44 protein-coding genes (1 of these 44 running past the window's edge) are annotated in these 57,671 nt (G+C 64.9%); 16 read left to right on the top strand and 28 right to left on the bottom strand.

The genetic code is table 11. The features are described from left to right. From AVJ23_RS20080 to AVJ23_RS20055, 6 genes are all read left to right on the top strand, one after another. Positions 1-2,551: the 3' portion of a GH12 family glycosyl hydrolase domain-containing protein gene (locus tag AVJ23_RS20080; RefSeq protein WP_058864020.1), read on the top strand. 1,421 nt of this gene lie to the left of the window's left edge; only the last 2,551 of its 3,972 coding nucleotides appear in the window; its start codon lies beyond the left edge, outside the window; it ends in the stop codon at positions 2,549-2,551. A gap of 196 nt (positions 2,552-2,747) precedes the next feature. After that, positions 2,748-3,914 (top strand): nucleotide sugar dehydrogenase, encoded by a 1,167-nt coding sequence (locus AVJ23_RS20075; RefSeq protein ID WP_058864019.1) that lies wholly within the window; start codon positions 2,748-2,750, stop codon positions 3,912-3,914. 40 nt (positions 3,915-3,954) lie between these two features. Then, the gene (locus AVJ23_RS20070; protein ID WP_058864018.1) at positions 3,955-6,642 is read left to right on the top strand and encodes a glycosyltransferase; all 2,688 of its coding nucleotides are present in this window, start codon (positions 3,955-3,957) and stop codon (positions 6,640-6,642) included. A gap of 11 nt (positions 6,643-6,653) precedes the next feature. Next, positions 6,654-7,514, top strand: a complete 861-nt coding sequence (locus tag AVJ23_RS20065) for a hypothetical protein (protein ID WP_058864017.1) — start codon at positions 6,654-6,656, stop codon at positions 7,512-7,514. A 2-nt stretch (positions 7,515-7,516) separates the two neighbouring features. After that, positions 7,517-8,251, top strand: coding sequence for a sulfotransferase family protein (locus AVJ23_RS20060; RefSeq protein ID WP_058864016.1), 735 nt, complete (start codon positions 7,517-7,519; stop codon positions 8,249-8,251). Then, entirely contained in the window at positions 8,248-9,321 is a 1,074-nt protein-coding gene (locus tag AVJ23_RS20055; protein ID WP_157772735.1) for an SGNH/GDSL hydrolase family protein, read from the top strand. The genes AVJ23_RS20060 and AVJ23_RS20055 overlap by 4 nt, the downstream gene beginning before the upstream one ends. A gap of 7 nt (positions 9,322-9,328) precedes the next feature. Here the strand turns inward: AVJ23_RS20055 and AVJ23_RS20050 are convergent, their stop codons facing one another. From AVJ23_RS20050 to AVJ23_RS19975, 16 genes are all read right to left on the bottom strand, one after another. Then, positions 9,329-10,606, bottom strand: coding sequence for an HlyD family type I secretion periplasmic adaptor subunit (locus AVJ23_RS20050; RefSeq protein ID WP_058864014.1), 1,278 nt, complete (start codon positions 10,604-10,606; stop codon positions 9,329-9,331). Positions 10,607-10,643: 37 nt separating this feature from the next. Beyond that, positions 10,644-12,479 carry an ATP-binding cassette domain-containing protein gene (locus tag AVJ23_RS20045; protein WP_084794805.1) on the bottom strand — a complete coding sequence of 612 codons (1,836 nt, stop codon included), beginning with the start codon at positions 12,477-12,479 and terminating at the stop codon, positions 10,644-10,646. A 55-nt stretch (positions 12,480-12,534) separates the two neighbouring features. After that, on the bottom strand, positions 12,535-13,179 hold the full coding sequence (locus AVJ23_RS20040) for a TIGR02466 family protein (RefSeq protein WP_058864012.1): 645 nt from the start codon (positions 13,177-13,179) through the stop codon (positions 12,535-12,537). A gap of 173 nt (positions 13,180-13,352) precedes the next feature. Continuing rightward, positions 13,353-16,550 (bottom strand): midas domain-containing protein, encoded by a 3,198-nt coding sequence (locus AVJ23_RS23395; RefSeq protein WP_058864011.1) that lies wholly within the window; start codon positions 16,548-16,550, stop codon positions 13,353-13,355. A gap of 259 nt (positions 16,551-16,809) precedes the next feature. Beyond that, positions 16,810-17,562: a hypothetical protein gene (locus AVJ23_RS20030; RefSeq protein WP_157772734.1), complete on the bottom strand. Its 753-nt coding sequence runs from the start codon at positions 17,560-17,562 to the stop codon at positions 16,810-16,812. Beyond that, positions 17,559-18,389 (bottom strand): hypothetical protein, encoded by an 831-nt coding sequence (locus AVJ23_RS20025; RefSeq protein WP_058864009.1) that lies wholly within the window; start codon positions 18,387-18,389, stop codon positions 17,559-17,561. The genes AVJ23_RS20030 and AVJ23_RS20025 overlap by 4 nt, the downstream gene beginning before the upstream one ends. 85 nt (positions 18,390-18,474) lie before the next feature. Further along, positions 18,475-20,208, bottom strand: coding sequence for a hypothetical protein (locus AVJ23_RS20020; RefSeq protein ID WP_058864008.1), 1,734 nt, complete (start codon positions 20,206-20,208; stop codon positions 18,475-18,477). Positions 20,209-20,281: 73 nt separating this feature from the next. After that, positions 20,282-21,025 (bottom strand): sulfotransferase family protein, encoded by a 744-nt coding sequence (locus tag AVJ23_RS20015; protein WP_157772733.1) that lies wholly within the window; start codon positions 21,023-21,025, stop codon positions 20,282-20,284. 21 nt (positions 21,026-21,046) lie between these two features. Next, entirely contained in the window at positions 21,047-22,522 is a 1,476-nt protein-coding gene (locus AVJ23_RS20010) for a coiled-coil domain-containing protein (protein ID WP_058864006.1), read from the bottom strand. Positions 22,523-22,638: 116 nt separating this feature from the next. Next, on the bottom strand, positions 22,639-23,859 hold the full coding sequence (locus AVJ23_RS20005; protein ID WP_058864005.1) for a glycosyltransferase family 2 protein: 1,221 nt from the start codon (positions 23,857-23,859) through the stop codon (positions 22,639-22,641). Further along, positions 23,859-24,896: a glycosyltransferase family 2 protein gene (locus AVJ23_RS20000; protein ID WP_058864004.1), complete on the bottom strand. Its 1,038-nt coding sequence runs from the start codon at positions 24,894-24,896 to the stop codon at positions 23,859-23,861. Before AVJ23_RS20000 ends, AVJ23_RS20005 begins: the two co-directional genes overlap by 1 nt. Beyond that, positions 24,893-25,420: a hypothetical protein gene (locus tag AVJ23_RS19995; protein WP_157772732.1), complete on the bottom strand. Its 528-nt coding sequence runs from the start codon at positions 25,418-25,420 to the stop codon at positions 24,893-24,895. The genes AVJ23_RS20000 and AVJ23_RS19995 overlap by 4 nt, the downstream gene beginning before the upstream one ends. A gap of 168 nt (positions 25,421-25,588) precedes the next feature. Beyond that, positions 25,589-26,515 (bottom strand): hypothetical protein, encoded by a 927-nt coding sequence (locus tag AVJ23_RS19990; RefSeq protein ID WP_058864002.1) that lies wholly within the window; start codon positions 26,513-26,515, stop codon positions 25,589-25,591. A 183-nt stretch (positions 26,516-26,698) separates the two neighbouring features. Next, entirely contained in the window at positions 26,699-28,522 is a 1,824-nt protein-coding gene (locus tag AVJ23_RS19985; protein ID WP_084794802.1) for a glycosyltransferase, read from the bottom strand. Further along, entirely contained in the window at positions 28,519-29,454 is a 936-nt protein-coding gene (locus AVJ23_RS19980) for a glycosyltransferase family 2 protein (protein WP_058864000.1), read from the bottom strand. Before AVJ23_RS19980 ends, AVJ23_RS19985 begins: the two co-directional genes overlap by 4 nt. 44 nt (positions 29,455-29,498) lie before the next feature. Next, positions 29,499-29,993, bottom strand: a complete 495-nt coding sequence (locus tag AVJ23_RS19975) for a hypothetical protein (protein ID WP_058863999.1) — start codon at positions 29,991-29,993, stop codon at positions 29,499-29,501. 477 nt (positions 29,994-30,470) lie between these two features. On the opposite strand from AVJ23_RS19975, the gene AVJ23_RS23195 reads away from it, so the two are divergent. Further along, positions 30,471-30,746, top strand: a complete 276-nt coding sequence (locus tag AVJ23_RS23195; protein ID WP_205626890.1) for a hypothetical protein — start codon at positions 30,471-30,473, stop codon at positions 30,744-30,746. A 383-nt stretch (positions 30,747-31,129) separates the two neighbouring features. On the opposite strand, the gene AVJ23_RS19965 is transcribed toward AVJ23_RS23195, so the two are convergent. Continuing rightward, positions 31,130-31,639 (bottom strand): LeuD/DmdB family oxidoreductase small subunit, encoded by a 510-nt coding sequence (locus tag AVJ23_RS19965; RefSeq protein ID WP_058863997.1) that lies wholly within the window; start codon positions 31,637-31,639, stop codon positions 31,130-31,132. Positions 31,640-31,641: 2 nt separating this feature from the next. Continuing rightward, positions 31,642-32,937, bottom strand: a complete 1,296-nt coding sequence (locus tag AVJ23_RS19960; protein ID WP_205626888.1) for a 3-isopropylmalate dehydratase large subunit — start codon at positions 32,935-32,937, stop codon at positions 31,642-31,644. Positions 32,938-33,060: 123 nt separating this feature from the next. Here AVJ23_RS19960 and AVJ23_RS19955 point away from each other — a divergent pair, with 123 nt between their 5' ends. Next, positions 33,061-33,762 (top strand): IclR family transcriptional regulator, encoded by a 702-nt coding sequence (locus AVJ23_RS19955; RefSeq protein ID WP_058863996.1) that lies wholly within the window; start codon positions 33,061-33,063, stop codon positions 33,760-33,762. Positions 33,763-33,791: 29 nt separating this feature from the next. Here the strand turns inward: AVJ23_RS19955 and AVJ23_RS19950 are convergent, their stop codons facing one another. The 6 genes from AVJ23_RS19950 to AVJ23_RS19925 are packed head-to-tail and all read right to left on the bottom strand — an operon-like array spanning position 33,792 to position 40,391. After that, entirely contained in the window at positions 33,792-35,441 is a 1,650-nt protein-coding gene (locus AVJ23_RS19950) for a thiamine pyrophosphate-binding protein (protein ID WP_058863995.1), read from the bottom strand. Then, complete coding sequence (locus tag AVJ23_RS19945) at positions 35,441-36,964, bottom strand: tripartite tricarboxylate transporter permease (RefSeq protein WP_058863994.1); 1,524 nt, start codon at positions 36,962-36,964, stop codon at positions 35,441-35,443. The genes AVJ23_RS19950 and AVJ23_RS19945 overlap by 1 nt, the downstream gene beginning before the upstream one ends. Beyond that, positions 36,961-37,407 (bottom strand): tripartite tricarboxylate transporter TctB family protein, encoded by a 447-nt coding sequence (locus tag AVJ23_RS19940; protein WP_058863993.1) that lies wholly within the window; start codon positions 37,405-37,407, stop codon positions 36,961-36,963. Before AVJ23_RS19940 ends, AVJ23_RS19945 begins: the two co-directional genes overlap by 4 nt. A gap of 57 nt (positions 37,408-37,464) precedes the next feature. Further along, the gene (locus AVJ23_RS19935) at positions 37,465-38,418 is read right to left on the bottom strand and encodes a tripartite tricarboxylate transporter substrate binding protein (RefSeq protein ID WP_058863992.1); all 954 of its coding nucleotides are present in this window, start codon (positions 38,416-38,418) and stop codon (positions 37,465-37,467) included. A 39-nt stretch (positions 38,419-38,457) separates the two neighbouring features. After that, entirely contained in the window at positions 38,458-39,135 is a 678-nt protein-coding gene (locus AVJ23_RS19930) for an RraA family protein (protein ID WP_058863991.1), read from the bottom strand. After that, positions 39,132-40,391 (bottom strand): pyridoxal phosphate-dependent aminotransferase, encoded by a 1,260-nt coding sequence (locus tag AVJ23_RS19925; RefSeq protein ID WP_058864026.1) that lies wholly within the window; start codon positions 40,389-40,391, stop codon positions 39,132-39,134. Before AVJ23_RS19925 ends, AVJ23_RS19930 begins: the two co-directional genes overlap by 4 nt. A gap of 590 nt (positions 40,392-40,981) precedes the next feature. On the opposite strand from AVJ23_RS19925, the gene AVJ23_RS19920 reads away from it, so the two are divergent. Further along, on the top strand, positions 40,982-42,406 hold the full coding sequence (locus tag AVJ23_RS19920; protein ID WP_058863990.1) for a mannose-1-phosphate guanylyltransferase/mannose-6-phosphate isomerase: 1,425 nt from the start codon (positions 40,982-40,984) through the stop codon (positions 42,404-42,406). 75 nt (positions 42,407-42,481) lie between these two features. Here the strand turns inward: AVJ23_RS19920 and AVJ23_RS19915 are convergent, their stop codons facing one another. Continuing rightward, complete coding sequence (locus AVJ23_RS19915; protein ID WP_058863989.1) at positions 42,482-43,849, bottom strand: DUF2793 domain-containing protein; 1,368 nt, start codon at positions 43,847-43,849, stop codon at positions 42,482-42,484. Between the two features lie 81 nt (positions 43,850-43,930). Next, positions 43,931-44,941: a replication initiator protein A gene (locus AVJ23_RS19910; RefSeq protein ID WP_058863988.1), complete on the bottom strand. Its 1,011-nt coding sequence runs from the start codon at positions 44,939-44,941 to the stop codon at positions 43,931-43,933. A 438-nt stretch (positions 44,942-45,379) separates the two neighbouring features. On the opposite strand from AVJ23_RS19910, the gene AVJ23_RS19905 reads away from it, so the two are divergent. The 3 genes from AVJ23_RS19905 to AVJ23_RS19895 all read left to right on the top strand — a co-directional run bounded on the left by AVJ23_RS19905 (position 45,380) and on the right by AVJ23_RS19895 (position 48,870). Further along, positions 45,380-46,774, top strand: a complete 1,395-nt coding sequence (locus AVJ23_RS19905) for an AAA family ATPase (RefSeq protein ID WP_058863987.1) — start codon at positions 45,380-45,382, stop codon at positions 46,772-46,774. Between the two features lie 13 nt (positions 46,775-46,787). Further along, positions 46,788-47,771, top strand: a complete 984-nt coding sequence (locus AVJ23_RS19900; RefSeq protein ID WP_058863986.1) for a ParB N-terminal domain-containing protein — start codon at positions 46,788-46,790, stop codon at positions 47,769-47,771. Between the two features lie 103 nt (positions 47,772-47,874). Further along, positions 47,875-48,870: a glycosyltransferase gene (locus AVJ23_RS19895; RefSeq protein WP_058863985.1), complete on the top strand. Its 996-nt coding sequence runs from the start codon at positions 47,875-47,877 to the stop codon at positions 48,868-48,870. Positions 48,871-48,898: 28 nt separating this feature from the next. Here the strand turns inward: AVJ23_RS19895 and AVJ23_RS19890 are convergent, their stop codons facing one another. After that, the gene (locus tag AVJ23_RS19890; RefSeq protein WP_240484737.1) at positions 48,899-49,618 is read right to left on the bottom strand and encodes an ABC transporter permease; all 720 of its coding nucleotides are present in this window, start codon (positions 49,616-49,618) and stop codon (positions 48,899-48,901) included. A gap of 394 nt (positions 49,619-50,012) precedes the next feature. Between AVJ23_RS19890 and AVJ23_RS19885 the strand changes: the two genes are divergently transcribed. The 3 genes from AVJ23_RS19885 (at position 50,013) to AVJ23_RS19875 (ending at position 54,475) form a co-directional block, all read left to right on the top strand. Continuing rightward, a complete protein-coding gene (locus AVJ23_RS19885; RefSeq protein WP_058864024.1) occupies positions 50,013-51,125 on the top strand; it encodes a KpsE/RkpR family capsule polysaccharide export protein in 1,113 nt (370 codons plus the stop codon). 13 nt (positions 51,126-51,138) lie between these two features. Continuing rightward, complete coding sequence (locus tag AVJ23_RS19880; RefSeq protein ID WP_058863984.1) at positions 51,139-51,795, top strand: ABC transporter ATP-binding protein; 657 nt, start codon at positions 51,139-51,141, stop codon at positions 51,793-51,795. Between the two features lie 121 nt (positions 51,796-51,916). Continuing rightward, the gene (locus AVJ23_RS19875) at positions 51,917-54,475 is read left to right on the top strand and encodes a calcium-binding protein (protein ID WP_058863983.1); all 2,559 of its coding nucleotides are present in this window, start codon (positions 51,917-51,919) and stop codon (positions 54,473-54,475) included. Positions 54,476-54,557: 82 nt separating this feature from the next. On the opposite strand, the gene glf is transcribed toward AVJ23_RS19875, so the two are convergent. After that, the gene (glf, locus tag AVJ23_RS19870) at positions 54,558-55,697 is read right to left on the bottom strand and encodes a UDP-galactopyranose mutase (protein WP_058863982.1); all 1,140 of its coding nucleotides are present in this window, start codon (positions 55,695-55,697) and stop codon (positions 54,558-54,560) included. A gap of 229 nt (positions 55,698-55,926) precedes the next feature. Here glf and AVJ23_RS19865 point away from each other — a divergent pair. Continuing rightward, the coding region (locus AVJ23_RS19865) for a M10 family metallopeptidase C-terminal domain-containing protein (RefSeq protein WP_058863981.1) at positions 55,927-57,671 on the top strand (1,745 nt) is incomplete at its 3' end.

Here is a 57,671-nt window from a genome sequence, read left to right as displayed (position 1 = left end):
CGGTACCGGGACGGACACGTTCGGCCACACCGACAGCTTCACCAATATCGAGGCGCTGCTGGGCTCGCGCTTCGCGGACTCCTTCACCGGTGACAGCTCCGACAACTACTTCGTCGGGCATGATGGCAACGACACGCTGCTCGGGGCTGGCGGGGCGGATTCCTTCCTGGGCGGCCGCGGCAGCGACAGCATCAACGGCGGCGCCGGTGTCGATACCGTCAACTACTCCTTCGAGGTCTCGGAACTGGGCGGCACGCAGGGGGTGAATGTCAACCTCGCCACCGGCGTCGTGAACGACACGTTCGGCCATACCGACAACGTGCAGAGCGTCGAGGATGTCGTCGGCACGGATTTCAACGACGTGCTGCAGGGCTCCGGCGCGATGGAGATGCTGTTCGGCCGGGAAGGCAACGACTTCATCCGGGGTGGTGGCGACCATGATATCGTCGTCGGCGACGAGGGGCGCGACACGGTCGAGGGCGGCGCCGGAGAAGACATTGTTGCCGGTGGCGACGACGATGACACCGTGCGCGGCAATGATGGCCGCGACAGTCTGAGCGGCAACCACGGCGCGGACCTTCTCTTGGGCGGCGACGGCGAGGACACCATGTCCGGCGACCGGGGAGATGACATCTTGTATGGCGGCAACGGCGATGACAGCGCCTTCGGCGGCCAGGGCGAGGATTTCTTGAACGGCGGTGCCGACAACGACACCCTGTTCGGTGGAACCCAGAACGACACGCTCATCGGGGCCGGCGGGGCGGACGTGCTGCAGGGCGAGGATGGCAATGACGAGGCCTGGGGCGGTGGCGGTGGTGACACGGTCTACGGCCACGAGGGCAACGACACGCTTGGCGGTGGCGACGGCCGGGACCTCGTGCTGGGCGGTACGGGCAACGACATCCTGTTCGACACGCCCGAAACCGGGCCCGGTGGCATGGACACCATGGCCGGCGAGGCCGGCAACGACCGCGTCATCGGGCGCGGTGGCGATGACGAGCTGTCCGGGGGCAGTGACCAGGACACGGTCTTCGGCGGCAACGGCAATGACAGCCTGATGGGCGGCACTGGCAACGACACGCTCTATGCCGGCAGCGGCAATGACCAGCTGAACGGCGACGACGGGAATGACGATCTCTATGGCGGTGGCGGCAATGACAGCGCCTATGGCGGCACGGGCGCGGACCGGGTGTTCGCGGGCGGTGGCAATGACAGCCTGTTCGGCGGCGCCGACAATGACATCCTGCGCGGCGAGGACGGCAACGACAACCTGCAGGGCGAGGGCGGCAACGACCAGGCCTATGGCGGGGCCGGCGACGACCAGCTGTTCGGTCATGACGGCAACGACACGTTGCAGGGCAATGCCGGACAGGATTCCGCCTATGGCGGGCTTGGCAACGATGTCATCTACGACACGCCCGAAACCGGGCCCGGTGGGGCGGACCTGCTGGTCGGCGACGACGGCAATGACAGCCTCTACGCTGTCGGCGGCAATGACGAGCTGTCGGGCGGCAACGGCCATGACCGCATGTTCGGCGGGGTCGGCGAGGACACGCTGTTCGGCAATTCCGGCAATGACCGCCTGGAAGGGCAGGGCGATGACGACACCCTGGCCGGCGGCACCGGCAATGACACGATGATCGGCGGCGGTGGCAACGACGTCTTCTGGGACGAGACGGTGGCCGCCGGTGCGGGAGATGACACGTTCCGCGGCGAGGCCGGCGAAGACACGATCTATGCCGGTTTCGGTGACGATTTCGCCGTCGGCGGGGCCGACAATGACAGCATGTTCGGCGGCGCTGGCAACGACACGCTGCTGGGCAATGACGGCAACGACACGCTTCAGGGCAACGAGGGGCGCGACACGATCTATGCCGGCAACGGCAATGACCGGATCTTCGACGTGGCCGAAACCGGGGTGTCTGGCGGCGATCTGCTCAGCGGCGGCAACGGCAATGACACGATCGTGGCCCAGGGCGGCAACGATACGATCTACGGGGACAGCGGGGCCGACGAGATGACCGGCGGTGAAGGCAACGACCGGATCTTCTCGGGATCGGGCGCGGACACCGCCTATGGCAATGCCGGCAACGACACGATCAACGGTGGCACCGGGGCGGACCGGATCTTCGGCGGCATCGGCGACGACGTGCTGAACGCGGGCGGCGATGACGACGAGATGCATGGCGAGGACGGCAATGACATCCTGAACGGTGGCAGCGGCGTGGACTCCCTCTTCGGCGGCGAAGGCGATGACACCTTCGATGGCGGTCAGGGCGACGATTTCATGCGGGGCGATGCCGGTCTCGACACCTTCATCTTCAACGATGACAGCGGTGATGACACGATCGGCGCGTTCGATCCCAATGGCGACCTGGTCGACCTGTCGGGCCATGCCGAGGTCGATGGCTACCAGCAGGGCTTCAGCCTGTTCCAGGTCGGCAACCATGTCGAGGTGCGGATCACCGGCGATGACGGGATCGTGGACCAGGTGCTGACGCTGAACTTCGTCTCGCGCGTCGACATCAGCGCCGACGACTTCGTCTTCTGAGCCGTGACCGTCCGGTCCTTCGGGGCCGGGCGGTGCCCGGTCCGGAGCCAGCGATGCGGCGAGTGCATCGTCATGAGCACAATGCTGCACGTGCGAAGGGCCGGAAACGTTTTCGGTTGAACCGATGACGGGACTCCCCTTAAACGTCGAGACGCCCGGAGCCGGGCTTCTAGAACGTTTTCAGGTGGAAAATTCAATGAAAATCGCTGTCGCCGGTTTGGGCTATGTCGGGCTGTCCATGGCCATTCTGCTGTCGCGCAAGAATACCGTGACTGCCGTGGATATCGTCGCCGAAAAGGTCGCCATGGTGTCCGAGGGCCGGTCCCCGATCATCGATCCCGAATGCGAGGAATACCTGGCCAAGGGGGGCCTGTCGCTCACCGCAACGACGGATCCCCGGACCGCCTACACTGATGCGGATTTCGTGGTGATCGCAACGCCCACGAATTACGATCCCGAGACCAACGGTTTCGACACGCGCAGCATCGAGGCAGTCGTGGCCCAGGTGCGCGAGATCAACCCCGACGCGGTGATGGTGATCAAGTCCACCATCCCGGTCGGCTACACGCGGAGCCTGATCGAGCAGACCGGCTGTGACAAGATCATGTTCTCGCCGGAATTCCTGCGCGAGGGCAAGGCGCTCTACGACAACCTGCACCCGAGCCGGATCGTGGTCGGCGAGCGTTCGGATCGCGCGCGGGTCTTTGCCGGGCTGCTGCAGGAGGCGGCTCTGGACAGCGATGTCCCCGTCCTTTTCACAGATGCCAACGAGGCCGAGGCGATCAAGCTGTTCGCCAATACCTACCTCGCGATGCGGGTGGCCTATTTCAACGAGCTAGACAGCTATGCGCTGAGCCACGGGATGGAGCCTCGCCAGATCATCGAGGGCGTCGGGCTCGACCCGCGGATCGGGACCCATTACAACAACCCCAGTTTCGGCTACGGCGGGTACTGCCTGCCCAAGGACAGCCGGCAGTTGCTGGCCAATTACCGTGACGTGCCGCAGAACCTGATCCGCGCCATCGTCGATGCGAACCAGACCCGCAAGGATTTCCTTGCCGACCAGATCATCGCGAAGAACCCCAAGGCCGTGGGGATCTACCGCCTGGTGATGAAGCAGGGATCGGACAATTTCCGCGACAGCTCGGTCCAGGGGATCATGAAGCGCATCAAGGCCAAGGGTATCCCGGTGATCGTCCATGAACCGGCCATGGAAGAGGAGGCTTTTTTCGGGTCTCCGAACCAGCGCGATCTCGCCGCCTTCAAGGAGTCCTGCGATATCATCGTGGCCAACCGGCTGACCGACGAGATCGAGGATATCGAGGATCGCGTCTTCACACGGGATCTCTTCCGGGAAAGCTGACAGCCCGGCACCCGGCCCTGTTTCTTGGATGGAGTTGAGAATGAAGCATTATTCCAATTTCGGAGACCTGAAGGACATCCTGAAGCTGCTCCGCAACTCGAAGCAGGTCCATTCCAACTGGTATCTCGAGCAATACCCGGATGTTGCCGAGCTGGGCATGCACCCGGCCGAACACTATCTGAAATTCGGCGCCGAGATGGGGCGGGATCCGGGCAAAGGCTTCAGCACGCGCTATTACCTTGAAAACTATCCCGAGGTGTCGGAGATGGGGATGAACCCGCTCCTGCACTACGTGCTTCATGGTCAGAAGAAAGGCTACAAGCGCCGCGACTGGGGCAGCAGCGATCCCAAGAAGGAAGCCAATCGCAAGATCGGCGGGCTGCGCTCGAAGCTGATGAGCCTGGGCTTCACCGCCCAGCCTCTGGCCGAGTTCGAAGAACTCATGGTCAACGGCCCGGACGATTACACGCGGACGCTGGCGGCCCGGGAACTGGCGCTGTGGAACATGCGCGAGCGGACCGAGGAAGGGTATCGCCGCGCGCTCGAGTTCATTGCCCGCGGGCGGAAGACGGCGACGCTGGAACAGCGCGCCCGCTTCGCCACGATCGAGCTGCTGTGCCATTATTTCCTGGGCGATCTAGAGACCGGGCGGGCCTTTTTCGAGAAGGCCTGCCTGAAGGGCGAATTCAACCCGCATCTCCTTCTGGCCTGGGTCAATTTCCACGACTCGCCCGAGGAACGCTGCCTGTGGATCAACCAGGCCCTGCGCTACTACAACATCTCCGAAATCGGGCTTCTGCCAGACACGTCAGTGACGCTCTATGACCGTCTCTGCCCCGCGCGGCCGGTCAAGAAGATACATGACGGGCCGAAAGTCTCGGTCCTGTTGGCGGCCTATTGCGCGGCAGAGATGATCCCCACCGCGCTGCGGTCCCTGCAGGAGCAGAGCTGGCAGAACATCGAGGTGCTGGTCCTCGACGATTGCAGCCCCGATGACGGCGCGATGGCCCGGGTGGTCGAACGTTACGCCGCCGAGGACCCCCGCATCCGGCTGATCAGAATGGAGCAGAACGGGGGGGCCTACGTGGCCCGCAACCGCGGCCTCGACGAGGCGACGGGCGAGCTGATCACCATTCATGACGCCGATGACTGGTCGCATCCGCTGAAGATCGAGACCCAGGTGCGCTACCTGATGGACAATCCCGAGGTGCTGGGATGCACCTCGCAGCAGGCGCGGGCGACCGAAAGCCTGAACTTCACCAAGTTCCCGCATAATTGCGACATCGTGCGGGTCAACGTGTCCTCCTTCATGTACCGGCGCCGGATCATGGATGAGCTGGGCTACTGGGCGACGACCCGGTTCGCGGCCGACAGCGAATTGATCTTCCGCATCCGGAAGGTGTTTGGCGAACACACGGTGCACAACATCCCCACCGGTCCGCTTTCCTTCCAGCGCGAGTCCGACAGCTCCATCGTGAAGAACGACATCTTCGGGATCGACGGGTTCTATTACGGCGTGCGACACGAGTTCTTCTCGGCCAGCAGCCAGTACATCCGGCTTGGCGGCGACGTGCGCTATCCGAAGGATGTCCGGAACCCGCCGTTCAAGTTTCCCAATCCGATGCGGCCCAACCGGAAATCGCCGAAAGAGGCGCTGCCCTATGACGTGATCATCGCCTCGGATTTCCGCATGCCCGGCGGCAGCGTGCTGTCGTGCCTGGAAGAGCTCAAGGCGATGAAACAGGCCGGCCTGCGCTGTGCGGTCTTCTGCATGTATCGCTACGACCTGAACTATACCGATATCCGTCGCATGACGCCCGAGGTGCGCCAGTTCATGCTGGATGAACAGATCGACGTGCTCAGCTACGGTGAAATCGCGGAATGCGACCTGCTGCTGCTGCGCTATCCGCCGATCCTGGAACATCCGCAGCGCTACATTCCCGAGATCCGCGCGAAGGCGGTCAAGGTCATCGTCAACCAGCCGCCGATGAGCGACTACACCGAAACGGGCGTGGTGCGCTACCGGCTGGAGAATTGCGCCCGCAATCTGCGCGAGCAATTCGGCCAGGATGCCATCTGGTACCCGATCGGGCCCCTGGTGCGTGATGCTCTGACCAGCCACCACGCCGGCGAGTTGCAGCATATCGAGCTTTCGCCCGAGAACTGGCATAACATCATCGACATCAAGGGATGGGATCGTGGCCCGGGCTGGCACGATCCGGGCCGGACGTTGCGCATCGGCCGGCATTCGCGGGACAACGCGGTCAAATGGCCCGCCACCCGCGAGGACATCCTGGCGGTCTACCCGGAACGTGACGATATCGAGGTCCACGTTCTGGGTGGGGCATCGGCGCCGGCCGGGCTGATCGGCCACCTGCCCGACAACTGGATCGTGCACGAGTTCGGCGCCCTGCACCCGCGGGATTTCCTGGCCGATCTCGACGTGTTCGTCTATTTCGCCCATCCCGATTGGGTCGAATCCTTCGGCCGCACGATCATCGAGGCGATGGCCGTGGGTCTGCCGGTGATCCTGCCCCATGTCTACGAACCGCTGTTCAAGGAGGCGGCGCTCTACGCGACGGTGGAAACGGCCGTGGACACTGCGCGCCGCTTGCATGCCGATCCGGAAGCTTACAGGATGCAGGTCGAGCGCGCGCGTCGGTATGCGGCGGAAAACTTCAGCTACGAGACCCACATCCGGCGTGTGAAGCAGGTCCAGGAACAATAAGAAAGCCCCGAATGTCTCTACCATCTCAAGCCGGCAAGGTCTCCCTGGAACGCTTGCAGGGCATCCCCAAAATCGAATGGGACGGACAGGCGACGCTGTCGCAGACCGAGAAGACGGTCCTCTCCTTCGACGACAGCGGTTTCCGCTTCGACTTCCTCTGGTCCCCGAAACCGGGGGCGAAACGGTTGTTCGTGCTGTTCTCGGGCGATGCGATCCGTGCCAAGAACGACCCACCGGTCTTCCAGCGATGGAGCTGGGCTGATTATTTTCCGGGACATTGTCTCTACATTTCGGATCCCGCCCTTTACATGGACAAGGAGCTCGGCTTGGCTTGGTATGCTGGTACCGAGGATTTCGACCCGATGCCGGTGGTCCGCGACAGGCTCAACACGATTCTGAACAATCTCGGCCTGCCCCAGTCCGCCATGGTATCCTATGGCTCCAGCGGGGGTGGGTTCGCCGCGCTCCGCTTGCTGCGCTTCATGCCAGACGTCACGGCCGTGTCCGTGAATCCTCAAGTCAGTATCACGGATTACGAGATGCGGAGGAAAGTGAACATTTTCCTGCGGATCTGTTTTGGCGGAAGAGCGCGAAAGGAAGCCCTTGCAGAGTTTCCGGAGCGTCTGAATCTTCTCTCGGACCCCGAACCACTTAAGAGTTGCAACATTATTCTGGTTCAGAACGTTCTGGATTCTCATCACTACGAGGACCATTACAAGCCGTTTTGTGCAGCCTTGGAGGTTGGAGACGACCATGCCCCAGATGACCCGGCTCTGCATCGCGTCCTTTTCGAGAATCCGGGCGGTCACACCAAGGCAGAGGACGCCGCTACGTTTGGGAAGATCATATCCATTATCGAGCGTGGGGCGTGAAGATGGCGTCGGAGAAAAGACCGATCGAACTGGCCGCGTCCGAGGAACTGGTCCGCAACGTGATCAACACCGTGCGGGCCCAGGAAGGGCTGGACACGAGCTATTACAAGGTGTTTGCCATCGGCTTCAATAAGACCGGCACCACCTCGCTCAGCACAGTCTTCCAGAAGCTGGGGTTCACGCCGATGGACGGGCCGCATTGGCGCAAGACCTCGGAATGGTGGATCCACTACCAGTTCCAGGCTTTCAGTGACGGTCCTCCCGAGGATTTCCGGCATCTCGATCGCAGCTTTCCGCGTTCGAAATTCATTCTCAACGTGCGCAATCTCGATGAATGGATCGACAGCCGGATCGAACACGTGCGGGTTCGCATGAAGGAGCCCAAGTACCGCGCCCAGATGTCGGGGGGCAAGTTGCCGGGGAGGAAATCCATTCGCAACTGGGTCAAGCGGAGGCAGGAACACCATGCTGACGTTCTGGACTATTTCGCGGAACGTCCTGACGATCTGTTGGTGCTGAACTACATTACCGAATCCAATGCGCCCGAGCGCGTGGCGCGGTTCCTGGGCAAGCCGACGGCCGGGCTGAGCAAGCCCTATGTCCGATCGACCGCGGTCACGCGCGAGCACAACACCCTCAAGAACGAGGCACTGATCCGTGAGACTCTGGAAGAGATCGGGATCCCGCGGGAGCATCACGGCGCGGATGTCCTGATCCCGGGCTGGAGCGCGGCGTGACCACTCCGGCACATGTCGCGATCATCGGCGGTTCGAATTCCCTGATGGCGGGCGGCTATGTTACGAAGCTGCCGCATGCTCTTGCTGCCTCAGGGGTCGACGTGACGTTGACCAATCTCGCGGTCGGCGCGAATTCCTGTCTCGACGGGTTGGCCCGTGCCAAGAGCGCCGACCTCTCCGGGGTTGACGTGACGGTGATCGAGTATGCCATCAACGACCGGATGCTGCTCAGCTATTGTGGCGAGGAAACCTGGCTGAATGCCTATGAGGGGCTCGTGCGCCATCTGCGCCGGGAATATCCGAAGATGCATGTCTTGCCCCTCATCCTGGGACGTCGGGGAAAGAATTTCTTTGCCGACCAGGACGTGATGCGGACCGGTATCATGGCGCTGGCCCGGCGCTACACCCTGCCGGTGGTCGATTTCGACGCGCTCATGCATCGTGAACTGCCCCGGTTCGAGGAGTTCAAGACGATCTACAGGGACGGGGCGCATTACCTTCCGCCGCTGATTCCTTCGCATCTTGCCACCATGGTGGCCGGGGCGATCGCGCAATGCCTGCTCAGGGGGCGCCCCCTTGAGGTACCACTGCCTGAGCCGGTGGGTACGGGGCCGTTCGACGACGCGCAGGTCATGCCCCTTGACGCGCTGGCGCCAGGCGAACTGGCCCGGGAACGGTTCGAGAACTCGCGTTTCCAGGCCGATGCGGTCTTCCTGCCGGTCGGAACACATCTCGACCTGGGACAGGAGGCGGGTACGCCGATCAGCGTGGGATATGTGTCGGACAGGCGCAGCTGCGACATGGTGATCGAGACGGCAGGCCATCGCATGCGGCTGCATACGCAGCATGAGCTGATCGCCACGGGAGAATTCGAGTTCCTGCTGCGCACCACCCTGCCGCGCCGCCGCCATGCCGCGCATCTGAAAGGCGGGCCGATCCGCATCCATGCGTTGCATGCCGACCAGCTCGGCCCGGGATCGGACGAGTTCCAGAAGGGCTACAAGATGCTGGCCAACCGCTCGGACGGTCCGCAGGGGCTTTCTCTGGTCAGGATCCTGCGGCGTCTGTGAAACGAGTTCAGCTGTCGCGGAAGGCGCGGTCGATATAGTGCTGGAGCGGGCGCATCACGTAGCTGACCGGGGTGCGCTTTTCCGTCGAGAAGAACGCGTCCACCGGCATCCCCGGCAGAAGTTCACGATCGCTCAGGTCCAGCAGAGACTGCTCGCGCAGCCTGACCTTGACCTCGTAGTGATGCGACTTGGTGACCGGGTCGGATAGCACGTCGGGCGAGATATGCGTCGCCTCGCCGAGCAGGATCGGCACGTCGCGGCTGCCGAACGTGGTGAATTTCAGGGACGTTTCCTGCCCGACATGAATCTGGTCTATATCGGCCGCCGCAACCTTGACGCTGATCCGTATGGGCTCGTCATCGGGCACGATCATCATCAGAGGTTTCGCGGCCTCGACCACGGATTGCTGCCCGAGCAAGCGCGAGTCATGGATCCGTCCGGAGATCGGCGCGCGGATGTCCAGCCGTGACAGGTCCAGCAACAGGGTGGCGCGCTGCTCAGCATGACGGGTACGCAGCGGGCGGATCTTGCTCAGCTCGGCCTGAGCCTTGTCATGCGCCTCCGGCAGAAGGGTCAGCCGCTCCAGTTCCAGCTCCGAGACCTTGCCGCGCAGCTGTGCGATCTGCGCGGTGAACCGGCCGATATCCCCCCGGACCGCCACTTCGGAGCGCTTCAGGCTGGACAGTTCTGAGAGCTTGATCAACCCGCGCTCGGCCAGTTCGTCGGCACGCGCGATTTCCTCGGTCCAGTAGGCCAACTCGTCGGTCTTGGCCGCCAGCTGCGCTTCGACACCGGAGATCTCCGCCCGGACCTGCTCGATCTGCCCCTCGATCAGCTTGCCGCTTGCACGTTGCGCGGTCAGGTAGGCGACAAGCTGTTTTTCTTGGCGCCCCACCAGGGCCGCCACGTCGGACCGGGTTCGGGCGGCCTCGGCCAAGAGGTCGGGCAGCACGAGTTTCTCGGTTCCGTCGAGGATGGCCTCGAGCCGTGCGATGTTGGCCAGCACCTCGAACAGGTCCATCTCGACCACGTTGAGCTCGGAGCGCATCTGCCGGCTGTCCAGTCGCACCAGCAGCGCGCCCCTGGTCACGCGGTCACCGTTCTCGACGTGGATTTCCTGCACGATGCCGCCGATCGGATGCTGAACCGCCGTCATCGTGGTCGACACCTCGACCGTTCCCTTGCCGATCACGGCTCCGGCGATCTCGACGCGATTGGCCCAGAGCACCAGGCCGGCCAGCAGGAGGATGAAGGACAGAACGGCGACCAGCAGGGGTCGGCCCACGGCCCATGTACGCCTTGGCGGAGCGTGCCGTGTCATCTCAGTTCCTCCCCCCGGCGGTTTTGCGTTTACGGTCTCCCTCCAGTTCCGTGCTGCTCTTGCGTGGCAGGGCACGGGCCGGGGACCGTCCGCCATCTTCGTCCTCTTCGGCCGTTGTCGGCTTGATCGGAGACACCTTGCGCGGCGTCGTGTTCGATCCCGAGCGCAGGCTGTCGGATTTCAGCTCGATCAGCTTGCCGTCCTGAAGCTGGAAACTGCGACTGGCGTAAGACAGGTTCAGGGTTTGTCGCGACATCACGATGATCGTGGTTCCGGAGTTCATCAGCGAAGTGAAGGTCATCTTCAGCTTCTTGGGAATCCGGACCATCATGTCGGAGTCGAGCGCGTCGATCACCAGGATCTCGGGCTCGTGATACATGGCCCGCGCCAGGGCAAGCTGGTTGCGTTCGAAGGTGGACAGCCCCGACCCGTCAGCGTCGATCACCGTGGCGTAGCCGTCCGGCAGGGCGCAGATCGCGGCATGCATCCGGGCCCGGCGCGCGGCCATGCTGACCTTTTCCGGCGTTCTGTCGGGATCGAGCCCCGAGATGTTCTCCTCGATCGTGCCGGCCACGAAGCCGGGCGTTTCCGGGGCATAGCCCAGCAGGCCCTGGGCCTCCTGGTCGGACAGCCGCGCAATGTTGCGGCCGTTGACCAGAACCTTTCCCGATTTCTTCGGCCAGAGGCCAAGGATGCATTCGGCCAGCACGGTCTTGCCCTGGCTCGAGGCGCCGGTGATCTCGATCAGCTCGCCTTCTGAGACCTTCATCGAAACCGATCTGAGAACCAGTTCATTGGTCAGCGGCGAGCGCACGGTCAGGTTCTCGACCACCAGGCGGTGCGACGCGCCCGGTTGGTCCCCGTAGGCGTCATCTTCCAGCTCGCGGGCCTGCTGGTCGAGAATGCGGTTGAGCCGGATCCACTGGCGTCGTGCCTCGAACACGCGCGGGACCTGTACCAGAAAGCCCCGGATGGGGCCCAGCACGCGGGTCACGAGGAACGTCGCGGCCACCATGGCACCGACCGTCAACTCGCCCTGAAGGGTGAAATAGGCCCCGGCCGCCAGAACCGAGTAGCGCGTGACCATGACCACGATGCCCGACATGCTGTCGAACCAGCCGGTCCAGTCCTTCAGCGCGATGCTGTGGTCGCGGGCGTCATCTCGCGAGTCGCGCCACCGTGCCTTGAACCCGGGGCTCATGTCCTGTCCGCGCAGGGTCCGGGTCGAGGCGATGAGATGGTTTCTCAGCGTGGTGACCTGCCCACGCGCCCGGTCGGCGCGTTCTTGGCGCCCCCCGATGAAGACCGTCCTGACCGTCACGAGCGCGGCGATCACGCCGACACCGCCCAGGCAGATCCAGCCCAGGATCGGGTGCAGCACGTAGACCACGACAAGGAAAAGCGGGGTCCAGAAGAAATCGAACATCGCCACGAGCGAACCCGAATTGACGAACCCGCGCAGGTCGTCGGCCTCGCTCAGCCCCGCGGCCGGTTTCGAGCCGCCGCGCTGGAACAGCTGGCTGCGGGTGCCCTGCTCGAGCAGGGTCTTCTCGAGGCTTTCCTGGAACTGTGCCCCGAACCGGCCCAAGAGCCGGCCGCGAGCGTAGTCGAGCGTGCCCAGAACCAGCAGCAGCAGCAGCAGCAGCCCGAACAGTGCCACGAGGGTCTCGACCGAGCGTGACGACAGCACGCGGTCGTAGATCAGCAGCATGAACATCGGTCCGCTCAACCGCAGGAGGTTGACCGCAAAGCTGATCCCGAAGGCCGCGCCGAGGACCGGTCCACCCTGCCTGACGGCCCGGTGGGCAGCTCCCCTCAAGGCGCGTGACCGTGTCATCCCGCCTCTCCTCTTCGGCCGAAAATGGGGCCGGGCCGCGGACGCGGCCCGGCGTTCAGGCCTTGACCTGGTTCAGGTTGAAACTGACGATGATCCGGTTCGAGGCATCGCCCTCCGCGGTGGACATGTTCGGGTCCACGGCATGGTACAGCCAGCTGGGAAAGATCAGCATGCGCCCGGCCGTGGGGGTGAAGCGCACCTTGGTCCAATTCTCCTTGGAGCGCTTCTTGTTGGGTTGGAACTTGGCCTGGTTCATCAGATGCACGGTGCGTGGCTCGATGAACTCGATATTGCCGCAATCCTTCGGCGCCTGGATGTAGTAGACCCCGCTCCACAGGCAGCTGGGATGCACATGCGCCCGGTTCGCGCTGCCCGGAGGGTTGATGATCGACCACATGGTGCCAATGCGCAGCTCGTGGCTGTCGGCATAGCCCAGGTCCTCGGAAATGCGGGCCGTCGCCTTGTTGATCAGGTCCACGAGGCCGGCATATGTGTCGGATTTGTGCAGGTTGTTGTGACTGTGCCAGCCACCCAGCTGGGGCAGGTTGGACCGGTTGATCCCCTTCCGATCCCGTTCGCGCTCGGCGTAGATGGCCTTGAGCAGGGATTGGTTGAGCGGCTTGGGATCCGGCACGTCGACCTGGAAGATCATCGTGGGAAAGTAGCTTCGGCGTACGAATTTGAAATCGTCTGATGACATGGGAAAGCGGTCCGTTCTTTATCACTTGGCTGTCCCAATTCGTATTCAAGAAAATTTGAGCGTTCAACAGGTTTGAGGAGCGGAGACGCGGAAAGAGGCGATGCTGCTGCATCGCCTCGCTCCATGGCGTTCCGGCCTGACCGGTCAGGACTGGCCGGAAAAGGGCTGGAGGATCAGATTCCCGCCTCGTCGCCTTCGTCACCTTCGTCGCCTTCGTCGTCCTCGTCGCCTTCGTTGTCCTCGTCGTCCTCGTCGCCTTCGTCACCTTCGTTGTTCTCGTCACCCTCGTCGCCTTCGTCGCCGAGGTTCGGATCACTCTCGTTGCCTTCGTTGAACTCGTCGCCTTCGTCGCCTTCGTTGCCTTCGTTGCCCTCGTCGTTCTCGTCGCCTTCGTCTCCTTCATCGTTCTCGTTGTTCTCGTCACCGGTCCCGTTGGGCTCGTCCTCTTCGTCGCCCTCGTTGCCCTCGTCGCCCTCGTCGAACTCGTCGCCTTCGTTCTCCTCGTCGGCTTCGTCGCCCTCGTTGCCTTCGTCGCCCTCGTCGCTTTCGTTGTCCTCGTCGTCCTCGTTGCCCTCGTTGTCCTCGTCGCCTTCGTCGCCTTCGTCGTATTCGTCGTCCTCGTCGCCTTCGTCGTACTCGTCGCCTTCGTCGCCTTCGTTGTTCTCGTCGCCCTCGTTCTCTTCGTCGCCTTCGTCGAATTCGTCGCCTTCGTCGTCTTCGTTGCTTTCGTCGTCCTCGTCGCCCTCGTCGCCTTCGTCGTCCTCGTTATCCTCGTCGTTCTCGTCGTCCTCGTCGTTCAGGCCACCTTCGTCGCCTTCGTTGCCTTCGTCGTTCTCGTCGCCTTCGTCGTTCTCGTCACCTTCGTCGTTCTCGTCATCCTCGTTGGCTTCGTCGCCTTCGTTGCCTTCGTCGCCTTCGTTGCCCTCGTTGGCTTCGTCGCCCTCGTCCTCTTCGTTGTGTTCGTCGTTCTCGTCATCCTCGTCGGCTTCGTCGCCCTCGTTGCCTTCGTCGTTCTCGTCATCCTCGTCGGCTTCGTCGTCCTCGTCGCCCTCGTCGCCTTCGTTGCCTTCGTCGGCCTCGTCGCCTTCGTTGCCCTCGTCGGCCTCGTCGCCCTCGTCGGATTCGTCGCCTTCGTCGTTCTCGTCGCCCTCGTCGCCTACGTTTTCGATGCCGGGCTCATCGCCCTCGTTATTCTCGTCGCCTTCATCGCCGCCATCGGACAGGGCAGGGTCGAGGCCTTCGTCGCCTTCGTTGTTCTCGTCGTTCTCGTCACCCTCGTCACCTTCGTTGGCCTCATCGTCCTCGTTGTTCTCGTTGCCCTCGTCGAACTCGTCGCCCTCGTCGCCCTCGTTATTCTCGTCGCCCTCGTTGCTCTCGTCGTCCTCGTCGAACTCGTCGCCCTCGTTGCCTTCCTGGCCCTCGTCGCCCTCGTCGCCTTCGTCGTCCTCGTCACCCTCGTTGTACTCGTCGCCCTCGTTGTCCTCGTCGAGTTCGTTGCCCTCGTTGCCCTCGTCGCCTTCGTCGTTCTCGTCGTCCTCGTCGCCTTCGTCGCCTTCGTCGTCCTCGTCGCCCTCGTCGCCCTCGTCACCCTCGTTGCCGGGGTCATCCGTCAGCGTGCCCTCGTCGCCTTCGTCGCCTTCGTCACCTTCGTCGCTCTCGTCGTTCTCGTCGTTCTCGTCGCCTTCGTCGCCTTCGTCGAACTCATCACCCTCGTCGAGCTCGTTGCCCTCGTCGTTCTCGTCGTTCTCGTCGTTCTCGTCGTTCTCGTTGTCTTCGTCGTTCTCGTCGAACTCGTTGTTCTCGTCGTCCTCGTCGTTCTCGTCGTTCTCGTCGTCCTCGTCGTCCTCGTCGCCCTCGTCGCCCTCGTCGTTCTCGTCGTTCTCGTCGTCCTCGTCGCCTTCGTCGTCCTCGTCGAGTTCGTCGCCCTCGTCGTTCTCGTCGCCCTCGTCGCCTTCGTCGCCCTCGTCGTCTTCCTGGCCGGCTACGCCCTCGTTGCCTTCATCGCCTTCGTTGCCTTCATCGCCGTTCGCGTCATCGGTGCCGAGGCGCGGGTCGCCTTCATTGCCCTCGTCGCCCTCGTCATCCTCGTTGTCCTCGTTGCCCTCATCGTCCTCGTCGCCGGTCGAGCCACCTTCGTCGAGTTCGTCATCCTCGTCGCCCTCGTCACCCATGGTGTCGCTGCCGTCGTCGGTATCGCCGGCACCGGGCTCGTCGTTCTCGTTGCCTTCGTCGCCTTCGTCGCCTTCGTCGTTCTCGTCGTCCTCGTTGCCTTCGTCGTCCTCGTCGCCTTCGTTGCCCTCGTCGCCTTCGTTGCCCTCGTCGCCCTCGTCGCCCTCGTTGCTGCCCTCGTCGCCCTCGTCGCCCTCGTTGTCCTCGTCGAACTCGTTACCTTCGTCGCCCTCGTCGCCCTCGTTGTCCTCGTCGCCTTCGTCGTCCTCGTCGCCCTCGTCGAACTCGTTACCCTCGTCGCCTTCGTTGCCTTCGTTGCCTTGGTCCGGCTCAGGCGCGTCATCCTCGTCGCCCTCGTCGCCCTCGTTCTCGACGACGCTTTCGTTGCCCTCGTCGCCCTCGTCGCCTTCGTCGCCCTCGTCGTCCTCGTCGTCCTCGTCGCCCTCGTCGCCTTCGTCGCCTTCGTCGCCTTCGTTGCCTTCGTCGCCTTCGTTACCCTCGTCGTCCTCGTCGCCCTCGTCGTTCTCGTCGGCCTCGTCGCCCTCGTCGCCTTCATTGCCCAGGGCTGCCTCGTTGCCCTCGTCGGCCTCGTCGCCCTCGTTGCCCTCGTCGCTCTCGTTGCCCTCGTCGCCTTCGTCGCCTTCGTCGCCTTCGTCGTTCTCGTCGCCCTCGTCGTCCTCGTCGCCCTCGTCGGCCTCGTCGCCCTCGTTGCCCTCGTCGTCCTCGTCGCCCTCGTTGTTCTCGTTGCTGGCCTCGTCGCCCTCGTCGTCCTCGTCGCCCTCGTCGGCCTCGTCGCCTTCGTCGCCCTCTTCGCCCTCGTTGCCTTCGTCGCCCTCGTTACCTTCGTTGTCCTCGTCGCCCTCGTCGCCCTCGTCGCCGTCGTCCTCGTTGCCCTCGTTGCCCTCGTCGCGTTCGTTGTCCTCGTTGCCCTCGTCGCCTTCGTTGCCCTCGTCGCCTTCGTCGCCCTCGTCGTCCTCGTTGAACTCGTCGCCCTCGTCGTCCTCGTCGCCTTCGTTGCCCTCGTTGAATTCGTTCCCTTCATTGCCCTCGTCGCCATCGACGTAGTCGGCATTGGTCACGAAATCGGGGCTGAAGCTGATCGGGGCGTCGAGCGCGGCAGTGTCCAGTGCGGCGTCGATCAGGGCCTGCAGCTCTTCTGCGGTCAGGATGGCGGTGGCGGGGGTGTTGATGGATGCGGTCATGGGAAGCTCCGAAAATCGATTGGCCAGGGGCGCATGTGCAGCGCTTGGATGGGGTCTGGAAGGAGCAGGGAGGTCGATGGCTGACCTGAAATGAGATTTCCGGCGATGCCGCGGGGCACCAATAGCCTGAATAGAAATCCGTTCGGTCCGCAGCCCTGCGGATGTATGTGCGAGCCAAAGTGAAACAGGAAATGCGCCACGGCCCAGAAATCAGTATTTGAGTTCATGGTGTAAACCGGCCGGGATTCTGTCAACTGTTTTATGGATCTGCTTGATTATCCGTTCGAATCCCGACGACTGTCGCGCCCTGGTCCAACAGGTCGGGCACGCCGTACCGGCCATGGAATACCCCGTGAAGCACGGCTTCCCCGCCGGCGGAAAGGCGTTCCGACAGGATCCGGGCCACGGGGTAGTTCCAGTCGTAGTCATAGGGCCGGTCGGGATCGGCCAGCGCCTGCCGCAGCCGGGACGCACGGCTGCCGAGATCCTGCGCCGCCTCGGCGGCGCGGACCTGCCCGATCAGGGCCGCCAGGCCGGGATCTTCGGCGCGCACACCGCGCACGGTCACCGCCTCGGACAGATAGGCACAGGTTTCCCGCAGGGCCGGGGGCATCCCGGCCGGGCCGCTGGCGATCACCTGCATCGCGTGGCCGAACTCGTGCGCCAGCCGTATCAGATCGGCGGGGGTTCCGTCACAGGCACAGCTGACATAGGGGCGGCCGCCGCCGATATCGTGGAGGGTGAAAGGTCGCGGATGGCGCGTCATGTCCGGGGCGAGTTCCAGCACGGTGCGCGCCGCGGTCTCCCGGGCCAGCGACGCCAGCGGGGGATGCCGGGTGCACCAGGCGCGCAGGACCATGTTCCAGAGCGCGCTGCCGGACTGGCCGATCGGGTCGCGGGGCCGGGTCACGCCACGGCTTCGAGAGCCGTGGGCAAGCAGCCCGGCACATGCCGTGGCGCTCAGGCCGTGCAGCGCCAGCCAGTCCGCAAGCGTGGCTCGTGCCGTGCTCACCGCCCCTTGGCACAGCCCCGGGGCGGGCCGACCGGGACGGTCACGGGAATTTCGGGAGGCAGCAGGTCGCGCAGGTAGGCGATGCGGTGGGGCACGGCCTCTAGTGTCTGCCGCGTGTCCACCGGAGGAAACCGCTCTGGGTGATACAGGATCGCGAAGGCAAACAGGGCCGTTTCGGCCAGGTCTTCGCGATCAGGCCGGCTGCGGGCATAGTCGGTCAGGAAGCGGCCATCGGCTTCCTGTGCTGCGATCCAGCCGGGGGACAGCCGATGCTCGGCATCCCAGGAGGCGTGGACCGCCTCGTGAAACAGCGATTCCTCGAGATGGGCATAGCCCTCGCGGTGATCGGCCGTTCCGGTATAGACGATGATGCCGCCGGTCCCGGCATGAAAGCCCTGGCGGCCGGCATGCACGCCGAAGCGCCGAATGCCCCGCCGCAGGGTGGTGGGCAGGCGTCCGAGGGCGGTGGCGAAGCGCAGCGCCTGCGCCCGGGCTGCCGCGCTGTCGAATTCCGGATTGATCGCCATTTCGATTGAGGTTCCGTCGGCGTAGCGGGCATGGAACAGATGCGCCTCGACAATGGGCTCGCCATTCACCCGCTTGTCCCAGATCTGCCGGGCGCCGCGTCCGGCCGCTTCGAGGCAGACGAACTGTGTCGGGTCATCGGCGCGGATGATGTCGAAGACCGTGCCCGCCGTGTCACCGAAGGGCGGCGCCTGCGCCGCGACCGGCAGGGCCTGGGAAAGTGCCAGCCCCGCGGCCAGGCAAAGCGGCCGCAGCCGGCCGGACGGGCGGGGCCGGTCGGACCGGGCCGGGATGTCGGGCATGGCGGTCTCCTGGTCCTGTGCATGGCGGTGACCGAAGTCTGGCCCCAAAGCCCCGTCGCATGCAAGGTGGCAGGTCTGTTCTGCCTCAGGCATGCGGCGGTTTTTCGACCAGTTCATGCAACAGGTGCATGTGCAGCTGCTCCAATCGCCGGCTGCTGATCCGGACGATCCGACGAAGGCTGGGATTGGCCGAGAGCTTCAGCCCGCTTTCCGCCAGTCGGGCCTCGGCCGCGGCGGTGTCGTAGAGAGCGGGATCCGAAAAGGTGACGCCAAACGTGTCGCGCAGCTCCGCAAGGTCGGCGGCGTTGCGCAGGATGGCCAGATCCCGAACCTCGGGCCATAGCGTGGCGCGGGCCTTGCCCTGCGGCCCGGGCAGCCGGGCGTCCATTTCCTGAAGCAGGCGGCGCAGGCGGATCGAGTCCTGGGTGAAGACATCCTCGCGATCCGGATAGAGGGTCCTGCGATAGCTGCGCAGGATCTCCATCGCCTCGGCTGAGAGGGATTCGTTGCGCCGGCTCGAGGGCAGCTCCGGAACCGGGCCGTCGCCGGCCATCCAGGTCAGAAAATCGGTGACCGCATCGCCGGCCGTCAGGGCCGCGGGCTCGAAGGCCCGCGTGGTCAACGGCATCGTGGCTGCCCAGGCCCGCATGTGCGAGGCCCAGTCCAGGTTGACGGGCCAGTCGACACGGCCGGAGGCCAGCAGGTGCTGCTGAAGATCGGACAGGTAATAGCCGGGCGCGGGACGCAGGTAGCATATCGCCTCGATCCGCGCTTCGGGGCACAACCGGCGCAGCTGCGCCACAAGCGCGTCATGCCGGTCGATCCGCGTGAAATACTCGGTGGACAGCAGCAGCGTCCGGGTGCCGGGCCTTTGCCACAATTGCTGCGCGACCATGTCCCAGTATCCTTGGGCGACCTCGTCCATCACGGCCTTGTCCGTGCCGAACAGATGGTGGAACTGGCGCGGAACGAGTGTCTCGTGGAACGGCACGCTCAGCGCCGCGTGGCGACCCGGAGAGCCGAGATCGGGATAGAAGAGTCCCTGATCTGCCAGGGCCTCCCGGTTCTCGTGGCAGGTGACCTGGATCGAGGTGGTTCCGGTCTTGTGGGTGCCCACGTGCAGCACGACGCGCTCGACGCCGTCGCCCGCCGCCCGTATCGAGAGCACGGCCGGCGCGACAGGGTCGGGCACCAGCCCGGCCTGCCGAAGCAGCATGCTGCCCGGGGCCCGGCCCGCGCGTTCCTCTTCCTGCGGCGTGACCCGGTAGAGCGGCGCCCCCGCCACTGCGTCCAGCCGATCCAACCCGTCGGTCAGCGACAGGGTCTCGGGCAGGGTATCGTGCCAGTCCCGGAATCCCGAGGCCCGTCCCTCCGTCACGGCATGTCGGCGATAGCAGTCGTTCAGCCAGCGCTCCTCGTCCCCGGCATAGATCACGTAGGTCAGGTCGAACGCGGCGAACGCCTCGGTGACTGCCGGCAGGATCCGCGCGCCCCAGTCGAAAAGCGTGCTTCCTCCCGGATGTGCCAACCGGTCGGCCAGCAGTGCCTCGTCCGAAACGATGATCGTGTGCTCGGGGCGCTTGGCCATCCACACCGCGATCCGCTCGGCATTCCTGCGGATGCCGTCCAGGGCCAGTTGCTGCGCTTCAGGAAAACTGTCGACGGGGGCCGTCGTCATGTTGGTCACATGCGCCCGCCACCATTGGAAGCGGCCCACCGCAGGCAGCAGCAGCACGCCTTGGCCCAGGGTCGGCCGGCTGCGCTCGAGTGTCGCATGGATCGCGGCCGTGGATACCCCGGGCAACCCGGGATGGATCACCAGCCGCTTGCGCCCCCTCTGTTGCCTTTCCGCCGCCACCCTGCGTGCTCCTCCTCGCCCTGACGTCCCAGGTTCAGCGCAGCGAGGCCCAGTGCGACAGGTCGCGACCGGTCCACTCCGCCAGGGCCCGGACCTCGGCACGGTAGTAGACCGCCAGGCGCCTTTCTAGGTCCTCGGAGAGGACCGGCATGCTGGGCCATTCCCGGCTCGTCTCGGTGCGGTCCTTCTTGACCGACTTGGCATTGGTCAGGAAATCCGCATCGCGTGCGGGAATGTCGTTGGGCGTTCCGAGATGGGCCATCACCCGCTCGGTCAGGCCGACCGCGTTTTCCTGCAGGTCGTCGTAGAAGAACACCCCGATCCTGGGAAAGACGGTCTGCCAATGCGTCAGGATGCTGGCGTAATCGCCCAGGCCCAGCATCCTGTACTCGTCGCTCATCTCGGTGATCTCGGCCTGGTAGGACAGACGCCCCTGCATCATGTGATGGGTATAGCTGGACAGGTAGCGCTCCACCGGGTCGCGCAGCATGACCAGAAGCCGGACCTCGGCGCCCAGCAGGTCGTGGATCCGGGCGGCGATATCCAGCCCCTCTTCGGGCAGGCGGAAGTAATGCGGCGTGCTTTCCAGTCGCCAGCGTGCCTTGCGCCCGGCCTTGAAGGCGGCCTCGTATTCGGGAAGCTTCTCGAGATGGTCCCTGGCGTTGAAGAAGTTCAGCTCCTTGGGAGAGCTTGCGAAGACATGCCCCGACTTGCCGAGGCACTCGTGCAGCCACGTGGTTCCGGCTTTCTGGGCGCCGACGATGAGAAGGTTGGGCAAGGTCACGAAGTCAGGATCCTGTCACTTGTCGGAATCGAAATAGGGTGTGTTCAATTCGGCTTCCGCAAATTCCGAGTGCAGCGCCTCCAGCGTCGTGAACTCGGCCCGGCCGCCCGTGCGACGCGTTCGGCCCGTATCGAGACCCCGGGTGTTCTCGAAGGCCGTCATCTCGACGACGCGCTGGTGCAGCAATTCCAGCCGCGTCTTCAGGGCGGTGACCTGTGTCGCCAGCTGCCCCTCGCGCGCCGCCAGGAGCGTGGCGCGTTTCTCGGCGCGGCCGGTCTTGTCGATGCGTGTTTCGTCCTTGCCGCGGGACTTGGCCTCGCGCAGTTCGGCCTGCGCCTTCTTGAGCGCCTTCTTGGTCTTGAGCAGTTCGGAATCGGTCCTGTTGGCGGTGTCGGTTACCGCGGCGAGCTCGTCGAAGCGAGTGTCGAGCTGCAGGGTCAGCGTCTCGACCTGCTCGATGAGGTCGTCGTTCCGCGCGGCCAGCTCGGCGATACGTTTCTCGCGTGCGATCATCCGCTCCAGCAGGTCCCCGCCGATCCCGCCCTCGACCAGGCGGGACTGGGCATCGCGCGTCTGCGCGCGCTGTTCCGCCAGTTCGGCCTTGAGGGTCGCGATCTCGTCAAGCCGGCCGGCCAGCTCGGTCCGTGCCGCGTCGCGCTGCCGCGCCATGACGGCGGATGTCTCGGCCAATGCGGTGATCCGCGCCGACGGATCGCCGCGGCCCGTGCGGCCGGGCTCCGGGCGCCGACCGGTCAGGCCGGCCAGCGCCGAGGCAAGCGGGTTGGCGGCACGCGGTGTGCCGGATGCGGGCCCGGGAGCGGGCTCGGCGCCCAGCCGGTTCAGGATCATGTCCAGCCTCAGGCGGGCGGCCTCGTCCCGGCAGAGATCGATGAGCGTTGCGACCGGTTCGGCCGGGGCCCCGCCCACAGCCAGGAGGCAAACTCCGTTCCCATGATCCAGCCGAAGATGCGCATGCGCCTCGCAGAGCGCCGCGAGCGCGTCCAGAGTTCCGGCATCGGCACCGGAGAGCCCGTGCAGCAGCACGATCCCGCGCTCAGACAGCCGTTCCAGCCAGCGCTTGGCCAGTCGGTCAAGCAGGTCCGGGTTCACGGCCGGCGCGACCACGAGCAGGTCGATCGCATCGGGTTCGAAACTGCGCGGATGCAGCTGCGAGAATCTCTCGTACTGTTCGGCGTTTTCACTGGCAAGCGGCGCGGCACGGTCGGCCGGAAGGTCCAGGATACCGTGACATTGGCACGCGAGGTCGAGCCGTGCGACGGCCTGGCAGAGCGCGAAATGCGCCGTGCCGTCCGACATGTCCAGCGTTACGGCCACCCGGGGATCGGCATGGCCCGCCGCCCAGAACAGCAGGGGAAGGTGCCCGGCCCAGTCCCCGGTCGCGTCATGGGCCGGCGTCCAGAAAATCTCGTCCCCCAGACAGGGCAGGATACGCGCTGCGGGATCGGTCTCGGAGGGGCTGAGGGACGGCATAGTTCACCTAGTTTCTGCGGTCACGGCGGACATGTTGTCGGTCACATGTCCCGCGGGCTCTGCACCGGGCGGGTCTCGGGACGCGGTGCAGGTCGATGCGGGGCATGCCGGTTCCTTTAGCCCTGCTTTGCCTGGCGGAGGCCGAGCTTGCGCAGCGCCTCCCATTCGGCCTGGGCGCGCAGGGTCTCGAGCCGGTCGGTCAGCTGGCCGATGCTCTGCAGGTCACCGACCAGCGTCTCGACCTGGGCAAGCCGGTCAGAGATCTGTCGGCTCTTCTTCAGATGTTCCGCGGTCTGCCACAGGATCACCACCTGCGCAGTGGAGGCGGTGCGCAGCTGGGCCGCGGTGGCGCCGATCGCGGTCCCCTCGAAGCGCGGCGCGACATCCTCCTCCCAGACCTGCGCATCGAACCCGTTCAAGGTACGGCCGGCCCGGGCGGCGTAGTCCCAGTACCAGACCGGGTCGAGCCGCTGGAGATGCCAGGTCATGTTCTGGACCAGCCAGTCCATGGCCGCGGCATGCTGGGCCCGGCAGGCCGCGGCGTCATGGTCCAGTTCCGGCAGCCGGGATACGATGGCATCGTAGTGATCGAAAAAGGCCAGCAGGTTGCGGTCCAGCGCCATCATGGTCTGGCCCGGGCGGTTCACCCGGTGAAAGCAGACGATCTGGTTGTAGAACCCGATCCGGTCGACACCGAGGCAGACATCCCAGTGGAACGGGTTGTCCTCGAAGAAGAACGGGCCCTCGGCAAAGCGAAGCCCCTTGGTCTCGAGCGCGGCACGCAGGTAGAATTTCCGCCAGGGCGCGGCGATCATGGCCAGCGCCTTGAGCCGGCGCTCCAGCGGCGCGCGTCCGCCCTCGTCGGCCGGCGGCTGCGGGGCGCTGACATCTATGCCGGCCAGGTGGCCCCAGCGGAACGCGTCGGCCGGTGGCTTGGCGGCCTGCATCGCCTCGTCGAACTCGCGGTAATTGGCCAGCATCACGTCGTCGCCGCTGGCCTCGAAATGCCGTCGGGCCTCCTTGAAGCCCTTCGGTTCGATCCAGTCATCGCCATCCACGAAGAACACCGCCCCGCCGCGTGCCTGGCGCAGGCCGATATTGGCCGGAATGCCGACACCGCCGGGCGTGTTGGTGCCCAGGAAGATCGGCACCCAGACATAGGGGCTGACATCCCGGATCCGCGAGAGGTGGCGGATCATCGCGGGGGTCGCGTCGGTCGAGCCGTCATCGACCACGATGATCTCGTCGCCGGGGCGGGCTGCCTCCAGGACGGAGGCGAGGCACTTTTCGACATAGGGTGCCACGTTGTACGTGGTCACGATGAAGGACATCTGCATCAGGCAGCCCTTTCGAGTTCGGGCGCGGCCCAGCGGGCCAGGGTGGGATTGCGCAGCAGCGCCAGCTCGATCGCGGGGGCCAGTGCGGCGCGGGAAGGCGCTGCCAGCCGGCGCAGGAAAAGCGCCTGCTCGGCGGTCAGCCGCGAGAGGGCGGTCGCGCTGTCCAGCTGTCCGCGGATCCAGCGCAGCAGGCGCAGCATGAACTCCAGGAAGGGATCGGCGAAATCGGCGCGCTGCACGTCCTGCCCGACCGCGTGCACGAAACGGTCGGCCACGTTGTCGAGCGCTTCGAACACCCGCAACCGGTCGATCCCGCGCCGGTTCGTCAACTGGGAGCGACCGGCATCCACGTGGTGGATGCAGCCGACCTGCCGGCTGGCGAGGATGGTGCGTGCCGAAAGGAAACCCGACCAGTGATGCTCGACGTCGTTGTGGACCGGGATCTCGGTACAGTGGATCGACTCGCGCCGCAGGAAGGACCGGTTCCAGATCTTGTTCCACGGGTAGGCGGCCACGCGGCACAGAGACAGCGCACCTTCGTGCGACACCGTCTCGAAACGCTCGCCGATCCCGGCGGCCGCCCAGTAGGACGCATCGGGCTCCAGGGGGCCGGTCCCGCCACGTTTCAGGACGCGGCTGTCATGGTGGCGGAACATGGCGAAATCGAACTTCCGCCCGGCCAGATCATCGAGGATTTCGCCGATCTCGGGGGTCAGCACGTCGTCGGCGTCGAAGAACAGGACGTGGCTGCCTTTGGCCCGTTCGGCGCCACGGTTGCGGGCATGCCCGGCCCCCCGCGACCGGTCCGAGCGCAGCCAGACCAGGTCCGAGCCGGGCAGGGGGTCATGCACATCGAGCGGGATGACCTCGCCCATCCGGCGCGACATGTCCGCGACCAGCGCCGGGGAGCAGGGGATGTCGGACCCGTCGTCGCAGATGATCACCTGGTCGGCGATCTGCATCTCGCGGAGTTGCAGAAGCAGACGCGCCAGTCCCCGAGGCTCGTTCAGGACCGGAACGATCACGCTCAGTTTCATGCAACGAAGATCCTCAGGTCGCCAAGGACCAGCCGGAAGCTCCTGGGATCGAAATGGAACATCAGGTTGCGCCAGCGCGTCTCGGTCTGGAGTTCCGGGTGGTCGGCGATCCGCAGCGCGTCCACGTGCAGGCTCTCGGTCGGGAAGCTGACCATGCGGCGGTCGAAGAAGAGGTCGTGGAACCCGCCCTCCTGGCCCGAGCGCAGCGACACGCGGCAATCCACCGAATGCGGCGCGGTACTGGTGCAGGCGAACCCGACAACGCCGTAATCCGCCAGCGATTCCCCGCCCAGAGACAAGGACAGGGTCAGCCAGCGCCCGGGTGTGCGGCTGGTGAAATCCATCGACAGAAGCCCGTCCGTCGGCCGCGTGAACGCGGCGTCCAGATCGCTCTTTTCCGGGTCGATGTCGCAGATGAGCCCTCGCACAAGCGGCCCTTCCGTGGGCAGCTCGGCACCCGCCTCCATGTCTCTGAGCGCGTCCAGAGTTTCCTGTGCGGCCGAAATCGGATTATCAGAACTCATTGAACCTCTTCGGGCGAATAGATGCTGTCAGTAGAGTGGCCGATCGTGGCGGCAGGCCGCACAACGTTGGTCACCGGCACTATTAACGAGCCGGCCTTCAGGGTGCAAGTAGAGCACGGCTGGCCTGAAAAACCCCCGGAATTCTGGGGTTTAAATGTGGTCAGTTGCTCAATCCAGCATCAGGTTGCGGATCATTGCCGACACGCGTCCGAGGGTCCGGACATCGGCCTCCTCGGGACGTGCGTCGAACCCCTCGGGCGGCGGCGGGGTCTCGGACGGGGGGAACGGGTTGGTGGTCTGGTCCCAGAATGTCTTGGCCATCCAGACATTCTGCGCTCCGTAACGGTTGCGCAGCATGCGTCGGGATTTCAGGGACAGGATGCCGTTCGAGGTGGTGTTGAAGGCCTCCTTGTGCGCCATGGTTGCCCGGACGACATCCACGACGAAAGCATGGTGTCCCGCCTCGTTCTCGAGATACGGGTTGGAAAAGCGCAGGTATTCGAGGGCGTCGGGCGGCAGGGACACCTTCTGAAGGATGTCGGGGCTGGGGCTCTGCAACCCGGCCGGCACGCTCAGCCCGAGGCTCTCGAAGAACTCTCGGAACAGCTTGCCGCTGCGCACAGCGGTGTCGAAGCGACCCACGGTCATGGCGGGGCGGCCGAACACGTCCAGCCATTTCTCCAACATCACGCGATTGGACAGGAAGAAGGGGTTTTCCTCGGCCAGGTAACGGGTGAGGGTACGGGTCTCGCGGGTCTGGAAATCCTTGACGAACTGGTTGTAAAAGCTTTGCAGGAACGCTTCGGGGCTGCGGATGTAGCATACGATCCGCACGTCGAAATGCTCCTTGAGCAGCGCCAGCCGCGCCGGGTCGGAGGAAAAGGAGAATTCCTCGCAGCTCACGATGGCGACCTCGGCCGGGCTGGCCGACACCTCGCGGATCAGGTTCTGCCAGGCCGGGATGGCGTCAAGCGGCTTGTCGCGGTTTTCCGGGGCCCGCAACTGCCAGCACAGTTTGAAATGGGCGTTATGGATCTCGCCGGCCTTGGGGTACAGGACACCGCTGTTGAGAAGCAGGTCACGGTTGCGTGCCATGACATTCTGAAGATAGGTGGTCCCGGTCTTGTGGGTCCCGATGTGCAGTACAAGCGTTTTACGATTACTCATTCAGATTCAGCCACTTCTCTCGCCCTGCCGTCCGGCATCCCTTGCAGCGGATCCCCGACCCTGTCGGCCGGTTCCGATCCGCAATCCCCCCTGCTGCGCTCATGATGCTTGTCACCTGCGCACCGACTGCATCATCCGGATCAGTTCGGGTTGCCAGCGCCAGTCTTCCAGGCGCATGATCCCGTAGCTGACGGGATCGTTCTGCATCTCCTGGAGGCGCCGTTCGACCAGGAAATCGAGCCCCTCGATCCCAGTCTCGCGGAGCCGGTGTGGCTCGATATGGTAGCCGTATGTCTTCTCGAGCGCCGTCACGAATGCTGCCGCAGCTTCCCGGTAGATACCCTTCAGATCGTTCCGCAGACCGCTATAGGACCAGCCCATCGTATTCAAGAGCGACTGCACCACCATGTCGATTCGTGGCCAGCTCTCGTCGAGCGACCGCAGGATCACAGCGCGGAACATGTTGAAGCTGTAGAAATGGCGCTCGTCGCCCTGCTTGATGTCCTGGGCCGTGTGCTGGCGGTAATGGTAGCTGTGGCCCTGAACATGGGCGAGCGCACCGCAATACTGGGCGACCAGCAACTGGAAGATCTGGTCGTCGAAAGCCCGGATGTGCTCGGGGAAGTAGATCTTCTTGCGGTCCAGGAAATCGCGACGGTAGATCCGCCGCCAGATGGTCGGTTGGCCGACGGCGATCGCGTCCCCGGGGATCCAGGTGTAATGATGGGGCCCGATGCAGCGGTCGCCGGGCATGGTATAGATCTCGGCCTCGTAGCTGGGCACCAGCTGCGCGTCCGCGGGACGGTCGGGATGGAAGAACTGGAACTCGCCCTCGGCCACGAAGGTGCCGGTGTGGCGGGCGACTTCCAGCAGAGCCGAGAACAGCCCCGGATCGACGCGGTCGTCGGCATCGATGAAGGCGATGTGGCTGGCATCTGATTTCTGCCGGCCGTAGTTGCGGGCCGAGGCGCAACCGCCATTGGGCTTGTTCAGGAGCACCACGCGCGGATTGCCGGCATAGCGCTCGGCCACCAGTTGCTCGCAGCCGTCGCTGGACCCGTCATTGACCACCAGGACGCGGATGTCGGGATTGCCGTCGGCCAATACGCTGTCGACGCATTCCTCGATGAACTCGCGGGTGTTGTACATTGCCACGACCACATCGAGCCGCGGCCGGCGATCGGGAAAGTTGTCCTCGAAATCGCGCCGCAGCACGTGCTCGCCGCATTCCAGATAGTACTGGCGCGGCGCCGTCTCGTCGGCCGGGTTAAACAGGCCCGATCGCACATGCGCGTAGAGCTGGCCCAGCAGGAAACCGGTCGGCGCCGTACGCATCGTCTCGGCGATCGCCGCCTCGGCGCCCGGGGCGTCGAAGACCAGCAGGTCAGGCTCCAGCCCGGCCAGTGCCGAGGCGGGCAGGGCGGGCAGGACCTCGACCGCGCCCTCAGTGCCCTCGGGCACCGGTTCGGCCCGGTGTCCCAGCGCGACCAGCCTCTGGAAGGGCTTCTCCTGACGCTCGACTGCCAGGTGCGCCGCCGCATTGCGCCGGTCCGCGGCGGGCCGGATATCGGGCAGGTCCGGGTGCAGCCCGGCCTGCAGGCAGGTCACGTTGCGCAGCCCCAGCGCGGCCACGTTGGCTTCAAGCCGGGTGACGGCCGCGGCATCGGGTTCGAGGCACAGCACCTGCCAGTCGGGAAAGGCACAGGCGAAGGGCAGGGAAAACCAGCCCTCCCCGGCGCCGACCTCGACGCACAGCCCGCTTCTGGGAATCGCGCGAGAGGCAAGAAACAGTTCCGCCCCGTGATGCAGCCAGCGCAGACGACGGTCCCTTTCGAGCGGATCCGCGGCATGTGACAGGCGCACCGGGACACCGAACGCGGAGTAGTGCGTCTCTGCCTGCTCGCCGGTCTGCACGTGTGTCCCGGACATACTCATTGCAGGACCTCCCTTGCATATTGCATCAGCGCGTGACGTTCGTTGCGCGGATCCGGCACGGTCTCGTCGATCACGAGGAAAAGCGGATTGATCTGCCGCAGCGTCTGGCGCAGCGCCATCCGGTAGGCGAAGCGGTGGAAGGCCGGAATGCTTTCGTCGCACCACCGCAGGAGTCGCAGCGCCCCGATGGCCAGGGCGCCGCGCTGCCGGGGGTTGTTGAACTCGGGATGCTGTTCGAACAGCTGGAAGGTCACCCGTGCGGTGCCGATGATGTCGAACCGGGCCGTGCCGCTGGTGGCGGTGAGCTGCAGCCGCAGCTGGCGCTGGAAATAGGTGAAGCTGCGGGCCGCGCAGATCTCGACGGAACGGGCATGCGCGATGACCATCGTGTGGAACAGGATGTCTTCGAAGAAATGGTCGTTCGGAAATCGCAGGGCGCCGCGCGCGATCACGTCGCGATGGATGAACTTGTTGGCCGATTGCGGCTCGCAGCTCATGGCCCAGGCCTTGCGGTCGGCCAGGTCTTCCGGCGCCTCGGCCTCGTAGCCCTCCATCGCGCTCTCGTCGAGGAAGACCTCGAGCCGGGTCCGTTCGCCGGAATAGACGCCCCGCACGATAAGCAGCTCGGTGCCGGTCTCCTCGATGATCCGGGCGGCCTCGGCAAAGGCCCAGGGGGCACGCGTGTCATCGGCGTCGAGGAAGCATATGTAATCGCCGGAGGCATGGTGCAAACCCCGGTTGCGGGCCGAGGAGAGCCCGTCATTCGCCTGTTGCAGCAGCTTGAGGCGCGGATCGTCGAAGCCGGCGATCAGGGCCTTCGTCTCGGGGCCCGAGCCATCATCGACCAGCAGGAGTTCCAAGTCCTCGTGGGTCTGGTTGAGCACCGATTCAACCGACTGGACAAGAATGTCCCTGTCGTCGAAGGTCGTCATTATACAGGAGATTTTCATGGGGCTGGTCCTGCGCCTGTGGCGCTTCAGTGGGTTCCGGTGACAGCAAGGTCGAACAACGTCAGGCTGTGATCCGTCCGGGACAGGAAAAGATGAAGGTCGATCCGCCCGACCCCCTCAAGCAGGCGGGGCGACAGCGGCAGGACGCAGCCGGCCCACGCGGCCTCGGTCCCGATCTCCAGCGGCGCGGCGGCGAAATGGTCGTGGAATCCGTCCTCGCCGATGAGGCGCAACGCCGGGGCAAGGTCGACGGGCTGATCGGCACGGGCCCGGAGCTGCAGGTGAACCCGGCGGCTGGCCAGCCATGCCTCCTGGTCCGGCAGGACCATGGCAAGCTCGCACCACTGGAACGGTCCGGGCATTCCCTTGGGAGACAGGTGCAGCGCACCGTCCGCCTCGAATGTCAGCTCGGCATCCGCTTCTCCGATCCCGACACGCAGGCCGGGACCAAGATCCGCCGTCGAACTCGTGCGCCCCCGGGCCCGGAGATCCTCCAGCGGAAGAAGGTAATTCGGATGCAACAGGTTTCTCCTCCGAACTCTGGCTGGCCCGTCACATGGTGCGATCGGACCTGCAAGACATGCGCCGCCAGCCTCGGGGCTGACCGGCGACTGGTTAAACAGGGGGCTTTGCGGTGTCAACGATCCTGCAGAACAGGCGCATGAACGAATTTTTTCATAATCAAGACTATGCGCGCTCCGGTGTGGTGCGGCTGGAGTCACATCCGAGGTGCACATTCCGTATCGAAACGGAATGTCATACGGAGGGTCATCAATGGGCTGCTGATCCCCCCCGAGTTCCCCGGAACGGATCAAGCTTGCCAGGTGGCGTGATCTCGAAATGCCTGGTCCGGAGAGAGTGTGTGCGTGCGGATCGGCCTGGACGCGCGCCCTCGACGATCCACCGCGAACCGCAGTGCAACGTTTTCAATGACACGCAACGGCCCGGATAAGGCACGACCCGAGATGAATGGCTCCTGTGCGATGAAGGCCCGAAGCATGTCCGAGACGCGCCGCGCCATCCACCGCAGGCTGATCGTCTGCCCGCAACTCGAGGCTGCGGTCGAGGGTCGTACAGAGGGGGGGCGGTCACCGGAACAGGTCGTGGAACATACCGTGTTCGGTCACCGGGACCGCGACCTGATGATGGTCCGCAAGGCGCATGGCAAGGTCAATGTGACACCTCTCCCTTTCGAGCGTGCCAGCCGCTACACTGCCGTGGTGCGCAACTGCGCAAGGAAGATCGACAGGCCAATGCGATCATGGAGGCCGTGATCCGGGGGCTCCCCTGCCCGCCGGCGCGCGCCAGCAGATCACATTCGAGCGGGGCTCCGAGTTCTCTGCCTGGCGACACCTCAAAGCGGGGCTCGGCGCGGATACGTGGGTCTGCGATCCACAGGCCCCCTGCCGGAAGGGCGCCATCGAGGACACGGACAACGGGCTTCGGGAATGTTTGCCCCGATCAACCGTACCGACGGCCCTGCCAAATCGATATTCGAGGTCGACCTGCCAGTGCCTCGATTCGACTTCGCGCAAATGCCTTGGCGACCGACACCAGCCAAGGTCCTTGAAAACAAGCCGATGGACATCGAGAACCGGTTGGAATGGATCGACATATCAGAACTTGCGCTTCGGCGTGAGGTCACCCTACCGTCTTTTCAGATTTGGAACCCGCCATTTCGGCGAAGATAGGGGACAAGCCCTCCGGAGCGCAGGATATCCAGCATGAAAGCCGGCAATTGGGCGGGGCTGAGCAGGCGCTCTCCCAGTTCCAAGGCAAGCGCTCCGTCGCGAAGGCAGACGCGCGCCGGCGTGTCTTCCGGCACCTCCCCGGCATCGACCTCGCACAGCAGAAGCCCGTTATTGATGGCGTTGCGCTTGAAGGTGCGCGCAAAGCTGGTCGCCACGACCGCCTCGATTCCTGCGCGTTGCAGAACCGTGACGGCGATTTCCATCGCCGACCCGCAGCCGAAATTGCGCCCCGCAACGAGTATCGTGGGCCCTTCCAACTCCTCGTAGAAGCCCGCGCAGATATCCTCGAAGATGTGGTGGCGCAGCAGGTCAGGGTCGATCGTGCGCTTCTTTCGGTGCGAGGGCACAATGTAGTCCGTGTTGATGTCGTCCCCGAAGACACGGACCTTGCCGCGGGCAAGCGTTTCGTCACTCATTCTCATGCCTCCTGGCCAAACGCCCCCTCGACCGCCGCCCTGGCGCAGGAAACGGGAGAGGCGAGGTAGATTTCGGCGTCGGCATTGCCCATGCGCCCGCGGAAGTTGCGGTTGGCGCTTGAAATGATCTTCTGGTTGGCGGCGGGAATGGGCCCGCATGTACCGCAGCAGGCGCCGCACCCGGGGCTTTCGAGCTGCGCCCCCAGCCCACGGAACTGTTCGATCATGCCCGTCCGTTCCATCGCCTCCCGGATACTGCGGGAGGCCGGGGTGACGATCACCTGCACGTCTCGGGCAATTCGCCCGGCTGCGGTCAGTATTTCCAGCGCCTCGGCGTAGTCTCGGAGGCGTCCCCCGGTACAGGTGCCAAGATAGACCACGTCCACCCGGGTGCGCGGTGCGTCGGCAAGGTCGATCACGTTGTCCACCCGGTGTGGCAGCGCGATTTGCGGGCGCAGCCGCCCGATATCCACGGTGAGCGTATGCACATAGGGCGCGTCCGGATCGGCCGTCACGGCAGTGACGCCGTCTACCCCGATTTCGTCAAGGTGTTGCGCCAGGACGGCATCATGGGGAAACAGGCCCGCCTTTGCCCCCAGTTCGACGGACATGTTGGCCAGGACGATCCGATCGTCCATGTCCAGGTTGGCAAGACCCGGCCCGGTGAATTCCAGGGCCTTGTACGTCGCCCCGCCAGCATCCAGCGTCCGGGCAAGGTAAAGCGCCACGTCCTTCGCCCCGACACCCGGCGCGAACTGCCCGTCCAGGACGATGCGGATGCTCGACGGGACCTCGAGCCAGAGCGCGCCGCAAAACAGTATTCCGGCAAGATCCGAAGATCCGATCCCGGTCCCGAAACAATTGAAGGCACCGTAGGAGGTCGCGTGCGAATCTGCCCCGACCAGCAGCCGGCCCGGCGCGGCATGGCCACGTTCCATCATGAGCTGGTGGCCAATTCCGTCACCGACATCGAAAAGGGTGATGGCGTGCGCCTGCGCGTAATCCCGCGCGCGTGCCTGCAGCAGTAGCGCCCCGGCCCCCGAGGTGCTGTCGTAGTGATCCAGGGCAAAGACGACACGGTCCGGCGCGAAGGGGCCGCGTTCGTGACCCTCCAGCATCTCGCCGAGATAATCCAGGGCCATGGGAATCGAGCCGTCCGTTCCCATGGCGTAATCAGGTTTGCAGACAGCGACCTCCCCGGCCACGAGGGGCCGGTTCGCGGCGCGCGACAGGAGTTTTTCTGCCATTGTGCGTGGGCGGGGCATGTCATTCTCCTCGTGGCGGAATTCGTCGTTCATTCAAGGTCTCCCTGCCGGGACAGGAAAGGCTGCCGGAAATCGGGCGAAAGGCCGTGACAACCGCGAATCGCTCGGATACCGCAAGAAGGATTTCAACGTTGCCGAAACGGAAAGGATCGAAGCATGACGACGGAGAAGGTACGTGTGGAGCGTCCGGTGGCCGCCGCCACGCGAACACTTCAGATCCTGGATGCCTTCGCCGAAGCCAGGGGCCCGCTCAAGCTGTCGGAACTGGCCGAGTATAGCGGCCTCTTCAAGAGCGTGGTCCTGCGCTACCTTATCTCGTTCGAAAAAATGGGCTACGTCGTCAAGCGTGACGACGGCCGCTACCAGCTCGGTTACAAAGCGCTCATGCTCGCACGCTCCTTCGAGGCCGGCGTCGACCGGCGCGAGTTGATCGAAGCCGCCATGCGCCGGCTGGTCGAGACAACCGGCGAAAGCGCGTTCTTCTATGTCTGTGAAGGGGACAACCGGCTGTGCACGATCGGCCTCGACTCGCCCCAGGCGCTGCGGGTCAGCCAGCGTGTCGGGGCCATGGTGCCCATGGATGACACGTCGATCAGCCAGATCTTGACCAAATACCGGGACGGTGCGGGAGACACCGGGGCCTACGGCCCGGAACTCCTGCAGGCCACGGCCGGCGAATATGACAAGTTGACCGCGTCCGCCTCGGTCCCGATTTTCGCGCAGGAAGGTTCCTTTGTCGGGGCGCTTACCGTATCCGGCCCGACCGCGCGGTTCGATCCCTTCGATCCGGCACAGACGGCGCCCCTCCTGGACGAAGGGGCCCGGCTGTCGCGTGTTCTGGGGTTCCCGATCGACTGACGGCGCCGCGGGCAGCAGGGCCCGCCCGCTCACCGTCCGGCCGGCGGATGCGCGCGACGCATGACCGGCGACATGATCCGGTCACTGATCGCAATATCGAGCACCATCGCCCCGTCCGTGTCCCGAAATTCGGCAATTGCCGGGCCGATCTCCCCGAGCGAGGTGATTGTCCGCCCCTTCAGCCCATGGCCGCGGGCCACACCCGCCAGGTCACCGCGCCCGAAGACGGCGCCGCCATCTCCGAAACCCTGGGCCCGCAGCTTGTGTATCTCGGAGCCGTAGGCACCGTCGTTGAGAACGCAGACCAGCAGCCGGAACCCGTGGCGCCGGATCGTGTCCAGTTCCTGGGAATGCATCAGGAAACTGCCGTCGCCATCGAAGAGCACCACGACGTTGTCGCTGCGCGCGGCGGCGACGCCGATCGCGTAGGGCAGGCCGTTTCCGATCGCGCCGAACTCGCGGATCGTGTGGAAGTTCTCCACCGCACGGCCATACATGTGCGCCGCGAAATACGAACAGTGTCCCGACGAATTGACCATCTCCCATGTTTTCGGCAGGGCCTCGTCGAGCACGCGGATCACGTCGCGCGGGTCCAGGGTGCCCGCCTCCGCGTCCTGTGCGACAGGGTCGGGCGCCTCCGTCGCGATGCGGCGTGCCAGCGCGTCCGAGCGCAGGCCGCCCGGCTCGGCACGGGCGCCGAGCGCGTCAAGCAGCGCTTCCGTCGCGGCCAGCGCATCGCCCTGCACGAAACCGTCCGCCACGACACGCCCCTGGTTGATGCCGCGCGGCGCAAGGTCGACCTGCAGCGTCCGTGCGCGGGGAAACAGCTTTCCGCCATCCAGCGTATGGTGCGTGACGCTTGCCCCCACTGCGATCACGAGGTCGACATCCGCGAAAACCTCGCGCGCGAGGGCCGTGCTGAAACCGCCGGCAATGCCCATGTCGAACGGGTCGCCGCAGAACGCGCCGCGGGCGGGAAGCGTCGTGGCCAGCACGCCCGAGCAGGCTGCGGCAAGATCGCGACAGGCCCGCGACGCGCCCGAGCGGACCATGCCGCGCCCGCCCAGAACGACCACGCGATCCGCCGCCGCGATCATGTCGGCCGCGGCCGTGACCTGTGCGGGATCCGGCCGCAGGCGCGTGGGCGCAGGCATCACCTCGCGCGAGGGACGATAATCGACCTTGTCGTCGATCTCGGCCTTTTGCAGGTCCATCGGCACGCCTACCACGATCGGTCGCTGATCGAGCCGGGCCGACAGGAACGCCCGCTGGATGCTCGAGGCAAGCAGATCCGCGCTGTGGACGGCGATGTACTCTGCCCCGCAGGCACGTACCAGCGGGCCCTGGTCGAACATCTGGTTGTACCAGGGGGAGCGCAGCGGGCTTTCCCCGGCGAAGACGACCACCGGGATGCCGGCGCGGACGGCCGCCGGCAGGGCCGTGGCCAGTTGCGTCAGCCCCGGGCCGCATGTGACCGAACAAAACCCCACGTCGCCGGTGGCGCGTGCGTAGGACATGGCCATCGAACACGCGGAATGCTCGTGACGGACATGGACCGTCTGCGCCCCGAGCGCTTCGAGGCGCTGTGCGAAATGCATGTTCGCGTCGCCCAGAAGAGTGAAGTGGTGCCTGATCCCCTCGCGGGTGATCATCTCTGCCATGGCGTCATGGATTTTCATCAGCTTTTCCGATCTTGGGTGTCCGGGAGCGCGCGCTTGCGCGCAGACGGCCCGACGCGGCGGACAAGGGGAAGGGCCAGGACGATCAGGATGAGCGCGATCAGGATCATCGCGATCGGACTGCTGGCCAGCGACAGCACGTCGCCACGTGCAATGATCAGCGCCAGTCGCAGCTGCTCTTCGGCCATTGGCCCGAGGATCACGCCCAGGACGACCGGGGCCAACGGGAAGCCGGTCTTCTGCATGAAGTAGCCGAGGATGCCGAAACCGACGAGCGCGTAGATGTCGAAGATGCTGTTCTGGATCGAGTAGACCCCGATGACCGAGAGCGCGATCACCAGCGGGCCGATCAGTTCGACCGGCAGCCGCAACACGGGCGCGAACACGCGGACCGCGATGATGCCCCCCAGCAGCGGCAGGATCGCGGCGGTAAGGATCATCTGCAGGATGAATGCGTAGACAAGCACGGGCTCTTTCTGGAAAAGCCCGGGTCCGGGCTGCAGCCCGTGCACCAAGAAGGCGCCCATGATCACTGCGGCAACGGCATTGCCCGGCACGCCGAGGGTCAGCGTCGGGATCAGCGCCGAGGCGTTGTCCGCGTTGTTGCCGCATTCCGAGGCCGCGACGCCCAGGTAACTGCCCTTGCCGAACGAGTCGGGATCGGGATCGGCGCGCTTGGCCTCGTTGTAGCTCAGGAAGGCGGCCATCGTTCCGCCGACCCCGGGCAGGATGCCGATGACGATGCCGATGATCGAGGAGCGGGCAAGCGTCCTGTTCAGGCTGCGCCAGGCGCGGAAGGGCGGGGCGCCGCGCACGTTCACGGCGACACCGGCTGGATTGCGTCTGCCGGCCTGGGCCAGCTCGATCGCGGGAGGAAGGCCGTAGAGACCCGCCAGCAGAACGATGAAGTTGAACCCGCCGGTCAGGTAATAGATGTCGAGAGTGAACCGCTCGTGACCCGAGACACTGTCGATGCCGATCGTGCCGATCAAGAGCCCCAGCACGCTCGATATCAGGCCCTTGAGAGGGTCCGCGCCCAGCAGGACCGCGATGCTGCAGAGCCCGAAGAGTGCCACCCAGAAATATTCGGCGGGACCGAAGAGCAGGGTGACCGTCGACAGCGGTGGTGCCAGGACCAGCAGTGCAATGCCACTTGCCACGCCGCCGACCGCGGAGGCATAGGCCGAGACCGAAAGCGCGTTTGCCGCCTCGCCGCGCTTGGCCAGGGGGACACCGTCGAACGTGGTGGGGATCGACGAGGAGGTGCCGGGGATCCCCAGCAGGATCGCGGGGATCGCTCCCCCGTAGATGCCGCCATTGTATATCCCGGCAACCATTCCCAGCGCGACCAGCGGCTCCATCGTGAAGGTCAGGGGAATGAGGATGGCGATGCCCATGGTGGCCGTGAGACCAGGCAGGGCGCCGATCAGCACCCCGCCGGCGACGCCGACAAGCATCGCGAGGATGTTCTGCCATTGCAGGATGGCCAGAACCGCCGCGATCAGGGTTTCATAAACGGTCATAGGAACCTTGCGATCAGTTCGACGGGAAGGGGCCGCGAGAAGAGCACAACGAAGACGAGATAGGTTGCGACCAGAAAGCCCGCGGTGACCGTCAGGTTGACCCAGGCTTTCCGCAGGCCGAGCAGATGGCCGGCCACCGGCACGTAGAGCGCACTGGCCGTGAAGAACCCGATTTGCGAGACACTTGCTGCGTAAAGCCCCGTACAGGCGACGAAGGTCAGGAATTTGCCCCTGTCGCCGATGACCCGCTCTGCCGCGTGCTGGCGCGCGGCAAGGAAGCTGCGCCCGAACAGCGCAAGCGCCAGTATCGCCAGGAGACCCAGGATGAGAAGCGGAAACATCCGGGCTTCGGCCGCGGCGATATTCCGGCTGTCGAGCAGGAATACGGCCGCGGTCGCCAGAAGAACGAGCGACAGAATCCTGTCGAGCGTTCCCTGCCGCATCCGACGACTGTCGTCGGATGCGGTGTGCGGCGCGTCACTTCGATCCGACACGATGGTTTACCGCCACGGATTGGTTTCCCACAACTCGCCAACCCGCTGGTTGAGCTCGGTCAGGTAAGCCGTGTACTCATCGCGCGGCATGTAGTTCAGGGGCAGGTTCTGCTCCCGCGCCGCCTCCTGGAACTCGGGATCCTCGAGCGTCTTGCGGATCGCCTCGCCCATGGCGTCGAGAATGGCCTCGTCGGTGCCCTTCGGTGCGGCGAAGCCGCGGTCCGAACCGCTGAGCAGCGGATAGCCCTGCTCTGCAAAGGTGGGGATATCGGGGAACATCTCCAGCCGTTCGCCGGCCATGACACCGAGGATATTGATGCCACCCTGGTCAGCCGCAAGCGTCGAGGCTTCGCCTGCCCCGATCACGAGCGCCGAGATATGCCCGCCAAGGATCGCGGTTGCGGCCGGGGGAATGCCGGGAAACGGTACCTGCGTTACCTCGATCTCTGCTTCGTCGAGCAGCTTCTCGAGGCTGAGATGCATCGAGCCGCCATACCCCTGGTGCCCCACGGTCAGTGCGTTGGGCGCGTCCTGCGCCGCTGCGACGAAATCGTCGATCGACTTGATCTCGCTGTCCTTGGGAACGTTCAGCGTCGCAGGGCCGGTCACGATGTTCGCGACAAGGGCGAAGTCCTCGAACGCGTAGCGGGTTTCGCGTTCGTAGGGCAGCGTCAGGAAGGCAGGCGCATTCATGAAGCCCATCGTGTAGCCGTCGGGCTCGGCATTGGCGGTCTCGGTGAAGCCGAACTCGCCTCCCGGCCCCGGACGGTTCACGACGTTGAAATCGGCCCCTTCCACGTATTTCTCCAGATAGGGGACCATGGTCCGCGCCATGATATCGGTCCCGCCCCCGGCGGAATAGCCGACCACGAGCGTGATGGGCTGGTCATTGGGCCAATCCGCAAGAGCGATGCCGGGCAGCATTGCCAGCGCAAGCGCCCCGTAGATCGATTTTCTCATGTTATTTGTCATGTTTACCTCCCTGTTGTCTTCTTTGGTTCACGCGTCTTCAAATGCGCAGCCGCGCTCTTCAAGCACACGGTCAACCCAGCTTCGGTCGAGTGTGCCATTCAGTGTTTTTTCCATCTGTTTCCGCTCGGCATCCGATTTCCTTTTCGCGGCCTCGAGAACGTCGTCGAGCCCGCTGTGCGGAACGGCGACCACGCCATCGGCATCGCCGATGACCAGGTCGCCGGGGTCGATCGTCATGCCCGCGATCGCGATGGGGACGTTTATTTCGCCGGGGCCGTCCTTGTACGGGCCGCGATGCGTCACCCCTGCGGCAAAGACGGGCATGGATTGTCGGCCAATGCAGTCCACGTCCCTGATCGCGCCATGCAGGACGAAGCCTGCGATCCCTCGCTGTGTGGCATGTGCGACCATCAATTCACCGATCAGGGCGTTGGTCATGTCGCCGCCGCCATCCACGACGATGACGTCGTTCGGACCCGAGATGTCGATCGCCTTGTGGATCATCAGGTTGTCGCCGGGCCGCGTGCGCACGGTCACCGCTGCGCCGGCAAGCGGGCTGCCGTCATGGAACGGGCGCAGGCGGGACCCGGCGGCCGTCATGCGATGCATGACGTCGCTGACATTCGCAACCGGCAGATCACGGAACGCGGTAATCATTTCGGGGCTTGCCGATGTGGCCCGGGCGTGAACGCGAAAGCCGATCATGCCTTCGCCCTCCTGTATGAAGTTCGAACGCAGAACGCCTCGATACGGTCGCAGGCCTCGGACAGCTGGGCCGTCGGCGATGCATAAGAGATGCGGAAATGCCCCGCGAGACCGAACGCCTCGCCGAACACAACCGCGACATTCGCTTCCTCCAGCAGGGCCTCCGCAAAGTCACGGTCGGAGTCGATCGTCCTGCCGGCAGGAGACACGCGGCCGAGCAGGCCCTCGCAGGAGGGGTACACGTAGAACGCACCGTCGGGCGTGAGACATTCGAGCCCGTCGATCGCGTTGATCCGCGACACGACGAGGTCCCGACGCTCCCGGAACGACGCACGCCTCTCGGCAAGAAAGTCCTTGGGGCCTGTCAACGCGGCGATTGTCGCCCACTGGGCGATGGCATTGGGGCAGGACGTGGTCTGGCCCTGGATTTTCTCCATCACCTTGATCAGCTTCGCGGGTCCGCCTGCAAAACCGATCCGCCAACCGGTCATGGAGTAGGCCTTCGACACTCCGTTCATGGTCAGGATGCGTCCCGCCAGGCCAGGCGCGACGCTTGCCAATGTCCTGAAAGGCGCGTCCGAGTAGATGAGATGCTCGTAGATGTCGTCACTCAGGACGTGCACCTGCGGATGACGCTCGAGAACGGCCGCCAGCTCGCTCAGCCGCTGCTCGTGATAGACCGCGCCAGACGGATTGCAGGGGGAGTTCAGCATCAGCCACTTGGTGCGCGGGGTGATCGCGGCCTCGAGCTCCTCCGCGGTGATCAGGAACCCGTTCCGCGCCGAGGTCGGCACGGTGACCGGCGTGCCCCCGCAAAACGACACGAGTTCGGGATAGGAGACCCAGTAGGGCGCCGGGACGATGACCTCGTCCCCGGCATTGATCGTTGCCAGCAAGGCATTCGCGATGACCTGCTTTCCGCCGGTCGATGCCATGACCTCGCTGCGCTCGAAGCGCAGCCCGTTCTCGTCGAGGAACTTGGCGCGAATGGCATCCTTCAGCTCCGGCACGCCGCCGACATTGGTGTAGCGCGTGTGCCCGGCCTGCATCGCGTCCGACGCCGCGCGCCGGATGTGGGCGGGCGTGTCGAAATCGGGCTCGCCTGCGCTGAGAGCGATGATGTCACGCCCCTCGGCCCGCAATTCCCGTGCCCGCTGCGACGTGGCGTTCGTTGCCGATGCTTTCAGGCGCTGCGCCGCGCGCGAAAAGAACCACTCGTCCGAAGCTGTTGCGGATCCGTCTGCTGGGGGGGGCATGAATAGGTACCTTTCGAATCTTTCAAAAAACATTACACCGTTATGATTCTTCGTCAACTGGTGCTGGCGCGTGGCGTCAGACCAATGATTGCTCTCTTCATGTACTTGATTTATTTAGTGAAAATATGCTCAGGTCACGAGAGCCACGATAACCCGCCCGTCCAGTCAGGGCACGACCTCCCCTGCCCCGTCTGGGCGTGCCGAGGTCGGACGAGATGTCGGCGACCCGGCATCCGGCTGCGCGTGACCGGATGTGGCATGCCAGCTTCGCTGCTCCGGAAAGACACGCACGCGCCCTTTGCTCCGCGCGAGAAGAAGCGCCTGCCCGGTTCCGCCTCACCCTGCCCCTGACGACCTTGCCCGAGGGTCTTCGAGCCGCATCATTCGAGCGTACCGGATTGGTCGCGGTGCTGCGTCCGCGCAAAGTCGGACCCGGCGGCAACGTGCCTTGCGGACCGCCGGCCGGGCACTGCGTGGTCCGGTCTGAAGAAAACCGTTGAAGCGGCCGGGGTACGGTGCAACAGTCCGGACGCGGCCTGCCGTCACCTCGAGGGCCAGGTCCCGAGATTGGCAAGGTCTTAGATGCGGACATGATCACCCCCATTCTTCTGTGCGGCGGGTCAGGCACCCGGTTGTGGCCACTGTCCCGCAAGAGCTACCCCAAGCAGTTCGCGCCGCTGGTCGGCACGGAAACCCTGTTCCAGGCTTCTGCCCGGCGCGTCACGGGCGAGGGGTTCGCTCCGCCAAGGGTTCTGACCCATGTCGATTTCCGCTTCATCGTCACCGAACAGCTCGCCGCGATCGGCATTGCTCCGGCCGCGGTGCTGCTGGAGCCCGAGGGACGCAACACCGCCCCGGCCATCGCGGCCGCGGCGCTGGAACTGGCCGAAAGCGATCCGGACGGGCTGATGCTGGTCACGCCCAGCGATCACGCGATCCCTGACCAGACCGCGTTCCGCTCTGCCGTGACGGCCGGCATCGAAGCGGCCCGGGATGGCTGCCTCGTGACCTTCGGGGTCCGGCCCGACCGGGCGGAGACCGGCTATGGCTATCTCGAGCTTTCCGGTCAACCGGGCGCCATCGACGCCCCCGGGCCGCAACCCGTCGCAGGCTTCGTCGAAAAGCCCGATCCCACCCGGGCCGCCGACATGCTGCGCGGCGGCACCCACCTGTGGAACGCAGGAATATTCCTGTTCTCCGTCGCAACGATCCTGGCGGCGTTCGAACGTCATGCTCCCGCGATCCTGGACGCGGCCCGCAGCGCGATTGCACAGGGTCGGCCCGATCTCGGCTTTTTCCGGCTCGACTCCGACGCCTGGGGAGCGGCCGAAAGCATCTCGATCGATTACGCCATCATGGAGCGGGCGGATGCCATCGTTGCGGTGCCCTTTGCCGGCGCCTGGTCGGACCTTGGCAGCTGGAACGCGGTATGGCGCGACGGGGCGCAGGACACGGACGGGGTCGTGACCTCGGGGCCGGCCACGGCGCTCGACTGCACGGACACCCTGCTGCGTTCCGAGGAAGAGCGGCTGGAACTGGTGGGAATCGGCCTGAAGGACGTGGTGGCCATCGCCATGCCGGATGCGGTCCTGGTCGCCGATGCCGGGCGCACCCAGGAGGTCCGGATGGCACTGGACGTGCTCAAGGCGAAAGGCGCACCGCAGGCCGAAACCTTCCCGAAGGATCACCGCCCGTGGGGATGGTTCGAAACTTTGGCAAGAGGGCCGCGCTTTCAGGTCAAGCGGATCGTTGTCCACCCCGGAGCAGCCCTGAGCCTCCAGAGCCATCACCACCGGTCCGAGCACTGGATCGTCGTCGAGGGCACCGCCCGCGTGACCGTGGGCGACGCCGTGAAGCTGGTCAGCGAGAACGAGAGCATCTATGTCCCGCTGGGCGCGCATCACCGACTGGAAAACCCGGGAAAGCTGCCGATGGTGCTGATCGAGGTACAGACCGGCAGCTACCTGGGCGAAGATGACATCATCCGCTACGAGGATGTCTATGCCCGTGGATAGCACACTGCCCGCGGACAGGGCGCATCCCGGCCGGGCAGCTCCGTTCCCGCAGCATCGATGCGGCCTCCGGATGCCTCAGACCCAGCGGCCGATGGCCGTGTAATGCAGGGTCACGTCGCTGCTGTCGTTGCTGCCTGTCATCCGCACCGCGCGATAGCCGCTCACCCCGGTTGCGTCCACGCTGTGGAAAGAGGACGTGAACGCGCGTGACAATGCCCCGCTGCCGCCACCGGCCACGCTGTGCGCGACGCTCAGGGTGGGCGCCGCGACAAAGGCGGCCGGAAAGGTGATCGTCTGGCCCGTGACCGGGGTGAGGTAGGGATCGGAGAAGGTCCCCGAGCCGGCAGAGGTCGGATCCCCGAGATTGATCGCATGAGTGCAGATCTGGGTTCCGTCGGCAAAACGCACATACGTGCCGTCGGCATTGCTGCCGCGTTCGATGACGGCGCCCTCCGGCACGCCCCCGGTCTGCCAGACCTGGCCGACGATGTTGCCGCAATGGTAGAGTTCCCGCCACGGCGAGTTGCCATCGTCGCGCACCGAGCGGATTGCCGCGCGGGGCTCGTCCTGGGACAAGGTGTCGAGGGCGATCTGCGCCGATCGCGACGGGGCCCGCGACACGTTGATGATTGCCGCCCAGGTGAAGGGAGCATTCGCCGTAGAGGAGTTGCCGAAATAGTGACCGATGCTGGTGGCGAAGGGAATGTTGTTCAGATCGTTGCCATCCGGCAGCACGGCGTCCGCCGCCCCGAGCCCGAAGGCCCCGACGGTCATCACCCGGTTCGCCCCGGCATCCATCGGGCTGTCCTGGATCGCGGCACCGCTGAGCGTGCCCGTGGCCGCGTCGACCACCAGCGCGTCGGTCCAGGCAGTTCCGTCGACCGACACCTTGACATGGAAATCGTCATCCCCAGTCAACCCCATCTCGGCCCGGCCCGACCAGCCGGACTGGTAGAGCAGAGACGCGGTATCCCCCGCCGAGGCCTTGTTCACCTTGAGCTGATGGCCCGCTCCCTCGTGGGTAAGAAGCGTAGCCGGCGCGGACACGGCCAGCCGGTTGATCGGATCCGATCCGGTGCCGATCCCCAGCCCCTCGAGATTGTCCAGCAAGGACCGCCATGCGCCGTCGTGATAGATGAGCAGGGTCTGCCCAGCCAGGTTCCAGGCGCGCCAGCCGGGCTGCGGGGCGAAGAACAGCCATTGCCCGCCCTGCCACTGGGCCAGCATGTGGGCCTGACCGGCCCAGTCCCCGGCCGGAGCGGCTCCAAGCGCGTAGACAGTGCCTTCTCCCGGCAGGGCCGGCGGAACGCTCGCCTCGACCTCGGACAGGACCAGTTGCACCATCCCGTCGAGCAGGGCGAGCGCCTCGTTGTGCGTGACATGTTTCTGGGCTTGGGAGGCCGACATGAGCGGCAGCTCCAGCCGTGCGGTGGTTTCGGACATGGACCGGGCTTTCCATTCTGTGAACAACAGGAGCCCGAAGCTTGGTCCCCGCCCTTCAACAGACTATGAACGCAGCGTTCGTCAGCCTCGGGACCTCGCGGAGAGCCATCCCAGAAACGCCTTGTCCGGGCTGCGCAGCGCCGGCCGTCCCGTCTCCGCCCACCAGGCGCGCCATTCCGCCTCGAGCGCGTAAACATCGGCCCCCGGGACAAGACCTCGCGCAGCCTCGAAGGTATCGGCCGCCAGGATCGGCGCACCGGGAGCACACCCCCTGCCCCGCGCGGTGACGCTTAGCAGATCGCCCGGTTCTTCGGCCAGCAGGTAATCCGGCAGATGGTTCTCGGCGATCATCCTGCGTATCGCCGCCCGGAATACCCGCAGGGGCGCGGCGGAACCCGCCTTCTTGTGCAGCGTGGCAATCCCTATCCGCCATTCGGGCTGGTGACCGCAATGCTTGCGGGCCAACTCGTAGATGCGCCGCTCCAGCGGCTTGCGCAGGCGGAAGTAATCCCGGCTCAACGTCAGGACAGATTTGGACAGGACCGCCCTGTACAGCCATTCACTGAGGGTCACCATGACGCTGATCATCCGGCCCCCGCGGCTGCGGCGCTGGATTTCCCAGCTTTCGATCAGGCCGAATCCGCGCGTGGTTTCGACTCCCCCGGTCTCGATATTCGTGGTGATGCGCGTGCCCGCCAAGCGTTCAAACGCATCTCGCAGACGGGCATAGGCATCCCCACTGGTATCGCGGTTGGTGGCCACCAGAAGGTCATGTGCCTTCAGCTGCAGGTTGCGCGACACCGTTGCCCCGGCGTTCAGCGCTGCCATGAGCTGGCTGATGCAGTAGATCAAGATATCCTTGTCGTGGATCGTGGCCCGCCCCCGAACACTGGGCGTCACGACCACTTCGGTCTCGTTGTGGACATAGCTGAGTACGCGCCGGTCGGGCCGGGTGGAAAGCGAGAAGATGGGATGCTCCATAGAGCCCAGGTCATCTTTCGGGCTGGCCCCGACAAAATCGCAGACGAAAAAATCCGAGGTTGGATGACGGTCCGGCAACAACCCGCCGCCCTGTCCAATGGCTTCGCTCATGTGCAACCCGTCTGCTCTGCCGGACGGCCTGTCCCGCCCTCCCCGCTTGTTGACGGCGAATCCGCTATCGGGGTTTCAATGACGCCGACCCTAGATTTATCCACAGGACGCGTCCAGCCCGCTTCGGGGGATCAGAGTCCCTGCATTCGGGGGATCAGAGTCGCATGATCGGGGGATCAGAGTCGGTGTTTCTCCTGTGGAAGCCGTTTTCTTTATGTAAATCAATAAGGTATCGGACACGGCACCATTCCGTAACTATCAAATAACTTAAAATAACAGTAATTCTGGCTGTGAGTTGCAAGTCTAGCCGGCACTTACCCCCTGAAAACCCGTGCAAAAAACAATGAAAGCGCCGACATGTCAGGCTTTTTCTTCCATGTTCGCAAAAATAAGGTATGGTGTGAAAAAGTGCGAACATTGCGTTGAGGCAGCTCCTTCATGAAGTCTGAAATCCCCGCGACAACACCACCCTATTTCAACATCGACCCCGACAGCGCACTTGCCTCGCTAGGCAGTCCCACCACGACGGAAGGGTTTGGACGTATTGCACAGGCCTGTGCCGCGGGTCGCGCGGATCTTGCATCGCGCGGGATGCAGGAGGGCGGCGGGCGGCAACTGCGCCTGTTCTCCACGTGGGAGATCACGCGATACCTGATACCGGTGGCAACCGGCCATTTCCGACGGGTGCTCAAGCAGAACCCCGACCTTCCTCAGGGCCGTTCCGAAAGCGTGGGGGGCGCCAAGTGGTTCACGCTCGACGAGGTGCTGCGGCTCAAGGCGCATTTCGGCCAGGAAGGGTCGAAGACAAAGGAATATCTGCCCTACCGCCCCACCGGCCTGCCGGCCAAGCTGGTCGCGGTGGCCAACTTCAAGGGTGGGGTCGGGAAGACCTCGACCGCGGCACACCTGGCCATGTCCGCGGCGCTCGACGGCTACCGGGTGCTGGTGGTCGACCTTGACTCCCAAGGTTCGATGACGTCGATATTCGGCGGCCGGGTCGAGGATGAATGGCAGACGGTCTTTCCGCTCCTGGCTCGGCACTATGCCCGCCATTTGCGCGTCGAGAACCAACGCCGGCTGGACCGTGGCGAAGCCCCGCATCCGCTGGACGACACGTTGACCGAGGCGCTGGACGTGACCGCCGGACAGCTCGTGCAGAAGACGCATTGGCCCAATATCGACCTTATCGGGGCTCAGCTGAACCTGTACTGGGCCGAGTTCCAGGTTCCCGTCTGGCGGATGCAGAGCCGCGGTTGGAAGCTCTGGGACGCCCTGACGGAGACCTTCGAGGAGGACGGCGTGCTGGAGAATTACGACGTGATCTTCTTCGACACGCCACCGGCACTGGGATACCTCACGATCAACGGGCTGGCCGCCGCGGATATCCTGCTGGTGCCGCTTGGCGCGTCGTTCCTCGAATTCGACAGTACGGGGCGTTTCTTCGACATGCTCCATGCGACTTTCGGATCGATCGAGGAGGCCGAGAACATGGCCGCGCGGGCGATCGGGCGCGAAGGGCTGAACTTCGAATGGGATGCGGTCCGGGCGGTCGTGACACGGTACGATGCCGTCCAGCAGGGCGAGCTTGCAGCCCTGATGCAAAGCTACCTGGGTCAGGTCCTGTCACCGCACCGGCAGGATTTCACGGCCCTTATCGGCCAGGCCGGCGAGCAGGTACAGGGCATCTACGAAGCGGATTACCGTGATTTCAACCGCGAGACTTATGTGCGTGGCCGGCAGACGTTCGATGCCACCTATGCCGCATTCAAGACCCTGCTGATCGGCAGCTGGCGTCGTGACGAACAGATGCGGCAGGAGGCCGCCGCCGAATGAAGGAGATCACCGGATGGCCAAACGCAAACGTCTGAGCCCCGCCAACGCCGCCTTTCTGGCCGACCCCCCTGCCCTGCCCGAGCGGCCACGGGCAGCCCCGATTGCCGAGGTCGCGGGGGAAGTCACCGCGCATGCCGCGCTGGAAGAGGTGGCCGGCACGTTGGCGCGGGCCCGGGACGAGGGCCGCATGGTCCTGTCCCTGCCGCTCGAGGCTATCGATCAGACCTACCTGGTGCGCGACCGCCTGCCGACCGAGGACGAGGACATGGCCGCACTGGTCGAAAGCCTGCGATCCCGGGGGCAGCAGACTCCGATCGAGGTCGCACCGCTGCCGCAAGGTGGCTACGGCCTCATCTCGGGCTGGCGCCGCTGCGTTGCCCTGGCCCGGCTTCGGGCGGAAACAGGCGAGGCACGCTTTGCTGAGGTGCTCGCCCTGGTGCGCCGACCGGACCAGGCCTCGGCGGCTTATCTTGCCATGGTCGAGGAAAACGAGATTCGCGTGGGCCTGTCCTTCTACGAACGCGCCCGGATCGTGGCGCGGACGGTCGAGGCCGGAGTCTACGAGAGCCAGGGTGAAGCGTTGCGGGCGCTGTTCGCCTCGGCGTCGCGGGCCAAGCGTTCCAAGATCGGTACCTTCATCGGCATCGTCACCGCGTTGGACGGGGTGTTGCGGTTCCCCAAGGCGTTGGGAGAGCGTGTCGGGCTGAGGCTTGCCAAGGAGCTGGAGGCGGATGCCGGTCTCGCCGAGCGTTTGGGCCGGGCGCTTGAAGCGGCTTGTCCGGAGACCGCCGAGACCGAGCAGGCGGTGATCCTCCGTGTCCTGGCCGGTGACAGCCCCGGGGGTAAGGAGAACGCGGCGCCGGAGCCCGAGGAAATCGTGCCGGGGTTGCGGTGCCGTCCCGGACGCGGTGGCCGATTGACCCTTGAAGGGCCGGCACTTGATGACGCGCTGCGCGACAGGCTTCTGAGCTGGCTGAAGCGGGAATTGCAGGGCTGACGTATGCCGCGATGTTTCGCGCGCGAAACATCGCGGGCGGTTGCGCGGTTTGACAAGGGTGCGGAATTGTGACTTCTGCCCGGCACACGGGCAGGCTGCGGAGATGAGTGTGGGACAACGCGAAACTGGCGCCGGCCGGCTGGTGGCTGTCGTGGTCACGTGCAACCGTTTGACCCAGCTACAGGTCACCCTTCCGCGGCTTCTGGAGAGTCCCCCGGGCGAGCTTCACGCGGTGGTCGTCATCGATAACGCCTCGACGGATGGGACCTGGGCCTGGCTCGAGGCGCAGATCGATCCGCGTCTCCTCGTCCGCCACAGCCCGGTCAATCGTGGTGGAGCGGGCGGGTTCGCCGCGGGCGCCCGCCTGGCCGTCGAGCGCTTCGATCCGGACTGGCTGCTCATGATGGATGACGATGCCCGGCCCGAACCTGGCGCGTTGCGCGCCTTCCATGCGCTGGAGCATGGCGCATGCGAGGCCGTGGCAGCCGCCGTCTATTTCCCTGGCGGCCAGATCTGCGAGATGAACCGACCGTCCCGCAATCCCTTCTGGCACGGGCGCGAATTCATCGAGACCCTGCGCCGGGGCCGCTCTGGCTTCCACCTGTCGCCGGCCGATTACGCCGCGCCCACCGGACGCCGCGTCGATGTTACCTCCTTCGTCGGTTTCTTCTTGTCACGGCGCGGCCTCGAGATGGCGGGGTTCCCTGATCCATCCCTGTTCCTGTATGCCGATGACGGACTCTACACGCTGGGCCTGAGCCGGGCGGGCGGGCGTATCCGCTTCGAACCCACGGTCCGCTTCGAGCATGACTGCTCGACCTTCGGTGCCGCGCAGCGCGGCCAGTTCCGTCCCTTGTGGAAGACCTACTACTATCATCGCAACCTGCTGATGCTCTACCGGCTGGCGGCAGGTTGGCTGTTCTGGCCGGCCCTGTGCCTGATCCTTCCCAAGTGGCTGCTCAAGACGCGGGCACATCCCGGCATGCGAGGCCGTTTCATCGGGTTGATGCTGCGGGCCGTGCGGGACGGGTTGGTCCGACGAACCGGTGTTCCGCACGAGACGGTCCTGCGCTGGTCGGGCGAGGATGCCGGGGTCTAGGCGCCCCTGCCCTCCTGCCCTACACACGTCAGGCGTTCTGCAGGATATCGCGGTGATAGCGGCCCAGCAGCACCATCCCCAGTGCCCCGGTGACCAGCGACACGGTCAGCACGAAGGGCACCGAGACGTATTCCGGCACGTAAGTCGGGTAAATCCCCGAACGCATCATGCCCGACATGTGTATGAGCGGGTTGAACCAGAGCACGCTCTGCACGGTCTGGGGCATGTCCTCGTAGATGTAGAAGATACCCGAGGCCAAGAAGAGCGGGCGGGTCGCGATCGACCAGATCAGATCCCAGGTGGGATAGAGCCCGCTCAGCGCGCAGTTCAGGCTGCCGATCCCGAAGCCCAGCAGGATTGCCAGCAGGAAGCTGCGCAGGATCGGCATTATCTCGATCGGCGCGCGGGTCTCGGCAAAGGTGAAGGTCAGCAGCAGGATGATGAAGCTGACCATGACGCCCGTCAGGCTGTTCAGGATCAACCGTGCCAGCATCGCATCGGCCCAGGTGACGGCAGGGTATTGCAGAAGCGGGCGCGAATAGCTGATCGAGCGTGCCACCAGTACCGAAATCTGCTGGTACATGTTGAAGGTCAGATAACCCGATGCATAGAAGAGGAAAAAGTTGTTTCCCAGGGACGGGGTCCGGACCAGGAGCGAGAAGCCGTAGGACAGCAGGATGATGGCGCCGAGCGGTTCGATCACGGCCCAGACATAGCCTCCGGGCGAGCGGCCGTAGCGCGTCGACATCTCGCGCAGGATCAGGGCGGTGATGGTGCGAAGACTTGCGAAGGAACGGCGCGGAATGGCACGCAGCGGGACAGAGGCAAGATGCCGGGGATCTTCGTGTATCAAAATACAGCGCTGCCTTGCTGGTAACCGTGCCTGAGCTTGAGTAGAAAACCGGGGCTGGCTTTTCAAGGCCTCATCACGGGGAATGGTGTTCATGAGCGGTAGCGAAAAGGCTGAAGCGAAGCCCGGAAAGACGGGCGCGGGGGCGCCCCCCAGGGGGCCGCTCGGACCGGGGCCGAGGCCCGGGCAGCCGCAGCGGTCCGAGAGGATGTTCCGCTCGGACGAGACTCCGCCGGCGCCGCGCACTCCCGGTTTCGGCCAGGAAGAAACCCCGCCGGCAAGCACGGCGCAGATGCGCAAGCGGCATTGGGGGCTGATCTCCGGCCTCGTCCTGCTGGTTCTCGCCCCGCTGGTGCTGGTGGCTGTCTATCTCTTCACCGTGGCCGAAGACCAGTATGCATCGGTAACCGGCTTTACCGTGCGGCAGGAAGAGGGCGGCAGCGCGACCGATTTCCTCGGCGGTATCGATCTCTTTGCCGGTGCGGGAGGGTCCTCGGACGCGGACATCCTGTTCGAGTTCATCCAGAGCCAGAAGATCGTCGAAACCATCGATGCCCGGCTCGATCTGCGGGAGTACTATGCCCAACACTGGGAAACCGACAAGGTGTTCTCGCTCTGGCCGGACGCCTCGATCGAGGACCTCTTGTGGTACTGGAAGCGCGTCGTGCGGATCTCCTACGACCAGGGTGCGGGGCTGATCGAACTCGAGGTCCTGGCCTTCGATCCCGAGTACGCGCGCGCCTTGGCCACCGAAATCGTCGCCGAAAGCCAGGCCATGATCAACCAGCTGGCCGCCGCGGCGCGCGAGGATGCCACGCGCTATGCCCGCGCTGACCTGGACGATGCGCTGGAGCGGCTGAAGACCGCGCGGGAAGCGCTGACGGCGTTCCGGACCCGTTCGCAGATCGTCGATCCCGAGGCCGACATCCAGAGCCGCATGGGGGTCATGAACAACCTCCAGCAGCAGTTGGCCGAGGCGTTGATCGAATACGACCTCCTGCGCGAGACGTCGAACGCGAACGACCCCAGGGTGACCCAGGTCCAGCGGCGCATCGCGGTGATCCGCGAACGGATCGCCAGCGAACGGGAAACCTTTGCTTCGGGGGCCGACGATGTCGGGGCGCTGCGGGATGACTACCCCTCGCTCATCGCCGAGTTCGAAAGTCTCACGGTCGATCGGGAATATGCCGAGGAGACCTATCGCGCAGCGCTTACCGCTCTCGACGTGGCCCGGGCCAAGGCGGACCGTCGCAGCCGGTACCTCGCGACCTATGTCGAACCCACGCTTGCCGAAAGCGCGGAATATCCCCAGCGCTACGTGCTGACCGGGCTGACGGCGCTGTTCCTGTTCCTGGCCTGGTCCATCCTGGCGCTGGTCTATTACAGCATCCGTGATCGACGATAAGGGCTGACCAAGCGTGATCCGTTTCGAGAATTTGACCAAGAGCTATCGGGTAGATGGAGAGCGCAAGGTTGTCATCGACAACCTGAATGCCGTTTTGCCGACCGGCACCTCGCTGGCCCTGCTCGGCCGCAACGGGGCGGGTAAATCCACCCTGCTCCAACTGATCGCAGGCACGATCCTTCCGGACTCGGGGCGCATCGTCTCGGATGGTACGATCTCATGGCCGGTGGGGTTCGCGGGATCCTTCCACCCCGAGCTGACCGGCGCGCAGAACGTGCGTTTCATCGCCCGCATCTACGGTGTCGAGACTGATGAACTGGTCGCCTTCGTCGAGGGGTTCGCGGAAATCGGCAAGCATTTCCACATGCCCGTGCGCAGCTATTCCGCCGGCATGCGGTCGCGGTTGGCATTTGGCACCTCCATGGGAATCCGGTTCGACACCTACCTGGTCGACGAAGTCACCGCAGTCGGGGACCAGCAGTTCCGCCGCAAGAGCCGTGCGGTCTTTGCCGAGCGCATGAAGACATCGAGCGCGATCCTGGTCACGCACAACATGCCCGAGGTGCGCGAATTCTGTAACGCGGGCATGGTCCTGGAAGGCGGGCGCATCGTCTATTTTACGGATCTCGATGCCGCCATCGCCTATCACAGGGAACTGATGGACGGCTGACCGGCGGGTCTTTCGATTGCCGGAAAAATTGTCCGCGACCTCCATGATCTTGCCGCATTGATGTCCCTCGCGCGGCACCACCGCTGCGCATCTCTCGTGCCGGGCAAGGTGCGGGGGTGCGATGGTTCGGATCACATTCGAGGGCCGGGTCGGCCAGTCTCTCGGGGCATTGGGCACGGGGATCGACCAGGCCAAGGTCATAGATGGGGCCGGGGATCCGGTGATCGTGGGGCTCTCGGCGCAGGGCGGCGGTCTGGTCACGCTGGATTTCGCGGCGAACGGGCAGGCCCGCGTGGCAGACACCCAGTACCTGTCACGAAATGTCTGGGCGAACGCCACCGGCACGCTCGAGCTCATTCCCGGTGCAACCGGCACTTTCGCCGTCGTGGCCGCGGATGGCAGCGACGAACTGGTCGGCCACTCGATCCGGAGCGGGCAGATCGCGTCCTCGGCCGGCGTGTCGGGCGACAACCTCGCCGTCGATCGGAACGGTCATTACCAGATGGCGGAATCGGGATACCTTTTCGCCGCGGCGCCGAACGGCACGCTGCGTTGTTTTCGTCTCGACGAAAACGGGACCTACCGGGCGGGGCAGGTGACCCGAGACACCGATGTGACCTTTCACGACAGCCCTGGTGCCCTGGCCACCCTCCGGATCGCAAGCAAGGAATTCCTCGTCACCGCGTGCCACAACGATGCCGGGCTGTCGGTCTACGAGATCGACGCGGCCACTGGTCACCTGAGCCATACAGGCTCCCTTGGTACGGCGACGGGCCTGGGGCTTCTGGACACGCCCGTGGCGCTGGAAACGGTTGCAGCCGGGGCCGGGGGCTTCGTGATCCTGGCCACGCGCTCGGAAACCGGTAGCAGCGCGGCCTTGAGCGTGATCGAACTGTCGGCCGATGGACAGCCCAGGGTCGCCGACCACATCCTCGATGGTCAGCTGACGCGCTTCGGTGCGGTCTCGGGGCTTCAGGTCGTGACCCATGACGGGTGGACCTATGTCACCGTGGCCGGCGGTGACCAGGGGGTGAGCCTGTTCGCGCTGACGCCGACCGGGCTGCTGGTCCATCTCGAAACGATGACCAGCAGCCTTGCCGCGCCGATCGACAGCGTCGCAAGCCTGTCAGCCACCGTGGCGGGCGGGGATCTCCAGATGCTGTTCACCACGCATACCGAAACCGGCTTTACGCAGCTGAGCGCCGGGCTGTCCGGCCAAGGCCGGGTTCTCGAGGGGGGAGGGCTGCTTCAGGGCGGAACTTTGAACGACATGCTGATCGGTACGTCGAGCGGCAGCATCCTGCGCGGTGGAGCCGGCGACGACATCCTGGACGGCGGTGCAGGGCAGGACACGCTGTATGGTGGTGCCGGGGCGGATCTTTTCCTGATCGGTACGGACGGGGTCCGCGACATGATCGGGGATTTCGACCCGCTTGCGGACAGGCTCGATTTTTCGGCCGTGTCCATGTTGTACAGCATGGAGCAGATCGACTTCGCCAGCCGGCCCTGGGGGGCCGAGCTTTCCGTGCGGGGGGAGGTGCTGGAATTGCGCAGCGCCTCGGGCAACGCCCTGTCACGGGCACAGGTCGCGCAGTCCATCCAGTGGACCACCGACCGGCCACCCCTGGTGCTACGTCAGGAGCAGATCGGGCAGAGCGGCAATGACGAGCTTTTTGGACATGTCGGCTGGGACCTGATCGAGGCACTGGATGGCAACGATACGTTGCACGGCTATGCCGGCGATGATGACCTTCGCGGTGGCAATGGGTTCGACACGCTTTACGCCGGCGACGGCTTTGACACGGTCTATGGCGGCAACGGTCGGGACCTTGCCTATCTCGGCCCGGGGCACGACCTCTTCGTGGATAACGGGCAGGGGGGCGATCTGGGGCGTGACACGGTGTTCGGCGGCTCTGGTGCGGACACGATCGAGGGCGGCAACGGGGATGACGCGTTCCACGGAGAGTGGGACAACGACGTGATCAACGGTCGGCTGGGGAATGACAGCCTGTATGGTGGGGACGGGTTCGACACGCTCTATGGCGGCGATGGCCGTGACCTCGTCTATGGCGGCAACGGTCGGGACCTTGCCTATCTCGGCCCGGGGCACGACCTCTTCGTTGATAACGGGCAGGGGGGCGAGCTGGGCCGTGACACGGTGTTCGGCGGCTTTGGTGCGGACACGATCGAGGGCGGCAACGGGGATGACGTGTTCCACGGAGAGTGGGACAATGACGTGATCAACGGTCGGCTGGGGAATGACAGCCTGTATGGCGGGGACGGGTTCGACACGCTCTATGGCGGCGATGGCCGTGACCTCGTCTATGGCGGCAACGGGCGGGACCGGGTCTACCTTGGCGCTGGCCAGGACACCTATGTCGACACGGCGCAGGCCGGCGAGTTGGGCCGCGATACGATCAACGGAGGGGCCGGCGCGGACAGCTTCGTCTTCGCGGGGGTCATGTCACGCGACGTGATCGTGGATTTCGAGCCGGGTGTCGACATGTTGCAGCTGTCACGCGATCTTTGGGAGGGCTGGCGAAGCCCCGAGCAGGTCGTGTCGGACTTCGCGAGGATCACCTCCGACGGGGTTCTCCTGGAGTTCGGGGCAGGGCAGTCGATCCTGCTCGAGGGGCTGACATCCACCGATGGCCTGGCCGATGACCTGGTTCTCGCGTGAAGGCGCCTCGGATCTCCGCACGGATCGGCGTCGTCGCAGGGGCGGACGGTACGGACCGGGACATGCCCCGGCCGCACGGGTGTCAGAGCGGCGGCTTGACGAAGGCCGGCGTCTCGGCGCCCTTGTCGAGGAAGACTGCAGCGGTGTCCAGCGCCTCGCGGATGGTCACGTCCATGTCGAGATAGCGATAGGTGCCAAGCCGTCCCACGAAGGTCACGCCGCGGGCTTTCTCGGCCAGTTTGACATAATCCGCCAGCAGAGCCTTCTCCTTGACCTGACGGATCGGGTAGTAGGGGATGTCGTCCGGCTCGCAGGCGCGCGAGAACTCGCGGTAGCAGACCGAGCCCTCGTGGCTTTCCCAAGGGCTGAAATGCTTGTGCTCGGTGATGCGGGTGTAGGGGACGGCTTCCTCGCCATAGTTCATCACGGCGCATCCCTGGTAGTCGCCGTCATGCGTGAAGCGTTCGAAATCCAGGGTCCGGTAGCCAAGCCGGCCCAGCTCGTAGTCGAACCAGCCGTCCAGCGGACCGGCATAGAAGACGTGATCATAGTCCCCGGCCTTGTCCCGGGTGAACCGGACATTGAGATGCACGGTGATCGACGGGTGGTCGAGGATGCGTTCGACCATGGCCGTGTAGCCGTTCTCTGGCATGCCCTGGAACCGGTGGAAGAAGTAGTTGTCGTCGTAATTGAACCGCACGGGCAGCCGCTTGAGGATGGAGGCCGGGAGTTCGGACGGGTGCACCCCCCACTGCTTGATCGTGTACCCCTTGAAGAAGGCTTCGTAGAGATCCCGCCCGACGAAGCGCAGCGCCTGCTCTTCAAAGGTCTGGGGGTCCTCGATCGTGGTGTCGGCCTGCTCCTCGGCAATGAAGGTCCGGGCCTCTTCCGGGCGCATGGTCTTGCCGAAATACTGGTTGATCGTGTGCAGGTTGATCGGCAGCGAGAAGACTTGCCCCTGGCTCGTGGTCTTGACCCGGTTCTTGTAGGGTTTGAAGGTCTCGTACCGGTTCACGTAGTCCCAGACTTCCGCATCGTCGGTATGGAAGATGTGGGGACCGTAGACGTGGACCATCACGCCGGTTTCGTCATCGCGCTCGGTGTGGCAATTGCCGGCCACGTGGCCGCGCGCCTCGACAATGGTGATCTGGTGTCCGGCCTCGGCCAGCTGGCGACCGATGACAGCTCCGGACAGACCAGCGCCAACCAGGAGAATATGCATTGCAGGCTCCGCAATTCCGAGTTTTTTTCCGTGTCGCACAGGGTCCGGACCTTGGCAACTTGTTTGACCTGCGCCCCTCCGGCGCACCCGGAATGCCGGGCGCTGCCCCCGCGCTCCCTGTAGACAGGGACATTATGTCCGCATGGCGGGGATTGCCCTGCCGACTGGCAAAGCCGTTTAACAGGGTTGGAGGCGCAAGCGGGAGATGTCTTCGCAGAGGGGGGAATGGATGAAGGTGATACATCGTGGGCCGGTCGCGTTTCACCGCGACACGCATGCGGGCACGGGCACGGGCCGGGATGCCGCGGAAATCTCCGAAGTCGACGATGCGCCCGAGAGCCCTGCCACCCCCTATGCCATCGAGGTCGGAGACAGCTTTGCGGGCCATGTCAGCACCGTCGGGGATAATGACTGGATCGCCATCCAGCTACAGGCGGGACAGAGCTACGAGTTCCGGCTGCTGGGGTCGGCCTCGGGCAACGGGACACTGGAAGATCCCTACCTGCGGCTGCGCGACGGGTCGGGAACGCTCCTCGCCGAGAACGACGACATCATATTTGGCAGCCTGCGAGAATCCCGCCTGGTCTTCACCCCCCCCTCGGATGGCACGCATTACGTGGATGCCGGGGCCTATGGGAACTTTACCGGCAGCTACCGCCTGTTGGCCCAGCCCTACGCGCCACCGCCCACGGCCTCGCTCGACATGCTGGTCGACCAGCTCGTCTCGGACTACTGGGGGCTGCCATCCGGGGTCTCCTACCGGTTCGACACGCGGTTCAGCTCGCTCATCACCGTCGATGTCACCGGCCTGACCCCGGAGGGGCGACAGCTGGCACGGTGGGCCCTGGAGGCCTGGGAGCGGGTCGCCGATCTGACGTTCCGAGAAGTCACGGAGGGCGCCCGGATCACCTTTCGCGATGACCAGTTCGGGGCATATTCCGAGCAGGCCCTGGAGAACGGGTTCACGAGCAGCGCGACGGTGAACATCTCGACCGACTGGCTGGACAGCTATGGAACCACCATCGATTCCTACAGTTTCCTGACCTACATCCACGAGATCGGCCACGCGCTGGGACTGGGTCACCTGGGAAACTACAACGCAAGCGCGGTCTATCCCGAGGATGCGCGCTTTGCCAATGACAGTTACCAGGTTTCGGTCATGTCGTATTTCTCCCAAGGGGAGAACACGGCGGTGAATGCCGACACCGCCTTTCCGATCACGGCGATGATGGCGGATATCGTTGCCGTCCAGTCCCTCTACGGCCCCTCCGCCGTGACGGCGGGCAATACCGTCTGGGGCGCTGGCAGCACCCTGCCGGGCTATATCGGGGTCTATTTCCGCGCGCTGGCCGAGGGGACCTTCGATCGCGGTTTCCATACTGGCGGCCCTGTCAGCCTGACGATCTTCGACATCGGCGGCATCGACACGCTGGACCTGTCCTTTTCTGCCGCCGCGGATCGTGTTGACCTCCGCGGCGGGCAGTTTTCCGACATCATGGGGCTGACCGGCAACCTGGGCATCGCCCCTGGCACGGTGATCGAACGGCTGTTCTCCGGGCCGGGCAACGACACGGTGATCGGCAACGCGGCCGACAACTTCGTCTTCTCGGATACCGGAGACGACGACCTGCAGGGCGGTGCCGGGCGCGACGACCTGAGGGCGGGGCAGGGCAGCGACACGGTGTCAGCCGGCGAGGGGGATGACCTCGTCTATGGTGGCAACGGGCGGGACCTGGTGTTCCTGAACCAGGGGGACGACCTGTTCAACGACAACAGCCAGGGGGGCGCTCTGGGGCGTGACACGGTGTTCGGCGGTTATGGCGACGACACGATCCAGGGCGGCAACGGGGACGACATGTTCCACGGCGAGTGGGGCGCGGACGAGATCCATGGCCGTCTGGGCAATGACAGTATCTATGCGGGGGACCAGTTCGACACTGTCTGGGCCGGCGAAGGAGATGACCTCGTGTATGG

The sequence above is a fragment of the Pseudoponticoccus marisrubri genome, from assembly GCF_001482405.1.
Taxonomy (GTDB): domain Bacteria; phylum Pseudomonadota; class Alphaproteobacteria; order Rhodobacterales; family Rhodobacteraceae; genus Pseudoponticoccus; species Pseudoponticoccus marisrubri.
Note: the sequence above shows the minus strand (reverse complement) of the source record. Positions and strands in the feature narration are given on the sequence as shown.

Bases quoted from the DNA above. Each gene is read 5' to 3' on its own strand.
- AVJ23_RS20075 (WP_058864019.1), top strand. From the start codon at position 2,748: ATGAAAATCGCTGTCGCCGGTTTGGGCTATGTCGGGCTGTCCATGGCC.
- AVJ23_RS20070 (WP_058864018.1), top strand. From the start codon at position 3,955: ATGAAGCATTATTCCAATTTCGGAGACCTGAAGGACATCCTGAAGCTG.
- AVJ23_RS20065 (WP_058864017.1), top strand. From the start codon at position 6,654: ATGTCTCTACCATCTCAAGCCGGCAAGGTCTCCCTGGAACGCTTGCAG.
- AVJ23_RS20060 (WP_058864016.1), top strand. From the start codon at position 7,517: ATGGCGTCGGAGAAAAGACCGATCGAACTGGCCGCGTCCGAGGAACTG.
- AVJ23_RS20045 (WP_084794805.1), bottom strand. From the start codon at position 12,479: ATGACACGGTCACGCGCCTTGAGGGGAGCTGCCCACCGGGCCGTCAGG.
- AVJ23_RS20040 (WP_058864012.1), bottom strand. From the start codon at position 13,179: ATGTCATCAGACGATTTCAAATTCGTACGCCGAAGCTACTTTCCCACG.
- AVJ23_RS23395 (WP_058864011.1), bottom strand. From the start codon at position 16,550: ATGACCGCATCCATCAACACCCCCGCCACCGCCATCCTGACCGCAGAA.
- AVJ23_RS20025 (WP_058864009.1), bottom strand. From the start codon at position 18,389: ATGCCCGACATCCCGGCCCGGTCCGACCGGCCCCGCCCGTCCGGCCGG.
- AVJ23_RS20010 (WP_058864006.1), bottom strand. From the start codon at position 22,522: ATGCCGTCCCTCAGCCCCTCCGAGACCGATCCCGCAGCGCGTATCCTG.
- AVJ23_RS20005 (WP_058864005.1), bottom strand. From the start codon at position 23,859: ATGCAGATGTCCTTCATCGTGACCACGTACAACGTGGCACCCTATGTC.
- AVJ23_RS20000 (WP_058864004.1), bottom strand. From the start codon at position 24,896: ATGAAACTGAGCGTGATCGTTCCGGTCCTGAACGAGCCTCGGGGACTG.
- AVJ23_RS19995 (WP_157772732.1), bottom strand. From the start codon at position 25,420: ATGAGTTCTGATAATCCGATTTCGGCCGCACAGGAAACTCTGGACGCG.
- AVJ23_RS19990 (WP_058864002.1), bottom strand. From the start codon at position 26,515: ATGGCACGCAACCGTGACCTGCTTCTCAACAGCGGTGTCCTGTACCCC.
- AVJ23_RS19985 (WP_084794802.1), bottom strand. From the start codon at position 28,522: ATGAGTATGTCCGGGACACACGTGCAGACCGGCGAGCAGGCAGAGACG.
- AVJ23_RS19980 (WP_058864000.1), bottom strand. From the start codon at position 29,454: ATGACGACCTTCGACGACAGGGACATTCTTGTCCAGTCGGTTGAATCG.
- AVJ23_RS23195 (WP_205626890.1), top strand. From the start codon at position 30,471: ATGTCCGAGACGCGCCGCGCCATCCACCGCAGGCTGATCGTCTGCCCG.
- AVJ23_RS19965 (WP_058863997.1), bottom strand. From the start codon at position 31,639: ATGAGTGACGAAACGCTTGCCCGCGGCAAGGTCCGTGTCTTCGGGGAC.
- AVJ23_RS19960 (WP_205626888.1), bottom strand. From the start codon at position 32,937: ATGAACGACGAATTCCGCCACGAGGAGAATGACATGCCCCGCCCACGC.
- AVJ23_RS19955 (WP_058863996.1), top strand. From the start codon at position 33,061: ATGACGACGGAGAAGGTACGTGTGGAGCGTCCGGTGGCCGCCGCCACG.
- AVJ23_RS19950 (WP_058863995.1), bottom strand. From the start codon at position 35,441: ATGAAAATCCATGACGCCATGGCAGAGATGATCACCCGCGAGGGGATC.
- AVJ23_RS19945 (WP_058863994.1), bottom strand. From the start codon at position 36,964: ATGACCGTTTATGAAACCCTGATCGCGGCGGTTCTGGCCATCCTGCAA.
- AVJ23_RS19940 (WP_058863993.1), bottom strand. From the start codon at position 37,407: ATGCGGCAGGGAACGCTCGACAGGATTCTGTCGCTCGTTCTTCTGGCG.
- AVJ23_RS19935 (WP_058863992.1), bottom strand. From the start codon at position 38,418: ATGAGAAAATCGATCTACGGGGCGCTTGCGCTGGCAATGCTGCCCGGC.
- AVJ23_RS19930 (WP_058863991.1), bottom strand. From the start codon at position 39,135: ATGATCGGCTTTCGCGTTCACGCCCGGGCCACATCGGCAAGCCCCGAA.
- AVJ23_RS19925 (WP_058864026.1), bottom strand. From the start codon at position 40,391: ATGCCCCCCCCAGCAGACGGATCCGCAACAGCTTCGGACGAGTGGTTC.
- AVJ23_RS19920 (WP_058863990.1), top strand. From the start codon at position 40,982: ATGATCACCCCCATTCTTCTGTGCGGCGGGTCAGGCACCCGGTTGTGG.
- AVJ23_RS19915 (WP_058863989.1), bottom strand. From the start codon at position 43,849: ATGTCCGAAACCACCGCACGGCTGGAGCTGCCGCTCATGTCGGCCTCC.
- AVJ23_RS19910 (WP_058863988.1), bottom strand. From the start codon at position 44,941: ATGAGCGAAGCCATTGGACAGGGCGGCGGGTTGTTGCCGGACCGTCAT.
- AVJ23_RS19905 (WP_058863987.1), top strand. From the start codon at position 45,380: ATGAAGTCTGAAATCCCCGCGACAACACCACCCTATTTCAACATCGAC.
- AVJ23_RS19900 (WP_058863986.1), top strand. From the start codon at position 46,788: ATGGCCAAACGCAAACGTCTGAGCCCCGCCAACGCCGCCTTTCTGGCC.
- AVJ23_RS19895 (WP_058863985.1), top strand. From the start codon at position 47,875: ATGAGTGTGGGACAACGCGAAACTGGCGCCGGCCGGCTGGTGGCTGTC.
- AVJ23_RS19890 (WP_240484737.1), bottom strand. From the start codon at position 49,618: ATGTCGACGCGCTACGGCCGCTCGCCCGGAGGCTATGTCTGGGCCGTG.
- AVJ23_RS19885 (WP_058864024.1), top strand. From the start codon at position 50,013: ATGCGCAAGCGGCATTGGGGGCTGATCTCCGGCCTCGTCCTGCTGGTT.
- AVJ23_RS19875 (WP_058863983.1), top strand. From the start codon at position 51,917: ATGGTTCGGATCACATTCGAGGGCCGGGTCGGCCAGTCTCTCGGGGCA.
- glf (WP_058863982.1), bottom strand. From the start codon at position 55,697: ATGCATATTCTCCTGGTTGGCGCTGGTCTGTCCGGAGCTGTCATCGGT.